Here is a 55,916-nt window from a genome sequence, read left to right as displayed (position 1 = left end):
CCTGCCAGCCGATCAACCGGCGCGAACGAAGTTGGAAAATGCCCTGGATCGTGCTGACCAGGTGATCGCCGAAGGTCGTGAGCGCGTGCGTAACCTGCGTCACGCGCAGGAGGCGTCGAGCGACCTGCCGCAGACGCTGCGCGAACTCGATCAGTTGCACGAGCATGCTGACACCGACTATCAGGTCGAGATCGCCGGCACGCCCTGCGCCCTGCATCCGGTGGTGCATGACGAACTCAGCCAGCTCGCCCGCGAAGCCGTCAGCAATGCCTTCCGGCATGCCAACGCAAGCCACATACGCGTGCGCCTGGATTACAACCCTCGGCAGTTCTCGTTATCCGTCAGTGACGATGGTCGTGGCCTGCTGGCCGAGTACCTGCAAGGCGCGGAACCGGTCGACCACTGGGGGCTGAAAGGCATGTACGAACGCGCCGCCAAGATCGGCGGCACCTTGAATATTCAAAGTGCACCTGGCCACGGCTGCCTGGTGCAGTTGGCTCTGGCCGGGCCCTTGGCCTACCGGCAGCCGCACCCGCGCGCACGACGCTGGCTACACTGGAAACGATTGATCAGGAGCTCTCAGCCATGACAGCCGCCAACCCCATCCGCGTACTGGTCGCGGATGATCATCCCCTGCTGCGCGAAGGCATCGCCGCCGTGCTCGCCGGGCAAGAGGACATCGATCTGGTCGGCGAAGCCAGCGATGGTCGCGAGGCACTGGAACGCTTTCGCCAACTGCGTCCGGACGTGACCCTGATGGATCTGCAAATGCCGCGCATGAACGGTATCGACAGCATCCTGGCGATTCGCGGCGAATGCCCGGATGCACGCATTGCCATTCTCACCACCTATCGCGGCGACGTGCGCGCGCTGCACGCCATTCAGGCAGGCGCACAGGCCTATCTGCTGAAAAGCAGCCTGCGCAAGGAGCTGGTGGAGACGATCCGTACCCTGGCCGCGGGCAAGCGTCACATTCCGCCGGAGATCGCCGCCGACCTGGCCGCGCACATCGGCCAGCAAAGCCTCAGCCCGCGTGAAGTCGAGGTTCTCCAGGCGGCCGCACTGGGTTATTCCAATCGCGACATCGCCCTGCAACTGCGCATCACCGAAGACACGGTCAAAGGTCACATGCGCCTGATCATGGACAAGCTGAGCGCAAACAACCGTACCCATGCCGTGGCTATCGCCGTGCAACGCGGCGTACTGGAGATCGGCACCCCACTTTAGTGTTGCCGCCTTTCCCCTCCTTGTGAGCTGTGCGCGGCCAGAGGCGCCGCGCATGCTTGGCATCCAGTCACACAAGGAAGCTTCCAGATGGGGTCGTTCGGGGATTTTCGTGCAGTAGCGCCCTGCCCACACCAGGCTGGCCGCGACCCGCAGGTGCTGAGACGAATCTCGTCCTTGCTCGCGGAAGCCGAAATGGCGCTGCAAGACGACACCCACAGCGCCTACTTCTACCTCGAACAGGCGATGGAGCTATTGCGCCATGCCAACGCCTGTCGTGACTGTGGTGCACGCCATGCCGGCAGCGGCCTGACCCACTGGCAGACGCGACGCCTGGATCAATACATCAGCGAGAACCTCGCCGCCTCGATTCGTACCTGCGACCTGGCCGCCCAGCTCAGCCTGAGCAGCAGCCATTTTTCCCATGTGTTCAAACAGACCTTCGGCATCACGCCGCTGGCCTATGTGGCCCGCAAGCGCATCGAAGCCGCCAGGGAGATGATGCTGGTCAGCGACCAGCCGTTGACACAAATCGCTCATGCCCACGGTTTCTGCGATCAGTCGCACTTCACCCGCACCTTTCGCCGCGAAACCGGGCTGAGCCCGCTGATGTGGCGGCAGCGCTGCGCCTCAAGAGCGCAGCCCGCCAACGATCAAGCGTGAGGCTTTCGATCAGCCCAGCATGGTGACATGACGTGGGTGACTGGCCACCCGGTCCGTCCAGGCGAGAATGGCCGGGAAGGCTTCCAGACTGAAACCACCCTCTTCGGCCACATGGGTGTAGGCGTACAAAGCGATATCCGCGATGGAGTATTGCTCGCCCACCAGATACGGCGTGCGCAGCAATTGCTGCTCCATCACCTTGAGCGCCTTGTAGCCACGTACCAGGCGAACGCCATGTTCTTCACGACGATCCTCCGGCAAGCCCAGGTAGAGCTGGATGAAGCGGGCCACGGCGACGTTGGGCTCATGGCTGTATTGCTCGAAGAACTGCCATTGCAGCACCTGGGTGCGCAGACGCGGTTCGCTCGGCAGGAATTCGCTGCCCTCGGCGAGGAAGTTGAGGATGGCGTTGGACTCCCACAGACAAGTACCGTCCTCCAGCTCCAGCACCGGAATCTTGCCGTTGGGGTTCTTGGCCAGGAAGGCGTCGCTCTGCGTCTCGCCCTTGAGAATATCGATGGGAATCCACTGGTACTCCTTGCCCAGCAGATGCAGCATCAGCTTGACCTTGTAGCAGTTGCCCGACCGGTAATCGCCGTAGACCTTGAACATTGCCCCGCCCTCCTTAACGCTCGCGGCAAATTCGCCGCCTAAGAATTCAAACCCCTGATTCGCCCTGCGCGTCACGAACAACCGCAGCCAACCGGCGCAAACCTTCACCCAGACGCTCCGGGGCCACGTGGCTGAAGTTCAGCCGCAGATAGCCTGGATTGGCGTCCGGGTCGATGAAGAACGGCTCGCCCGGCATGAACGCGACATTCTGTGCCAGCGCCGCATCCAGCAGCGTACGGGTGTCCAGCGGCTGTTTCAGGGTCAGCCAGAAGAACAGTCCGCCCTGCGGAATTTCCCAGTTGGCCAGCTCGCCAAAGTGCTCTTCCAGAGCCACCTGCATGGCGTCGCGGCGGATGCGGTAGAAGTCACGCAGCTCGGCCAGGTGACCGCGGTACTGCTCGCTGCCCAGCCATTGCAGTGCCTGCCACTGACCGATGCGGTTGGTGTGCAGGTCGGCCGACTGCTTCAGGCGCAGCAGGTGCGGGTAGAGATCCTTGGTGGCGATCAGATAGCCGACACGCAGGCCCGGCAGCAGGGTCTTGGACACCGTGCCGGTGTAGATCCAGCTGGCCTTCTGCAAACGGGTGACGATCGGCGTGGCGCTACCGGCATCGAACACCAGCTCGCGGTACGGCTCGTCTTCGATCAGGGTCACGCCGAATTCGTCCAGCAACGCGGCAACGGCTTCGCGCTTGGCTTCGCTGTAACGGGTACCGGACGGATTCTGGAACGTCGGGATCAGGTAGGCGAAGGCTGGCTTGCTGGTTTCCAGGCGCTGGCGCAGTGCAGCCAGCTCAGGGCCATCGGCCTCCTGCGGCACACTGATGCAATTGGCGCCGAACAACTGGAAAGCCTGCAGGGCCGCCAGGTAGGTCGGCGCCTCCAGCAGCACCTCGGTGCCCGGATCGATGAACAGCTTGGAGGCCAGATCCAGCGTCTGCTGCGAGCCGCTGACGATCAGCACCTGGCTGGCGTCGCAAGGTACGCCCAGGGCGCGCGCCTCGGCAGCGATGGCCTCACGCAGCGCCGGCTCGCCCTCACTCATGCCGTACTGGCCCATGCTCGCCGGCATGTCGGCCCAATCCACCTTCGGCAGCATCGGTTCGGCCGGCAGGCCTCCGGCAAAGGACATCACCTCCGGACGCTGTGCCGCAGCGAGAATTTCACGAATCAGGGAGCTTTTCAGGCGGGCGATGCGTTCGGAGAAGGCCATGAGTATTCCTGGGGTGCCAAAGGCTGTAGATTTAAGTCAAACTGGTTGACCGAAACTACGATGCCGAACAGGGATACGTCAATATGACTGACCTAAAAAATTTCCCCGAGAAATTTTTAACGTCGCACAGCGACGGCCCGCCGAGTGGCCGCCAGGGGTGGCAGGCCATAAAGAACAGCGCCGTTCAGCAGGCCGCCATGGAAGCCTTCTTCTTCGGCTATCAGGCCTTCACCGCCAAGCCCGACGAAATGCTGGCCAAGCGCGGTCTGTCACGCGTACACCACCGCATCCTGTTCTTCATCGCCAAATACCCGGGCCTGAACATGACCGAATTGCTCCGCTATCTGGGCGTAAGCAAGCAGGCGCTGAACACACCATTGCGGCAACTGATGGAAATGAACCTGGTGCTCAGCGAAGCCGCGCCAGACGACAAGCGCAAGCGTCTGCTCGGCTTCACGCCTGAAGGTGCCAAGCTGGAACAAGCCCTGCGCCGTGAGCAGGCGCGCCTGCTGCAACGGGTGTTCGGGGAAATGGACGAAGAAGCCGTGCAAGGCTGGCTGGAAGTCAATCGTGCCCTGGCACGCAGCCGCCAGGAACGGGCGTAGCAGTCGCCGCTCAGTGCACATGCAAGACGAGCCCCTTTGGCAGGCGGGGCTCACCTCTACAGACCTCATGCCCCCTTGCCCCTGCCGCCAACACCGCCGGTCATACCACGCCACAGCGTGATTGCACCCGGACATGACCTCTGCAATCATATGCGAATAATTATCACCTTAACTTAGGTTATCGCGAGGTGCGCGTGTCGGTTCAGGATTCCAGCAATCAGCAGCTGGTCGGTCTGCTCTACCGCGACCATCGCGACTGGCTGTTCGGCTGGCTGCGCAAAAGCCTCAGCTGCCCACAACGCGCCGAAGACCTGAGCCAGGACACCTTCGTTCGCCTGCTTGGCCGTGATGACCTGCAAACCCCACGCGAACCAAGGGCGCTGCTCACCACCATCGCCAAAGGCCTGCTGGTCGACCAGTTCCGCCGCAGCGCGCTGGAACGCGCCTACCTTGACGAACTCGCTCTGGCCCCCGAAGCCCTGCACCCCAGCCCGGAAGAACAAGCACTGGCCTTGGAGCAACTGAGCGAGATCGACCGCCTGCTCGGCCAACTGTCGAGCAAGGCCCGCGCCGCCTTCTTCCATAGTCGCCTGGACGGCCTCGGTCATGCCGAGATCGCCGAACGCCTCGGCGTTTCGCCGTCGCGCGTACGCCAGTACCTGGCTCAGGGCCTGCGTCAGTGTTACATCGCGCTGTATGGCGAGCCACGATGAGCCAGGTATCAGCCCGCGCCCTCGACGAAGCCATCGCCTGGCAACTGTGCCTGGATTCCGGTGACGCCAATGATCAGCAACGCCATGAGTTCAACCAGTGGCTGGCGGCCCATCCGGAGCACGCGGTGGTCTGGCGCCAGTTGGGCGGCATCGATCAGCAATTGACCGCTGCCGCGCCGCCCATGGCGCGCCGCGCCCTGCTGCAGGGTGGCGGTGCTCGGCGGCGCAGTTTGCGGCGCCTGGGCGGCAGTGCGCTGGGCGTGGTTCTGGCCGCGGGCATCACCCTGGCACTGCTGGCTCAGCAGCGGCCACTGAGTGACTACCTGGCCGACTACCACACCGCAGGTGGTGAGCAGCGCGAACTGCTGTTGGCTGACCACAGCCAGATCCGCCTCAACAGCCGCAGTGCGCTGGATGTGGAGTTCGATGGACAGGAACGACGCCTGGTACTGCGCAGCGGTGAAATCCTCATCCAGACCGCCAAGGGCGATACGCGGCCCTTCGTCGTCGAAACGGCGCAAGGACGCCTGCAAGCGCTGGGCACACGCTTCCTGGTGCGCAGCGAAGGCGATGTCACCGAACTGATCGTGCTGCAGTCTGCCGTTGCCGCACGGCCACGATCCGGCGCGCAAGAACGCATCGTCCACAGCGGCGAACAGATACGCATGGACAGCCAGCACCTGGGCGCCAGCACGCCCGCTCCCATCGGCGCCGATGCCTGGAGCCGTGGCATGCTGGTGGCGGACGAACTGCCGTTGGCGCAACTGATCGAGCAGATTGGCGAGTACCGTAGCGGCTACCTCAGCCTCGACCCGAGCCTGGCTGGACTGCGCATCAGCGGCAGCTTCCCCTTGCACGATACGGACAAGGCGCTGGCCGCCCTGCCGCCCAGCCTGCCGGTACGCATCGAACAGGTTGGCCCCTGGTGGACACGCGTGGTGCCGGCCGAAAAATAAGCGTTGCCGGGGGAATCATCTAGACCTTGCCTACAGCCGGGGAACCCATGGATGGCGCGGTAGAAATATTTTTTCTGCCCACCCCTGTCACTTTTTCATTCTGCTTCGGCAACAGGACATTGAGATGCATTCCCGCTTAGGAGAAGTTCGCAATGTCTTTCCGCCCTGCCCCGTTCCGCCACACCCTGCTGGCCATGACCGTCGCCATGGCTGGCCATATCGGCCTGGCTCAGGCCGACGCCTATCAGTTGCCGGCCGGCCCGCTGTCCAGCACCCTCAATCAGATCGCCAGCCAGGCGGGTATTACCCTGAGCATCGATCCGGCGCTGACCGCCGGCAAGCGTTCGGCTCCGGTCAACGGTGACTTCGACGCCATCGACGCGCTCAACCAGGCATTGCGCGGCACTGGCCTGCAGCTGCAAGGCGGCGGCTCGGGCGCCTACAGCCTGGCGCCGGCCGACCAGGAAGCCATGGCACTGCCCGACGTGACCGTCACGGCGACGGGCCAGGCCAGCGAAAGCGCCTGGGGCCCGGCCAACGGCTACCTGGCCAACCGCGTCGCGGTCGGCACCAAGACCGATACCCCGCTGCTGGAAACCCCGCGCTCCATTTCGGTAGCCACCCGTGAACAACTGCGCGACCGCAAGGTGCAGAACCTCGACGATGCGGTGCGTTACATGCCGGGCGTCGTCGCCAGCAGTTATGGCAGCGACAGCCGCGCCGACTGGATGAAGATTCGCGGTTTCGAGCCGATCCAGATGCTCGACGGCCTGCCACTGCCCAAGGGCAGCTATGCCATGCCCAAACTGGAAACCTGGAACCTCGAGCGCGTCGCCATCCTGCGTGGCCCGGCCTCCTCGGTATATGGCCAGACGCCGCCCGGCGGCCTGGTGGATGCGGTCAGCCTGCGCCCGCAGGATGAAAGCAGACATGAAGTCGAAGTGCAGGTCGGCAACTACAACCACAAACAGATCAACTTCGACAGCACCGGTCGCATCGACGACGAAGGTCGCTTCCTCTATCGCATCAGCGGCATGGGGCGCGACAGCGGTACGGTGGTCGAGCACATGGACGACCAGCGCTTCAACCTGGCGCCCAGCCTGACCTGGAACATTGGCGACGAGACCAAGCTGACCTTCCTCAGCCAGTTCAACCGCGACGATACCGGTGGCACCAGCCAGTTCCTGCCGCTACAGGGCACCAAACTGAGCACACCGGCCGGCAAGGTCGACTACAACAAGAACCTCGGCGACCCGGACTGGGAGTTCTACGACAAGACCTTCTACGCCCTGGGCTATGCCTTCGAGCACCGCATCAACGACGTCTGGCAGTTCCGCCAGAACCTGCGCTACAGCAAGCTGGAACTGGACAACCAGATCATCACGGCCGGCGGCATGCATTGGCCCAATGGCCCACATGAAGCGGTAAGCCCCGATGGCACCGTTGCTCGCGGCGCCAACGTCTACGACGAGAACGTCCGCCATTTCGCCGTGGACAACAATTTCCAGGCCGACTTCAACACTGGCGTGATCGGCCACACGCTGTTGCTCGGCCTCGATTACCAGCGCGTGAACACCGATTATCGCTGGCTGTACGGCAGCGCTCCCTCCAGCAACATCATCAACCCGGTCTACGGTCAGGACTTCAGCGGCGTAACGTATTGGCGCCTGCAGGACTACAACCAGAAGCGCCGTAACACGGGCCTGTATGTGCAAGATCAACTGTCGCTGGACGCCTGGCGCCTGACTCTGGGCGGCCGCTGGGATCGTCTGGACACCGACTCGGTGTTCTACAACGCCAATGACGCGAAAGATCATCGCCGCGACAGTCAATTCAGTGGCAATGCGGCGCTGAGCTACGTCTTCGATTCGGGTTTCACGCCCTACATTTCTTACGCCGAATCCTTCCAGGCTGAAGCAGGCGGGATGACCGACACCGTAGCTGGCACAGGGGAAGCCTTCCAACCCAGCACCGGCAAGCAGTACGAGTTGGGGATCAAATACCAGCCGCCGGGTAGCGATATACTGTTCACCGCAGCGGTCTACGACCTGAAGCGGCAAAACATCATTTCGACCAACACGCTGGGTGCCAGCGAGCCTGTGAGTGAAGTGCAGGTACGCGGCTTTGAACTGGAAGCCACGGGTAACGTCACTGAGAATCTAAGCCTGACCGCCTCCTACACCTATACCAACAGCAAGATGACCAAGGTCGGCGACCCGCGCGACAAGAACCGCGCGCTCCCGCTGACACCTGAGCATCAAGCCTCGCTTTGGGCGAACTATGACTTCAGCGTCGGCCCGCTGGCGGGTTTCGGCGTTGGCTTCGGCGCGCGCTTCGTCGGTTCCACCGACAATGTCGCCGTCGGCCAGATAGGTAACATCAGAGACCTCTCCGATGGTCACAGCAGCGCCTACACCGTCTACGACGCCGCCGTGCGCTACGACCTTGGCAAGCTCGACGCCAGCCTGCGCGGTGCAAGCATCGCACTCAACGCCGAGAACCTGTTCGACAAGGAATACCTGGCCACCTGCGACGGTTTCTACTGCTACGCCGGCGACCCACGTCGGGTGACCGCCAGCCTCGGCTACAAGTGGTAAGCACCCACGCGGGCAACCGATGCACCTGGAAAACACTGTGGCCGCCTTGCACGGCCGCGGTGTTTTTCCGCTTTACGTGCCGACACTCGGATAAACCATGAGATCGACAACCATCCGCCGCTGGTCATGGCTGCACACCTGGTCCAGCCTGATCTGCACCCTGTTCCTGCTGATGCTGGCGCTCACCGGCCTGCCATTGATCTTCCATCACGAACTCGAGCACCTGCTCGGCGAAGCGCCCGAGCTGCGCGAACTGCCGCCCGACACGCCCTACCTGAACCTGCAACAACTGGTGGACGCCGCCGAGCGCCACCGCCCGGGCGAGGTGATCCAATACCTGGGTTTCGAGAAGGACGAGCCCAACGGCATCATCGCCATCACCGCGGCAACTGCCGGCACCGAGCCCAACTCCTCGCACACCTTCATGCTCGATGCACGCAACGGCGAACCGGTGGCCATGCCGGCCGCCAACGGTGGCGTACTGATGTTCATCCTGCGCCTGCACGTGGACATGTTCGCCGGCCTGCCCGGCAAGTTGCTGCTGGCCTCCATGGGGTTGCTGTTCGTCGTGGCCATCGTGTCTGGCGTGGTGCTTTACGCCCCGTTCATGCGCCGCCTGAAATTCGCCGAGGTGCGCCATGACCGCTCGACACGCACACGCTGGCTCGACCTGCATAACCTGATCGGCATCGTCACCCTGACCTGGGCGCTGGTGGTCGGCATCACCGGCGTGATCAGCGCCTGTGCGGATATTCTGATCGAAGCCTGGCGCGAAGAAGCCCTGGGGGCACTGATGGAGCCCTATCGCGGTGCGCCGCCCTTGCAGCAGCGCGCCCCGGCGGATGAACTGCTGCGCATTGCCGGCGAGGCTTTGCCGGGCATGCAGGCGGACTTCATCGCCTTCCCCGGCACGCGCTTTTCCACCGAACACCACTACACCGTGTTCATGATCGGCAGCACGCACCTCACAGCCCATCTGTGGACACCGGTACTGATCGACGCGCAACGCCTGGAAGTCACGGCCATTGCCGAGCGCCCCTGGTACATGGACGCGCTGTCGATGTCGCAGCCGCTGCACTTCGGTGACTACGGCGGCAGGCCGATGCAGATTCTCTGGGCGGTGCTCAACGTGCTGACCATCATCGTGCTGCTCAGCGGTCTGTACCTGTGGTGGGTTCGGCGGCGTACGCCGCGCCTCAAACAAACAGCGCAGGTGGCGCAATGAAGTGGCGCGAGTCGACGTTCGCCTTGCCGGCGCTGATCGGCCTGCTCAGCGCCCTCGGGCTATTCGCCGCCCTGCTCGGTGATGGTTGGTGGGATTCACTGTCCTGGCTCGGCCTGGGCATTCCGGCGCTGCTCGGCGTCTGGCCGCTGCTGCGTCGCAGCAAGGCGCAATCCTGAGTCAAACGAACGCGCCGTCTAAGAGCGTGTTCAAAGTCTGCTGCGCGTCGGCCATGCAGCGTTGAAATCAAGCTGGAACGCCAGCCCGGGCTGGGCGCCCCCGTCGAAATACTCATTTACAGCTCGTAAAGTCGAACGCGACTCCGAGCGTTCTTCGCTCGATTCGCGGGGCCGCCATCGGTATTGCCTGGCTCTAGCTCGCGAGACTTTGAACAGGCTCTAAGCGGCGTGTTCGCGCAACTCGCCAGCGCCCTTGAAGAACACCAGCATCAGCGTCACACCTGCGCCGAGCAAGGGCACGATGGCCAGCAACATGAGCAGGACGCTGGCCAGCATCAGGCCGCCGACGATATCCAGCCAGGCCATGACCTTCAGCGTCGGATAGGGATACTCGATCTTCAACAGGCGCAGTCCCAGCCAGGTGGTACACGCCCCCATCGTGCAAAGCAGCCCCACATAGCCGATGGTCTGCCAGTCGAGGCCGGTGAACAGGCCCTGGCCGAACAGCAGATCGGCCACCTCCAGCGCCAGCGTCACCACCACCAGCGACCATATCGGCACCTGCAGGCGTCGTGCGCCGAAACGCGCCTCGGCGAAAGCCTTGAAGCGCAGCAGCAGGTAACAACCGAGCAGCACCAGCAGCAGGCTCAGCCACTCGGTGTAGAGCACCAGCACCTGCGCCTCGGTCGTCTCCAGCAGGCTGCTGGCCAGCACCAACCCAACCACCAGTGCATTGGCCAGCACCGATACCAGCGCCAGCCAACCGAGCACCTGTAACTGCCGGACACTCCAGCCCGGCAGCGAAAGATCGGGGCGCTGCTCGAGCAATTCGACCTGCGGCGCGCTGTAGGGATTGTCCGGTTGCATGGGCATGTCCTTGCGAGAAAAAAGCCGAGGCTAACCAGCTGAGCGCCCCTTGGCCAGACTGTACGGCTCATCACGCTGTTGGCTGTACCGCGACGGCGCACGGGCGGCGCAATAGTCTGATGCGCTCTCGATGGAGTCTCGCAAATGACCACTGACCTGCTGCTCGCCTTCGTGGCCTTCGCCTTCGTCACCTCGATCACACCCGGCCCGAACAACATGATGTTGCTGGCCTCCGGGGTGAACTTCGGCGTGCGTCGCAGCCTGCCACACATGCTCGGCATCAGCCTGGGCTTCATGCTGCTGGTAGCTGCCGTCGGCCTCGGCCTGGGCCAGTTGTTCGAGCAGGTGCCGCTGCTACACAGCGTGTTGCGCTATGCCGGCGCCGCCTACCTGCTTTACCTGGCCTGGAAGATCGCTCAATCCGGCGCCCCGCAAAGCAGTGGCGCTGCGGCAGCCAAGCCGTTCACGTTCCTCCAGGCTGCCGCGTTCCAGTGGGTCAACCCGAAGGCCTGGATCATGGCCATCGGCGCCATTACCACCTATACCCCGCATGAGGGTTTCTTCACCAATGTGCTGCTGATCGCCGCACTGTTCGCCCTGGTCAACTGCCCCAGCGTCGGTCTGTGGACGGTGGCCGGCAGCCTGCTGCGCAACTGGTTGAATAACCCGCGTGCGCTGCGCGCCTTCAACATCAGTATGGCGTTACTCTTGGTCGCTTCGCTCTACCCCATCCTCGTCGACACGGGACTGTTCTGATGCAAGACGCAACCTCACCCCGCCTGCGCCCACTGGCCGACAGCTCCACCTCCTCCGTGGTGGCTGGCTTCATCGCCATGCTCACCGGCTACACCAGCTCGCTGGTGCTGATGTTCCAGGCTGGCCAGGCGGCCGGTCTGACCAGCGGGCAGATCTCCTCGTGGATCTGGGCGCTGTCGATCGGCATGGCAATCGGCAGCATCGCGCTGTCGCTGCGTTACCGGGCGCCGGTGATGATCGCCTGGTCGACACCGGGTGCAGCGCTGCTGATCACCAGCCTGCCCGAGGTGTCCTATGGCGAGGCCATCGGCGCCTACATCCTGGCGTCCGCGCTGATCCTGCTGATCGGCCTGACCGGCACCTTCGACCGCCTGATGCGCCGTATCCCGGCGTCTCTCGCCGCCGCCCTGCTGGCCGGCGTGCTGTTCAAGATCGGCCTGGAAATCTGCAACGCCGCCGAGCAGCAGCCCTGGCTGGTGCTGGCCATGCTGCTCGCCTACCTGGTCGGCAAACGCCTGTGGCCGCGCTACTCGGTGCTTGCCGCACTGATCGCCGGCAGCCTGATGGCAGGCATTCTGGGCCTGCTGGACTTCACCGGTTTCAGCCTTGAACTGGCCACGCCGGAGTGGACGACGCCAAGCTTCTCGCTGTCATCTGCCATCAGCATCGGTATCCCGCTGTTCATCGTCGCCATGGCCTCGCAGAACCTGCCAGGCATGGCGGTATTGCGCGCCAACGGCTACGACGTACCGGCCTCGCCACTGATCGCCAGCACCGGCCTGATCTCGATCCTGATGGCGCCCTTCGGCAGCCACGGCATCCACATGGCCGCCATCAGCGCCGCCATCTGTGCCGGCCCTGAAGCTCACGAAGACCCGCGCAAGCGCTACACCGCAGCGGTCTGGTGCGGGGTGTTCTACGGCATCGCCGGCATCTTCGGCGCTACCCTGGCGGCACTGTTCGCCGCTCTGCCGGCCGCCTTGATCCTGTCCATCGCGGCGTTGGCGCTGTTCGCCTCGATCATCGGTGGCCTGACCCAGGCCATGAGCGAGCCGAACGAACGCGAGGCAGCGCTGGTGACCTTCCTGGTCACCGCCTCGGGCATGACCCTGCTCGGCGTCGGCTCGGCGTTCTGGGGCATCGTCGGCGGCCTGCTGACGTTGGCCGTGCTTAACTGGGGCAAGCGTCAGGCCTGAGCCATGCGGCGATATTCACTGAATGTCGCCGCGCCCCGCTCCAGGGGCAGATCGAGCCCGTTGGCGAGATAGGCAACCGTCCGGTAGAAGCCTGCCAACATCAGAATTTCCAGAATCTGCTCATCATCGAAATACGTGCGAATTCGCGCGAACTCTTCATCGCTCAGCGTCGCGCGCTCATGCAGCGCATCGACGCTCGCCAGCAACGCGGCCTCCTCGGCCGCCCAGAGGTGCTCGCGCAGCGGCCTGTCCAACGTGGCGCTCACCTCCTCCCGGCTCAGGCCAGCCGCTTGGGCGAAAGTCGTCACATGCACACCCCATTCGTACTCGCAGCCGGTCAACGCGCAGCATCGGTCGATCACCAGTTCACGCTGGCGTAGCGTCAGCAGCTTGCCATCGAGCAGAGCGCCCGCGGTGAACTTGCTCCAGGCCCGTTTGCTGCTCGCCAAGGAGGTGAACAACACCAGGGGTGGCACGCCTGGGCCCATGATCCGGTCGAAAGACGCCTGAATGTCCTCGGCGTAGGGTCGGTTCAGTGCTGCAATTCGAGTCATGCTGTATCCTCCGCTATCGAATATGTAGCAACAGTATTGCTACTGATTCAGTAGCAAACAAGTCCGATAAACAGGAGTGATGAACGCAGCATGACTTCATCGATTCTCAACGGCCGTCGCCCGATCATGGCGCTGCTGGATCTGCTCGGGCAGAAGTGGGCGCTACGCATCCTCTGGGAACTGCGCGACGGCGCACTCAACTCCAGGGCGTTGCGAAGTGCCTCGGGCGATATCTCACCGACCGTGCTGCAGAGCCGGATCAACGAGCTACGCGCCGCAGGCCTCATCGATTCAGGCGACAAGGGATATGCGCTCACCCTCCTGGGAACGGAGTTGGCGGAAACCTTCCTGCCGCTCTATCGCTTCGCCGACAAATGGGCCAGTCAGTTGCAAGAGATGCCGTAGCGGTAGAGCGCAAGTTCGGCACGACGATGCGAACCGACGGCCAGGCTGGAGCGGACGGTGATGACAAAAGGCGTCGCCTTCTTCACTATCTGCTGGCGTTTTGACTCCAGCCCCATAACAACATCACATGGAAGGCATCATGCAGCCCCCCAGCCGTCGCCACTTTCCGCTCCGCCGTCTTTCCCTGCAAATCGCCCAGGCATCGCTCCTGTTGAGCTCCGGCGCAGCAATGGCGGCAACCAACTGCAGCACGTCGGGCAATATCACTACGACGCAATGCAGCACCACCGACATCCAGATGGTGGGGGGCACGGGTACTTCGTCGCTCACCGTGACGGATACCACGGCAAATTCGGTCGCTGTGTTGAGTTCGCCCTACGACAGTGGCCCGTTCACCCAGAACCTGACCATCGACGGCACCACGGTGCTGAACCGCAGTGATTATCCGGCGGTGTACATGTATTCCAGTCAGCCCGGCTGGGATGCCAATCTGCAGATCGGCTCGGGGGTGAGCATCACCTCCGCAGGCCCGTTCGGCGCGGTCTGGCTACGCTCGGAAAGCAACGACACGAGCACCAGCAACACCATCGTGGTGGACAGCGCCGCCAGCATATCGAGCTTCGGCGCCAGTTCCGACGGCATCACCGCCACCTCCAACAATGGCGCCGTCTCGCTGACCAACCGTGGCAGCGTAACCGTAGCCGGCGGGCGTGGCCTGTACGCCGACGGTGGCTCGGCCAGCCTGACGCCGGTCAGCGTCAGCATCACCAACCTGGGCTCGGTTCATGCTTATCAGGCCGGCGCACGCGCGATCGACTATAACGGCACAGCGGTGATCGATAACCGTGGCAGCGTCCGTTCGACCACTCGCCAGGGTCTGATCGCCTGGTCTTCCAATGGCGGCGCACAGATCAGCAACAGCGGCACCGTGGTCGCCGACCATTACGATGCGGTTGTGGCTGCCGGTACCGGCGGCAACGTGACGGTCACCAACAGCGGCAGCATCACCGCCAACCGCAACCTCAACCTCAGCCAGGTCAGCCCGGATTTTCACGGCATCAGTGCCTATAGCGATGGCATCGGCAACGTGACCACCACCAACACCGCCAGCGGCGTCATCAACGCCGTGTGGGACGCTGGCATGGCGGGCGCCAGCGCCCAGGGCACGATCAGCATGCTCAACGCCGGGCGGATCAACGCCCTTACCGGCTTGCTCGCCGAATCCAACAACGGAATGGTCAGTGTCACCAACACGGGTACGCTGAACACCAGCGGCACCGGTATCCAGGTCAACTCAGCCAGTTCGGGCGAGGTCGTCAACAGCGGCACGCTCGTCTCAGCCAGTACGGCGTTCCTGGTGGGTTACGGCGTAGCCGTGGATGTCGAAAACAGCGCCGGCGGGCTGGCCATCGGCAACCTGCAACTGGGCAACCTGGCCAATTTCCTCAACAGCGGCGATCTGGTGTTGAAACAGGGCGCCAGCCTGAGCAATTACGCCACAGGCGGATCGGTGGTGAGCAGCAGCGTCGGCGGCAACTTCACCCAGAGCGCCAGCGGTTCGTTGAACATCGCAGCGGCCAACGTAGCCAGTTACAGCACCCTGGCGGTCGGCGGTACGGCAAACCTGGGCGGCACCCTCAAGGTCGACGTCAAGTCCAGCTACACAGGCGGCGACCTGACCGATGTGATCACCGCCAACGGCGGCCTCACCGATAGTGGCCTGCGCGTAACCGACAACTCCCTGCGCTATGCCTTCTCCACGCTGTTCCGTGCCAACGGCATGGATCTGGTGGTGCGCGATACCGGCATGAATAGCATCAGCGGCGCCGTTTCCCCGCAATCACCTGGCGCATTGGGGGCCGCCGCCGTGTGGGACGACCTGCTGGCCAATGGCACCGGCTCCGCCGAACTCAACCAGGCGCTGCAGGAAATCGTCGCCAGCGAGGATGCCGGCGAGGTCACCAGCAAGGTGCAGCAAACCCTGCCACTGCTGACCGGCAACTCGATCAACCTGGCCAACAACACCCTGGGCAGCATCAACTCGGTGATCCAGTCGCGTGTCGACGCAACACGCGGCCTGTCATCGGGCGATGCTTTCCTGGGTGACCGTCATCTGTGGATGAAGCCGTTCACTACCCGCTCGCGCCAGGACAACCGCAATGGCGTGGTCGGCTACAGCGCCGAGACCCATGGCTTCGTGATCGGCGCCGATGCCAGCGTCTCTCCCGATACCGATCTGGGCCTGGCGCTCGCCTATGCCAAGACCGACGTCTCGAGCAACTCAGCCGGGCCGAAACAGAGTGCGGACATCGACACCTATCAGCTCATCTTCTACGGCCGTCATGCCCTAGACGCCAGCAGCGACCTGCTGTTCCAACTCGATACAGGCAAGATGCGCAGCGATGGCAAGCGCCAGATCGATCTCGTCGGTCTGAACGCCGAGTCCAGCTACGACAGCAAGACCGCCCATGCCGGAATCGGCGTGGATCGACGCTTCCAGTTGAGCGAGCGCACCATCTTCAAACCGTCGCTTCACCTCGACTACACCTGGGTCGAAGATGAGGCCTATCGCGAGAAAGGTGCCGGTGGTCTCAGCCTGCAGGTGAAGTCGCGCAGCACCGATGCGCTGGTGCTGGGCCTAGACGGCCTGCTGACCCACGACCTCACCGAGCAGCTCACCGCCACCGCCAACCTCGGCGCCGGCTACGACTTCTACAACCGCGACACCGCCATCATCGCCGCCTACGCAGGCGCCCCGGATGCTGCCTTCGTCACCGAGGGTAGTAATCAGTCGGCCTGGTCGCAGCGCGCCGGTGCCGGCCTGATCTACACCACCGCCAACGGCACCGAGATCACTGGCCGCTATGACGCCCTGCACCGCGAAGGCTTCCTCAGCCAGACCGCATCGGTGCAACTGCGCTGGATGTTCTAACGGCACCTTGTGATGCGTCTCGTCCGCCTGGCTAGCGCGGCGCTGCTCACCCTGGTGGTGGGTTGCGCCACGTTGCCAACGCCCGAACAGCGTGCGCACACCGCTGATAAGCTGGCAGCGGAGCGTGGTTGGGCGGCGCAAAACCTCGAAGCGGCGCCGTTTCAACTGCGCGCCTACCTGCCAAAGGCGGCGACTGGCGACACTCTCGTGATCTATCTGGAAGGCGACGGGTTTGCCTGGCTCACCTCAACCCGCCCCTCGACCGACCCCACGCCCCTGACGCCTGTCGCCTTGCAACTGGCGCTGGCCCAACCGAGTGGTGCGGCGGCCTACCTTGCCCGGCCCTGCCAGTTCATCGCGACTCAGCCGGCCTGCTCTCGGGACTACTGGACGGACGCGCGCTTCGCGCCAGAGGTGGTGGACAGCCTCGCTCAAGCCGTTGACCAGTTGAAGGCGCGCGTCGGTGCGCGGCAACTGATCCTGGTGGGTTACTCAGGCGGTGGCGCCCTTGCACTGCTACTGGCGGCGCGACGTGATGATGTGGCGCGTGTCGTCACCGTGGCGGGGAATCTCGATCCACAGGCCTGGACGACCTACCATCGCCTGCAACCGCTGAAGCGCTCGCTGAATCCCGCAGACCAGCGGCCGGCATTGGCCAGCACGCGTCAGCAGCACCTGGCCGGCGGTCGCGACCGCATCGTGCCCGCCGCCCTGGCCAGCGCCTTCAATAACGCCTACCCGCCCGGCACACCCTCGCGCGTCTACCTGCTGCCCGAACATGACCACGCCTGCTGCTGGGCGCGCGATTGGCCGAGCCTGTGGCTGAAGCTGCAGCAGGATGCACAGGCGAACACGCCAGATCAGCCTTGATCAGCCAACCGGCGTGAGCGGCCGGCATCCCGCCCCAGCACCGGCGCATGCTCGGCCATCAGTTCTACTACCCAGTCGATGAATACCCGCAGCTTGGCGCTGACGTGCCGGTTCGGCGGGAACGCCAGGTACATCGGCATCGGCGTCATCTGCCAGTCCTCAAACAGGCGCACCAGTTCGCCGCTCGCCAGATGCGGCTTGGCCATGTAGTGCGGCAACCAGAGCATGCCGAGGCCCGCAAGGCCGGCGGCCAGGTAGGCGTTGCCATCATCGACGATCAGCCGCGGGCGGCCATGGGCCTCGATGCGTTCGTCGCCACGACGCATCGCGTAGGGCAAGGCCTTGCCGGTGCGTGACCAGAGAAAGCCCACGGTGTGATGACCAGCGTCCTCCAGTTCATGTGGGTGCATCGGCGTTCCGGCACGTTGCAGATAACCCGGCGTGGCGTAGATGCCGAGCTGCAGATCGCCGACATGCCGCGCGATCAACGACTGGTCGGTGATCTCGCCGCCGCGTACCACGCAATCGACGTTCTCTCCAATAATGTCGACGATGCGGTCGCTCACGCCCAGGGTCAGCTGGATTTCCGGATAGCGCGCGTAGAACGTTGGCAACGCCGGGATCAGCAGCATGCGTGCGAAAGGGCTGGGCACGTCCACCCGCAAGCGGCCGCGCGGCGCCATGGAAGCACTGGACAGACTGGTCTCGGCATCGTCGACATCGGCCAGCAGGCGCACCACACGTTCGTAGTAGGCCGCCCCGTCGGCGGTGACGTTGACCTTGCGCGTAGTGCGGTTGAGCAGGCGCACGCGCAGCCGCGCCTCCAGTTGCTGGACGAGCTGGGTCACGCTGGTCTTGCTCATGTGCAGGGTGGCGGCCGCCTTGGTGAAGCTGCCGGTTTCCACCACACGGGCAAAGGCCTGCATCGCATCGAAACGATCCATCACACGTCTCTCTCGGCTCTTGATTGTTTGGATTTTACAAACAGTCATGACCAGAGTTGCGCGTTTATCCAGCCCGGTGGTGTTTTTAAAGTGGCTTCATCGTTAACAACGGGCCGCAGTGGCCCCAATGGAGTCAAGCATGAGCAACAAACGTGATGTGGTTTTCCCGGCCGACCGCCATGACCTGTACGAGCTTCACCGCTACTCGCCTGCAGTTCGTGCCAACGGCTTTCTGTTCGTATCCGGCCAGGTTGGCAGCCGCAAGGACGGCTCGCCCGAACCCGATCTGAAGGCGCAGGTGCGCCTGGCCTTCGCCAACCTCAACGCGATTCTCGCGGCGGCGGGCTGTAGCTTCGATGACGTGGTCGACACCACTGTGTTCATGGTCGACCCGCACGCGCAGTTCGAAACCATCTGGGAGGTGGTAGCCGACTACTGGGGTGAGGCGCCCTATCCGAACGTGACTGCGGTCGGCGTGACCTGGCTGTCCGGCTTCGACTTCGAGATCAAGGTGATCGCCAAGCTGCCGGAATGAGCAGCGGTCGCGCCCCTGCAGACGAGGGCGCGACCGAAGGCTCAGAGGTGAGTGAAGACGCGCTCGGCTGGCAGGCGCGACTTCGGCAGCGCAGCATTGAAATCGCTGTCGCTGTGATACCCCAGCGCCACCGCGACCATGCTGCTCAGCCCCTGGGCGGCCAGACCCAGCTCCTCATCCAGCGCCGCACGGTCGATGCCTTCCATCGGCGTGGCATCCACGCCTTTGGCAGCAGCGCCGAGGAGCAAGGTGCCCAGCGCCAGATAGGCCTGTTTCTCCGCCCAGTGCGGGATATCGCCCAGGCCACGGTGCAGTTCGACATAGCTGCTGCGGGTGTTGTGCTGGGTGGTGCGCGCCGCGTCATCGCGGAAGCGGCCATCGTCGGCCTCCTGCTGCAGCACATCGGCCAGATAGGCCTCGTCGAGGTCACGGCGGGTGCAGATCAGGATCACGTGCGAGGCGTTGAGAATCTTCGGCTGGTTGTAGGCGAAACCGCCCTGCGCGCCCTTGGCCAGGCGCGCCTTGCCCTCGGCAGTGCTCGCCACGACGAAGTGCCACGGCTGCGAATTGACCGAAGACGGTGACAGACGCAGCAATTCCAGCAATTCGTCGATGATCGCCTGATCCACCTGGCGGCTCGCGTCGTAAGCCTTGGTGGTGTAACGCTGACGTGCGAAGGAAACGGGGCTCATGGACACTCTCCTGATCAATAGGTAACGCGAAAATGGACGCTAGTCTGCAACAGGCGCAGGCACGAAAAAAGCAGGCAAAGCCGTTAGGAGTTTCAAAGAAAAAATGAAAATGCTGGCAGGTCAGCCCGTGTGAAAACGTAGCGAGCGAAGATCAGGCAAGACAAAAACAGGCGAAAAACGCTCGGAGTCGCGCTCGACTTCGATCCACTTCTGCAGCGTCAGTAGAAAGCCGCCCACCTGCCGGCCTCCGAACAAGAACGGCTGTAGCGGATAAAAGGCTGTTCGCGGATCAGCGACTGCCAGTCCTCAGCAGCCACAATACGGTTCACACAAGAAGCAATGGAGCGTGATAGACCCCCTCGCCCCTCCGGGGATAGGGCCAGGGACACTAAGCGTGTGCAACCGTGGATGAGCAGCATGACGCACGTAGCTGGCTTATTCGGCACGCATAACTGTAAACACCTCGTAAATGCAATGGATTTTCATTAGCCCTGACAGTAAAAAGATAGCTTGCTTTCGATCCCGCCACAGACAGCGCTTGTCGCTGCTCGTCTCGACCTGGAGTCCAGCATGTCTATCCCCTCTCTCTTGCAGCGTGCGGTGCTGGTAATTGCCACATCGCTATTTCTCGCCCTCCCTCTGCATGCCAGCGAACGCACGCTGGACAGCGCCTATGGCCCGCTGAAACTCAGCGGCACACCACAGCGCGTGGTGGCGCTGGGCGATAGTGCTCTGGATGCCACGCTGTCGCTCGGCATACAACCCGTCGGCACCCTGGCCAGCCGCGGTGGCAATGACGTCCCGGACTATCTCAAGACCAAGGCCGGTAAGATCACCCTAGTGGGCAGCGTGCGCGAACCCAATCTGGAAGCCATCCTGCGTCTGCAGCCAGATCTGGTACTGGCCTCCAGCGACCTGTCGCGCGAGTTGTACGCCAAGCTGAGCCTGATGGCGCCCACCGTGGTGCCCACCGGCACTGCCTTTCAGGACTGGCGCGACACCTACATGACCTACGCCCAGGCACTTGGCAGGAAAGAACAAGGCCAGCAACACATCGCCGAGATCGAGCAGCGCAGCGCCGAACTGCGCCGGCGCCTGCCCCAGAACCAGGAAGTCAGCGTGGTGCGCTGGAACCCGCAGGGGCCGGTGATCATGTCCAGCCACCTGTTCGTTGGCCAACTGCTGAACGAGCTCGGCCTGCGCGCCAATGAACTGGCCGCAGCCCAGGTGCAGAAACCGCACAGCGATGTGCTCAGCCTGGAGAACCTGTCACGTATCAATGCCGACTGGATCTTCCTCGCCACGCTCAATCCGGATGGCCGCAAGGCACTCGATGACGCGCGCAAGCAGCCCGCCTTCACCCGCCTGCAAGCCGTTGCTGACGATCACGTGGTAACCGTCGACGGGCAGATCTGGAGCAGCAGCTCCGGTTACCTTGCGGCCCAGCAGGTACTCGATGACGTGGAGAAGGCCCTGCTCGACTGATGCGCGCATCACGCCTCTCCGTTGCCCAGGCGCTGGGTTACGCAACCCTGTGCCTGGCGCTGCTGTGCGTGGCCAGCCTGCTGCTGGGCGCAGGGGACATCGGCACTCTGCCCAGCCTGCAGGCCCTGCTTGGCGGCAGCGATGACGATGCCCGTTTCATCGTCTTCGAGTTGCGCTGGCTACGTACCGAGCTGGCCCTGCTGGTCGGCATCGCCCTAGGTGCGGCCGGCGTGCTGCTGCAGGCGGTAACCCGCAACCCCTTGGCCGAGCCCGGATTGCTCGGGGTCAGCGCTGGCGCCTCGTTTGCGGTGGTGCTGGCGATCAACCTGGGGGCTTCGGCCGCCAGCCTGCACCTGGGCGTGGCCATGCTCGGCGCGCTGGTGGGCTGCGTACTGGTGCTACTGGTCACCCGCATGCGTGGCGTCGGTGATGATCCCGTGCGCCTGGTGCTGGCCGGCGCGGCCTTCTCCGGCATGCTCGGCGCGCTGAGCAGCCTGCTGCTGTTGTGGGATCAGCGCACCGCCGACGAAATGCGCTTCTGGGTCATCGGCGCCCTGGCGGGTCGTCCGCTGGACACTGTCGACTGGAGTCTGCCCGGGCTGATCGGCGGCCTCCTCATGGCGCTCCTCGTGGTGCGCCCGTTGGCGGCCCTGGCGCTGGGCGAACGCGTGGCCAGCGGCCTCGGCCATCATCCGCAACTGACGCGCCTGAGCACCTTGCTGGCAGTGGCGATCCTGGTCGGCACCGCCACTGCCGCCGCCGGCCCCATCGGTTTCATTGGCCTGATCGTGCCCTATATCGCTCGCCGTCTGGTGGGTTCCGACATCCGCCGCACCCTGGCCCTGAGCATGCTGCTCGGCCCCTGCGTCCTGCTGCTGGCCGATGTCATCTCGCGCCTGCTGGTGCGTCCTTATGAACTGCCGGTGGGCGTGGTGACCGCCTTCGTCGGTGCACCGATCCTGATTGCCGTGGTGCGCAACCACCGCCTACCGACCCTGTGACATGAACGTATTCCCTTCACACTCCCTGATCGCTCCGCCCGGACATCATCTGCTGCGCCTGGGCACATGCAGCCTGCTGCTGCATCGAAGCAGCCTGCTCGTGGCGCTGATCCTCGGCCTGCTGCTGATCGGCGTCGGCGCCTGGATACTGGCGGCCGGCGACGACGCGCTAACGCCTTGGAAAGCCTTGCAAGCCGCCCTCGGCCAGGGTGAGGCACTGCAGGTATTCCTAATTCAGGAACTGCGCCTGCCGCGACTGGTTGCCGGCCTGCTCAGTGGCGCCGCCCTAGGCGCCGCCGGCTGCCTGCTGCAGACCCTGGCGCGCAACCGCCTGGCCACACCGGGGGTGATCGGCATCGACAACGGCGCCACCGCCTTCGCCGTCGCCTCCATCGTCGCCGTGCCCACCAGTCTTGCGCCCTCAGTCCTGGCACTGAGCGGCGCCGCCACGGCCGCCGTGCTGACCTTCGCCCTGGCTGCTGGCGGTGGCGCACGCGGCTATCGCTTCATCGTCGTCGGCATTGCCATCGGCGCGTTGTTCGGTGCGGCGACCAACCTGATGCTGGCACGCAGCGACATGGACGCCGCCAATGCCGCCTATCCCTGGACGGTCGGCAGCCTCAACGCACGCCCCGCCGACTCGGTGCTGCTGCTCGGCATCGGCTTGGCCGCCGGTTTACCACTGGCCAAGCTGCTGGCCAATGCCCTGAGCCTGATGCGCTTCTCCGACAGTGTCGCCATCGGCCTCGGCGTACGCCTGCAACGCATGCGCCTGCTGACCCTGGCGCTGTGCGTATGGCTGACCGCACTGGCCGTTGCCGTCGTCGGCCCGGTCGGCCTGATCGCCCTGGCCGCACCGGAAATGGCCCGGCACCTGTGCAACCGCCACGGCGTGCCGGTGCTCAATGCCGCGCTGTCCGGCGCGTTGATGATGATCCTCGCCGACTGGCTCGGCCGTACCCTGCTGGCGCCCATCGAAATACCCGTCGGCATCATCGCCGCCGTGGTCGGCGGCCCCTACCTGCTGTGGATTCTGCTGCGCCAGGCCCCACGGAGTTCGACATGACCCTGCTTTCCTCACTGCTCGGCGACGCCAGCCAGACCGATGTGCGCCTGGAAGCGCGCGACCTGAGCATGGGCTATGCCCAGACTCGTATCATCGAAGGCCTCGACCTGCAAATCCCCAGCGGCCAGGTCAGTGCCATCGTCGGCCCCAATGGCTGCGGCAAATCCACCCTGCTCGCTGGCCTTGCCCGCCTGCACAAACCCATCTCCGGCAGCGTACTGCTCGACGGCAAGGCCATCGGCAGCCTGCCCTCGCGCGAAGTGGCGCGTCGACTTGCCTTGCTGCCGCAGGACGCTACCGCGCCGGATGGACTGACGGTCAGTGAGTTGATCCGTTTCGGCCGCCAACCGCACCAGAGCCTGCTGCGCCAATGGAGCGAGGAAGACCAGGCCATCGTCGACGCGGCTCTGGTCGCAGCCGATCTGAAAGAACTGGCTGACCGGCCACTGGAGTCGATGTCCGGCGGCCAGCGCCAGCGCGCCTGGATCGCCATGGCCATCGCCCAGGCCACGCCGCTGCTGCTGCTCGACGAACCTACCTCGGCGCTGGATCTGGGTCATCAGATCGAAGTATTCGAGCTGATCCGCCAGCTCTCTGCCGCCGGCAAGACCGTGGTGATGGTGGTGCATGATCTCTCCAGTGCCTGCCGCTATGCCGACCACCTGATCGCCATGCACCAGGGCCGGATCGTCGCCAGCGGCCGACCAGAGGAAGTCGTTACTTCGGAGCTGGTCGAGCAGCTGTACGGCGTACGTTGCACGCTGCTACGTGACCCGGTCAGCGGAACGCCGGTGATTGCCGGGGTTAGCCGGCCGTGAACAGACGGCAAAACGCCGCAGCGCCTTCCGTAAGGAAAAGGATTTGTCTGAAAAGACTGTAAGAAATGACCTCATATAGTTTTCAGTCATTTCTTACATAGCCAGTTTTTTTCTGATCAATCAGACACTTAAATTGTCAGGATGAAATCTCGACTTCCTGGGCATCGGCTGCACGTTTTTTGAGCAGAAGAATGGGCTGGACTATCGTCCAAGCAACTCCAATTCGAAGGGACTCGACCTATGAAGTCCGTCATGAGAACCGCTGTTCTGGCTTTTTCTCTCGCTGCCACACCGGCTTTCTCAGCAGGCCAGTTGCAGGGTCAACTGAACGTCCAGATCACCATCGGCACCGGCTGTACCGTGACCAACGGCACCGCAGGCGCTAGCAGCAACACCTTCGGTTCACTGTCCTTCGGCAACTACAACGACCTCGCCAACCTGATCGACGGACGCTCCTTCGGCAGTGCCGGCGGCAGTTCATTCGGCTTGCAATGCAGCCTCGGCACGGCCTACAGCATCGCGCTCAACGCCGGGCAGAACGCCACGGGCGGTCAACGACGCATGATCAACTCAGGCGCCTACGTCGCTTACAACCTGTATCAGAACAGCGGCCGAACCCTGGCGTGGGGCGATGGCGGAGCCACAGGCACGGTGCTCTCGGGTACCGGCACGGGCAACAGCGAAGAAGTGATCGTCTACGGCCGAGTCCCGGCACAAACCACCCCCAGCCCAGGCACCTACACGGATACCGTACAGGTCACCATCGCCTGGTAATCACCACTCGCATCACCAAGAGGGTCTCGAACTCGCCAGGGAAGAATCGTCATGCCGCGCCTGATCGCCCTTCTACTCCTGCTGACTCCGGCAGCTCTGCCGGCGGTCGACAAGACCGCCACCATCGGCCTGAACGTCGAGGTGTTGCCGGCCTGCCAGGCAGGTAGCAGCAGTGGCTCGGGTATCAGCTTCGGTACGCTGGATTTCGGCACCCACCTCAGGCTCGACAACCTGCTCACCCGCGTCGGCCAGCCGGGAGCAGGCGCCCTACGCGTCAATTGCCAGCAGAGCATCCCCTACCGCGTGCTGATCAATGCTGGCTACAGCGGAACCACCAACACTCGGCAGATGGTCGGCCCCAGCTCGGCCGTGCTCACCTACAACCTCTACACTGGCGCAGACTACGTCACCGTCTGGGACAACAGCACGGGGGTCAGCGCCGTCGGCAATGGCCAGGATCAGTGGCTACCGATCTATGCCCGTGTGCCGGCGCAGAGCGCACCACCGCCCGGTAGCTACAGCGACACGCTGACCGTCACGGTGAGTTGGTGATGCCGTGCCGGAGCCAGTCACTCGGGGTTTCCAGCCTGTTCTGCCTGAGCGTCCTGGCCATGCACACCTTGCCTGCTCAGGGCGACACGGGCATCAACGACCTGATCGTCAGCCAGAGCTTCCAGATACGCGCGGAAATCGTGCCGGGGTGTTTGCTCGGCGCCGGTGGCAGCGACGCCACCTCGTTCGGCAGCATTTCGTTCGGCCAGATCAGCACCCTGCCAAGCAACCTGGACACCGCCAGCACACCGGGCAATGGCTCCATCGTGCTGCAATGTTCCCCAGGTACCGCTGTCACGATTGCGTTCAATGCCGGCCTCAATGCCAGCAGCGTCGGTGGCGGACGCTACCTCGCACGTGGTGCGGAGCGCCTGCGCTACCAGCTGTACCAGGACGCTGCACGCAACATCGTCTGGGGCGATGGCAACAACGGTGGCACGCGCATGAGCATCAACTTTCCCGTTGGCGGCGCCACGCAGACCTACACGGTCTATGCCCGCCTGTTCAGTGTCAGCCCGCTGCCGTCAGCCGGCATCTACACCGACACCATCACCGTGACCGTGAGTTATTGAGCCATGAGGACACACACCCTCTTCGCCTGCTGCCTGAGCCTGGCCGCATCGTTGGCCAGCCTGGCCACGCAGGCCGCCAGCTCCATCCTGATCTGGCCGATCAACCCGCTGATCGAAGCGGATCGACAGAAGTCCGCCGCGCTGTGGCTGGAAAACCGTGGGCAGGAGCCGGTGGATTTGCAGGTTCGCGTGCTGGCCTGGGAACAGGAGGGCTTCGAAGATCGCCTGACGCCGCAGAAGCAAGTGGTGGGCAGCCCGCCGATGGCAACGCTGCAGCCGGGCAAGCGGCAACTGGTCAGGCTGGTCAATCTAGAGCCGCCGAGCGCCGGCACACTGCGCACCTACCGTGTACTGGTCGACGAGGTACTGCCGCCGCAACCGCGCCCATCACAAGTGGGCGTGCAGTTCCAGATGCGCTACTCGGTACCCTTGTTCGTGGTCGGGCCTGGGGCCTATCTGGATGACGGCGCGCGAGAAGCGCCAGGCCAGGGCCAGCCACTGGCTCCCGATCTACGCTACCGCGTCGTCGAAGGCAGCGATGGCATCTTCCTCAACCTGCGCAACCTCGGCCCCGCTCCGGCCCGGTTGTCCCAGGTCGATCTCTTGCGCGACAGCGGCAAGCAGCCACTGGCCGAAGGGCTTCTCGGGTATGTGCTGCCTGGCGCGCAGATGCGCTGGCCATTGCCAGCAGGCGTGCGCAGCGGCCGGGTGCAGGCGCGCATCAACGAAAGCCGACAAACGCAGACGCTGGCCTCTGAGTAGGTCGTTGGCGTTGCTGTTCCTGGCCGCGCTGCTGTCAGGCCGCTCAGCCCATGGCGATGATGCACAGCAGTTCGCCGAGGCCCAGTTGCTTTACCTGGAGTTGATCGTCAATGAACTGCCCAGCGGCAAGGTGGTGGAAGTGAGAGAGCATCAGGGCAGGCTGTTCGCCCAACGCGAAGACTTGCTCGCTGCGGGTGTACGCTTGCCCTCGGAGACAACGCCCTGGGTCGCACTGGATAAGATCGATGCCCTGCGCAGCGAGTATCAGCAAGACAGCCAGCGCCTGCTGCTCACCCTGCCCAGCGAATGGTTGCCGCATCAGCGCTTCGGCCCCAGCGGCCTGAGCGAGGCGATGGAAGCGCAGAGCGCACTCGGCGCCCTGTTCAACTATGACCTCTACTACAACCACACCGAGAACGCCGGCCATTACGCCAATACCTGGCTGGAACAGCGGGTGTTCGACGGTTTCGGCATGATTTCCAACACCGGCGTCCATCGCTACAGCTTCTCCGGGCCGGGCTATCGCGATGGCTACACCCGTTACGACACCACCTGGCGCTTCAACGACCAGCAACGCATGCTCAGCCTCAGCGGCGGCGACCTGATCACCGGCGCGCTGACCTGGAACAGCGCGGTGCGCGTGGGCGGGGTGCAGATTTCGCGCGATTTCTCGCTGCGTCCGGATCTGATCACCTACCCCCTGCCGCGTTTCGATGGCGATGCCGCCGTGCCCAGCACCGTGGATCTGTTCATCGACAATGCCCGCATCGGCCAGCAGGATCTGCGCCCCGGCCCCTTCACCCTCAACACCGTGCCTTACATCAGCGGCGCCGGCACAGCGACGCTGGTGACCACCGACGTGCTGGGGCGCCAGGTGTCCACCACGGTGCCGTTCTACGTGACCGACACTCTCCTGCGTCAGGGCCTTTCGGACTTTTCCCTGTCGGTCGGCAAGTTGCGCCGTAACTATGGCGTGGACGATTTTTCCTATGGTCGCCTGGTAGGCAGCGGCAGCCTACGCTACGGCCTGACCGACAGCCTCACCCTGGAAAGCCATGCCGAAGCCGGTGCAGGTCTCAGGCAGGCTGGCGTTGGCGCCACCGTCGGACTCGGCCTCATGGGTACGCTGACCGGCTCGGTCAGCCAGAGCAGCGGTATCGGTAACGGCCAGCAATACAGCCTTGGTTACAGCTACTACGCGCGGCGCTTCGGCATCACTGCGCAACGTATCCAGCGCACTTCGGACTATGCCGACCTCAGCGTCGCACACGCCCTGGACAGCGATTTGGCCGGCGGCCCGCTGAGCAAGACCCAGGATCAACTGACTTTCAGCTTCAGCCCCGAGAGATTTGGCTCCTTCGGTATCGGCTACTTCGCCAATGAAGAACACAACGGCAGCCGAACCCGTCTGCTCAACCTCTCCTGGTCACGCAGCCTATGGGGCAACAGCAGCTTCTTCGTATCCTTGAACCGCCAACTGGACGACGGCTCGCACGCCATTCAGGCTCAGTTGGTCATTCCCTTCGACCTGTACTCCACGCTGGCCACGGGCGTGGAGCGCGACAGCAACGGCAATCAACGGGTGCGCGCCAACTTCAGCCGCAACCCACCCAGCGATGGTGGCCTGGGTTGGAACCTCGGCTATGCCAGCGGCGACAGCGAATACCGTCAGGCCGACCTGACCTGGCGCACCCAGCATGCCCAAGTGCAGGCAGGCGTTTACGAAAACGACGGTATCACCACGCAATGGGGCGGTGTCAGCGGCTCGCTGGTGGCCATGCAGGGCCAGATGTTCGCCAGCAACCGGATCGACGACGCGTTCGTGCTGGTCAGTACCGAAGGCTATGCCGACGTGCCCGTGCGCTACGAACACCAACTGCTCGGCCGCACCGATTCAGCGGGTTACCTGCTGGTGCCCTGGGTGCCGTCCTACTACCCAGGCCAGTACGAAGTCGACCTGCTGGATCTGCCGAGCAACCTGCAATTGTCCGAAACCCAGAAGCGCATCGCCGTGCATCAGGGCAGCGGCGCACTGCTCGCCTTCCCCATGACCATGAGTCTGTCCGCCAGCATCCAGTTGGTCGACGACCAGGGACAGCCGCTGCCACGCGGCACCCAGGTTCTGCATCGCCCCAGCGGTCAACGCACCTACATCGGCTGGGATGGCCAGCTGTATCTCGAAGGACTGGCTCAGGACAACCAGTTGCAGGCGTTCCTGCCCGAGGGCAGCCAGTGCAGCAGTCGCTTCATGCTGGATGAGAGCGCCGTGGAAATGGCCGTGGTCGGCCCCCTGACCTGCCTGAAACAGGACGCCTCGCCATGATTCGCGGGCTGATCCTCACCCTGCTGCTCGGCGCTGCGTTGGCCAGTGTGCCAGCCTACGCGTGCAACACCTATACGGGAGGCGTGGTCAATCTGGGCAACGCCAACTCCCTGACCCTGCGCACCGTCCCCCAGCAAGCCGGCGCCGGCTCTGGCCTGTCCTGCCCCGGAGTGCTTCAGGTACTGGCCGGTGCCTACGTCAGGGTGACGCTGCAGAACACCGGAAGCCTGGCCCTGCAAGACGGCCAGGGCAATCAGATTCCCTTTCAGGTCTACCAGGACTCCGGTTACAGCCAGGCACTGGTGAGTGGCCAGCCGCAACAACTGAGCGCGATCAATCTGCTGGCCCTGGGTGGCAGCTCCACCGCCATTGGCCTGTTCTTCCGCACCAACCCTGGGCCCAATGTACCGGCCGGTACCTACACCGCCACCGTCACCTTGCGCTGGGATTGGGCGATCTGCACCGTCGGCGCACTCAACGTCTGTGCCTGGGATCGCAGCCCAGGGCTGACGCAGAACTGTGTGGTGATCTGTGGCGCCCCGACCAACTGGGGCACCGGCTCGCTCGCCACCGTGACCATCACTCTGGTAGTCAGCAAGGCCTGCCGCATCGACACGCTGCCTAACGTGGACTTCGGCGCCAACGCCCTGATCAGCCAGTTCAGCGCGCAGCAGCGCACCTTCGCCGTGACCTGCACCAATACCGAGGGCTACACGCTGAGCTTCGACAATGGGCAAAACTATCAGGCGCCCTGGCGGCGACTGAACAATGGTGCCGGCCAGTTCATCCGCTACAACCTCTACTACAGCTCCAGCAGCCTGATCTGGAACGCCGCCTCGCCGCTGACGGCCAGCGGCACGGGCAACTCGCAGAGTTTCACCTACCAGGCGATCCTCGATCCCACGCAGAGCAACGCACCGGTCGGTGTCTACACCGACAACGTGCTGCTGATCATCAGCTACTGAGGCCTTACCAGTAGATCACCAGCGTCGAGCCGGCATTCTCGACGGACTGCGTTGTCAACGACGTCGCCTCTGCATTCGGCGCCAATGGCAAGGGGCGTCCGTTCGGATCCTGCAGACGATAGGCCGCGTGCTCACAGTCATGCGCGGACAGGTACACGCCAGCCGCATCGCTTCGAGCAGCAATCTCGCAACGCTTGAGAATGGTCAGGCTGATCTGCAGCTGCCCGCTGATCTGTTCGGCAAACGACAGATTGGCAGTGACGCACAGCGCGGTGGCCACGAACCAGGCAAAGAGTCGATGAAACGGCATGAAGACGGTCTACGGTGAGGATGGCCTGCTGGGATAAAGGTCAAAATCCATCCGTAGAAACGGTCACGAGAGCAAGGAGCGACCGAATGTGGAGCAGAATAGAGTGATATCACCTTGAAATCACCCTGATTCCGATGAACGCCGGTTCAGGCCAATGCTTTCGCCACGAAGCGCTTACCCGGCGCGACGATCTGCTCCTGCGCAGTCACCAACGGCAGGTCACGCGCGCCGTCTGCGGTCTGCTCGACCAGCGCGTAGAGCGTTGCCGTGGCCAGCTCCAGCGCCTGCGGCAGTGCCTGCCCAGCCAGCAGGCGACCGAGCAGGGTCGCCGAGAACACATCGCCCATGCCGTTGGGCAACGGATGCAGAGCCAGACGCGGCGTGGTCACCAACCAGGCACCCTCGCCATTCACCGCCAACGTACCCAGCTCGCTTTCAGGGATATCCGGCGTCGCCAGACTGGTGACGATCACCACCTCCGGGCCGCGACCACGCAACTGCCGGGCGACCTTCACCGCCTCCTGCAGATTGGCTGGCTTCGAGCCTGTGAGCAGTTCGAACTCGAACTGGTTGGGCGTGATGATATTGGCGAAAGGAATTGCCTGATCGCGCAGGAAATCGGGAATCGCCGGATTGACGAACACGCCGCGCCCCACGTCGCCCATCACCGGATCGCAGAGGTAACGCAGCGCCGGGTTGTGCTGACGAATCTCGCCCACCGCCTCGAGAATCACTCGCCCCGTGTCGGCGTCGCCGAGGTAACCGGAAAGCACCGCGGAAAGGCGTGGCAGCACACCACGCTCACGCAGCCCCAGCAGCACTTCGCGCACATGCTCGGCGCCGAACACCTGGCCACGAAATTGCCCGTAGCCGGTGTGGTTGGAGAACTGCACGGTGTGAATCGGCAACACCTCGAAGCCCAGCCGTTGCAACGGGAAAACCGCCGCGGCATTGCCGACATGGCCCCAGGCGACATGCGACTGAATGGACAGGACGAGGGGCGGTAGCGTGGCGCTCATGGCGGTCTCTGCTGGCGGGATACGGTGGGCCGAGAATTATTCGTCATGCCACCTGCGCATGCCAAGCCCGAGGTGCACAGCGGTTTTGCCTTGCCATGAACATATGGATTTCCATATATTCGAAATCCCACATATATGACTTCACGCCCATGATCACTCCGACCGATGTGTTCAAGAGCCTGGCCGACGAAACCCGTGCCCGCGCCACCCTGCTCATCGCCCAGTTCGGCGAACTCTGCGTGTGCGAGCTGATGTGCGCCCTTGACGACAGCCAGCCGAAGATCAGCCGTCACCTCGCCCAGCTGCGCAGCAGCGGCCTGCTGCTCGACCGCCGCCAGGGCCAATGGGTGTATTACCGCCTGAACCCGCAGTTGCCCGCCTGGGTAGCCGAGCTGCTCCAGGTGACGCTCACGGCCAACACGGAGTGGCTCGCCAGCAACGCCTCCCGCCTGCAACACATGGATGGCCGCCCCGTTCGCACCCAGTCCTGCTGCTGACCCTACCGAGTAACCTCTCCAATGCTGATTGCCGCTGCCGTGTTCGTGTTCACCCTCGTGCTGGTCATCTGGCAACCCAGGGGGCTCGGTGTTGGCTGGAGCGCCAGCATCGGCGCGCTGATCGCCCTGGCCGTCGGCGCAGTGTCGCTGCACGACATCCCGCTGGTATGGAGCATCGTCTGGAACGCTACCGCTACCTTCATCGCCGTCATCATCATCAGCCTGCTGCTGGACGAGGCTGGTTTCTTCGAATGGGCCGCCCTGCACGTGGCGCGCTGGGCCAACGGCAGTGGCCATCGGTTGTTCTGCTTCTGCGTGCTGCTCGGCGCCGCCGTCTCCGCACTGTTCGCCAACGATGGTGCGGCGCTGATCCTCACGCCCATCGTCATGGCCATGCTGGTTCGCTTGCGCTTCTCGGCGGCCACCACCCTGGCTTTCGTCATGGCTGCCGGCTTCATCGCCGACACTGCCAGCCTGCCATTGGTGGTATCCAACCTGGTCAACATCGTCTCGGCCGACTATTTCGGTCTCGGTTTCGCCGAATATGCTGCGGTGATGGTGCCGGTGAACCTGGCCAGCGTCGCCGCGACGCTGCTCGTGCTGTTCCTGTTCTTCCGCCGCGACCTGCCGGCGCAATACGCCCTCGACGCGTTGCCGGAACCGGCCTCGGCCATCCGCGACCGTGCCACGTTCGTGGTGGGTGGGTGGACACTGCTCGGCCTGCTACTCGGGCTTTTCGCCCTGGAGCCGCTCGGCATTCCCGTCAGTGCGGTGGCCGCCGTCTGCGCGCTGCTGCTGTTCGTCGTCGCCGCCCGTGGCCAGCGCATCGCCACCCGGCGGGTGCTGCGTGAAGCGCCATGGCAGGTGGTGGTGTTCTCCCTCGGTATGTACCTGGTGGTCTACGGCCTGAAGAATGCCGGTCTGACCGACCTGCTCACGCAGGTGCTCGACGGCCTTGCGCAGCAGGGCTTGTGGACGGCGGCACTCGGCACCGGCCTGCTCTCGGCCCTGCTCTCCTCGGTGATGAACAACATGCCCAGCGTGCTGATCGGAGCACTGTCGATCCAGGCCAGCGGTGCCGAGGGGGTGATCCGCGAAGCGATGATCTACGCCAATGTCATCGGCTGCGACCTCGGCCCGAAGATCACCCCCATCGGCAGCCTGGCCACCCTGCTCTGGCTGCACGTGCTGGCCCGCAAGGGCATGCGCATCACCTGGGGTTACTACTTCCGAGTCGGCCTGCTACTGACCGCCCCGGTTCTGCTGATCACCCTTTCGGCCCTGGCCCTGCGCCTGAGCCTCTGACTACCGCCCGAGCGGCAGGAGCAAGCATGCGAGTCCTGTTCATGTGCACGGCCAACAGCTGCCGCAGCATCCTTTCCGAAGCCCTGTTCAACCACCTCGCGCCAGAAGGCTTCGAGGCGGTCAGCGCCGGCAGCTTTCCCAAGGGCCAGGTGCTGCCGCGCAGCCTCACCACCCTCGAACAGGCCGGCATCGCAACCACCGGGCTTAGCAGCAAGGGCAACGACGCCTTCGCCGACAACCCGCCGGATATCGTCATCACCGTGTGCGACAAGGCTGCGGGCGAAACTTGCCCGGTGTACTTCGGGCCGGCCCTGAAGGCCCACTGGGGCCTGCTGGATCCTTCCGAAGCGGCCGGAGACGAAGCCGCCGTGGACGCCGCCTTCCACGACACGCTGGCACAGATCGAGCGACGTTGCCGGGCCTTCCTCGCCCTGCCCTTCGCCACCCTCGACCGCGACACGCTGCAGCGCGAGCTCGACCGCATCGGCACACTCTGAAAGCAGGAAACACCATGACCGACACGCTCCCCAACCTCGATCTGTCCCTGTTCGACGCCAGCCCAGCTGCGCTGGTGCCCGGTGGTGACGCGCCGCGCATCCTGCTGCTCCACGGGTCGACCCGCGAACGCTCGTTCAGCCGCCTGCTGGTCGAAGAAGCGGCGCGCCTGCTCGAACACTTCGGTGCGCAGACACGCATCTTCGATCCATCGGGCCTGCCATTGCCGGACGACGCCCCCGTAGAGCATCCCAAGGTGCAGGAACTGCGTGAGCTGGTGCAGTGGTCGGAAGGCCAGGTCTGGTGCTCGCCGGAACGCCACGGCGCCATGTCGGCGGTGTTCAAGGCGCAAATCGACTGGATCCCGCTGGCACTTGGTGCGGTGCGTCCCACCCAGGGCAAGACGCTGGCGGTGATGCAGGTGTGCGGTGGCTCGCAATCGTTCAACGTGGTCAACCAGCTGCGCGTGCTCGGTCGCTGGATGCGCATGTTCACCATACCCAACCAGTCCTCGGTGCCCAAGGCCTTCATGGAGTTCGACGAGGCCGGCCGCATGAAACCTTCGCCTTACTACGACCGGCTGGTCGACGTCATGGAAGAACTGTTGAAATTCACCGTCCTGCTGCGTGGACACCAGGACATGCTCGTGGATCGCTACTCCGAGCGCAAGGAAAGCGCGGAGCAACTTTCAGCTCGGGTCAATCAGCGCTCGATCTGATCGCTGGCACTGCTGGGGGGAACGGTCGATAGCCTTGAGGGAAATCCCTCATTGCTGGACACAGGCCGCACTACTAGCCTGGACGTCACCAAACGTCTGATTCGAAGGAGAACCCCATGACCATCTCGCAGACCGACGACAAGCGCCCCACTCCCGATCCGGCAGAAGACAACGCCTTCTTCCCCTCGCCCTACTCGCTCAGCCAGTTCACCTCGGCGAAATCCGATCTCAGCGGCGCCGACTATCCCAGCCCATACCAGGGCGGACGCTGGAAGATCCTGCTGATCGGCGCCGACGAGCGTTATTTGCTGACCGACAACGGCACGATGTTCTCCACTGGCAACCACCCGGTGGAAACCCTGCTGCCCATGTATCACCTCGACAAGGCCGGTTTCACCTTCGATGTCGCCACCCTCTCCGGCAACCCGGTGAAATTCGAATTCTGGGCCATGCCATCCGAAGACAGCGAGGTACAGGGCCTGTATGGCAAATACCGCGACCGCTTCAAACGCCCACTCAAGCTGGCCGACGTCATAGCAAAAGCACTGGGCGAGGACTCCGACTACATCGGCGTATTCATCCCCGGCGGTCACGGTGCCCTGATCGGGCTGCCCGAAAGCACGGAGGTGAAAGAAGTGCTGCAGTGGGCGGTCGCCAACGACAAATTCATCATTTCCCTGTGCCACGGCCCAGCGGCACTTCTGGCGGCCGGCGTGGGTGAGTCGGCAGGTAACTACCCCTTCAACGGCTACCGCATCTGCGCATTTCCCGATGCCCTCGACGCCAAGACGCCCGACATCGGCTACATGCCGGGCCACCTGACCTGGAAGTTCGGCGAACGCCTGCAGGCACTGGGCGTAGAGATCGTCAACCAGGACATCTCCGGTGCGACGCACCAGGATCGCAAACTGCTGACCGGCGACAGCCCGCTGGCCGGCAACAACCTGGGCAAGCTCGCTGCGGCAGCATTGCTGCAAGCGGTCGCGACGAAGTGATGGACTCGCCAGCCGAGGCAGCCATGCGCGCCGTGCTCGACATCGAGGCGGCGCAAAGCCTGGAAGCGATCAAAGCGGCCGTGCGGGGTTTCGCCAATCCCCATGGCTATGATCGCTTCGTGCTGTTTTCCGCCTCGGCGGCGAGCGAAGAAATCATCGAGCGCATCCATTGGGTGGAAGGCAACTGGTTCGGTGACGGGCAACCCGTCGATGCCGAAACCTACATGCGGCGCTGCCCTGTCACGCGCCACCTGCTCGATGCGCGCGATGCCTTCTTCTGGATCAAGGTGCAGGAGCAGGACGGCGAACGCTATCGCGTGGTTCGCACGCCCAAAGGTGTCGGCGTCCAGGGTTTGCAGGTTCCGGTGTTCGGCCCACGTGGGCTGGAAGGCGCCATGAGTCTCGGCGGCATGCAGGTTGACGGTTCGCCACGGGTACGCCTGGGGCTCGGTTTGCTCGCCAACGCGGCGTTCTTCTGCGCTCGCAGATTGCTCGAGGCGCCCATGGACGACAGTCTCGGCAAGCTCACGCCGCGCGAGCGCGAAGTGCTGGCCTGGACAGCTGCTGGCCGGCGTCAGGCGGATATCGCGACGACACTCGGCCTGTCGGAGCGCACCGTGGAAAACCATCTGCGCTCGGCGCGCCGTCGCCTTGGTGTGACGACAACAGCGCAGGCCATCCGCACCGCCATTCGCAATGGCGAGATCGCTGGCTGAGCGCAGCGGGCGCTGCCAGCGCCGTGTGCGCAACAACACCTTTCTCCAAGCGGCACGCAGCCCTCCTGCCAGCGACCATTTGCCACCCAACTTCCCGGCACATCGATATTCAAAAATCGTATTTAACTCAATTCTTTAAATCCCATAGGGTATAAAGACCGGACCACCGGAGCCTCGATATTTCCACCGCTCCGTTGCGCCCTCATCCCGGTGCCGTTGCGGCACATCCACAAGATGAGGTTTGCATGACCAGTCCGATTACCCTTGAGGACAGCGACCAGGACGTCGCCCCAGCGCTACACCCCGCCGCCGTTCTCAGCACTGACGCCGAAGCCCTGCAGGCCGCACATGCCCTGGCAGAAGCGGCGCAGACAGAAGTCATCCTGCGCGACCGCGAACGCCGCCTGCCCTGGGAGCTGGTGGAACGGTTCACCGCCAGCGGCCTTGGCAGTATCGCCGTGCCGCGCGCCTTCGGTGGCCCGCAGCTATCCTACGTGACCATCGCCGAGGTGTTTCGCATCATCTCCGCGGTCGACCCGGCCCTGGGGCAGATTCCGCAGAACCAGTTCGGCCTCCTCGGCCTGTTGCAGGCCGGCGCCAGCCCCGAGCAACAAGGGCGCCTGTTCGCCAGCGTGCTGGCCGGCTGGCGTATCGGCAACGGCGGCCCCGAACGGGGCAGCAAGCACACCCTGGACATCCAGGCGCGCCTGGTGAAACGCGACGGCCGCTGGTTATTCAGCGGCGAGAAGTTCTACTCCACTGGCGCCCTCTTCGCCCACTGGATCGCCAGCAAGGCGCTGGACGAACAGGGCCGGCCGTGGCTGGCCTTCATCCAGCGCGGGCGCGCCGGATTGCGCATCGTCAACGACTGGTCCGGCTTCGGTCAGCGCACCACCGCCAGCGGCACCGTACTGCTCAACGAGGTGGAGGTCGACGAGAACAACCTGATTCCACTCTGGCCGCTGGCCGACAAACCGAGCATCCAGGGCGCCTTCTCGCAACTGATCCAGGCCGCGATCGACCTCGGCATCGCCGATGGCGCCCTGCGTGATGCCGTCGCCTTCGTCCGCGACAAGGCACGGCCGTGGCTCGATGCAAAGGTCGAGCGTGCCGGTGACGACCTCTATGTGATCGCCGATGTTGGCCGCCTGCAGATCGAACTGCACGCCGCCGAAGCGCTGCTGCACAAGGCCGGGCGCGTGCTCGACGAAGTCGCCGCCGCCCCCATCGATGCCGACGCCGCCGCCCGTGCCTCCATCGCGGTGGCCGAAGCCAAGGCGCTCACCACCGAGATCTCGCTGACTGCCAGCGAGAAGCTGCTGGAACTGGCCGGCAGCCGCGCCACCCTGGCCGAGTTCGGCCTCGACCGCCACTGGCGCAACGCGCGCACCCACACCCTGCACGACCCAGTGCGCTGGAAGTACCACGCCGTCGGCGCCTGGCACCTGAACCAACGTCACCCTGCCCGCCATTCCTGGATCTGAGCCATGAACGCACCGCTGACCAATACGGTGGCGCTGATTCGCAGCGACGCCGAAGCCCTCGGCGTGGCCGAAGCCCTGGCCCAGGTACTGAGCCCTGGCAGCGCCGAACGCGACCGCGAACGGCGCCTGCCACACAGCGAGCTGGAACTGTTCAGCCACTCCGGCCTGTGGGCCATCAGCGTGCCCAAGGCCTTTGGTGGCGCGGGTGTCTCCAGCATCACCCTGGCCAAGGTCATCGCCCGTATAGCCCAGGCCGATGCCTCGCTCGGGCAGATTCCGCAAAACCACTTCTATGCCCTGGAAGTGCTACGCATCAACGGCAGCGAAGCACAGCAACATCGCCTCTACGGCGAAGTGCTGGCCGGCAAGCGCTACGGCAATGCCCTGGCCGAACTCGGCACCAAGACGGCGCTGGATCGCAACACGCGGCTGAGCCGCGATGGCGAGCACTATCGCGTCAACGGGCGCAAGTTCTACGCCACCGGTGCGCTCTATGCGCAGCGTATTCCTACCCTCGCGGTGGACGATGAGGGCCGCGGCCAACTGGCCTTCATCCCGCGTCAGGCGGCCGGCCTGCAAGTGATCGATGACTGGAGCGGCTTCGGCCAGCGCACCACCGGCAGTGGTTCGGTGGTACTCGACAACGTGCCGGTGGACGCCGACGACGTGGTGCCGTTTCAGAGCGCCTTCGACCGTCCGACCACCGTCGGCCCTTTCGCCCAGTTGTTGCATGCGGCCATCGACACGGGCATCGCCCGTGCGGCCTACGAAGACCTGCTGCAGTTCGTCCGTCACAAGTCGCGCCCATGGATCGACGCCGGCATCGACAAGGCCAGCGACGATCCACTGACCCAGCAGGAAATCGGCCGTCTGGTGATTCGCCTGCACGCCAGCGAAGCGCTGCTGGAGCGTGCAGGCGAATTCGTCGACCGCGCCCAGGCTGCGCCAGATGAACACAGCGTCGCCGCGGCCTCGATCGCCGTGGCCGAAGCGCGCGCCATCAGCACCGAAGTCTCGCTGCTGGTTTCCAGCAAGCTGCTGGAGCTGTCCGGCAGCCGCGCCACCCTGGCCGAATTCGGCCTCGACCGTCACTGGCGCAACGCGCGCACCCACACCCTGCACGACCCGGTGCGCTGGAAGTATCACGCCATCGGCGATTACGTGCTCAACGAGCGACTACCACCGCGCCGGGGGACGATCTGATGGCCAGGGAAATCCTCCTCAACGCCTTCAACATGAACTGCATCGGGCATATCCATCACGGCCTGTGGACGCACCCGCGCGACCGCTCGACGAACTTCAACCAGTTGAGCTACTGGACGGAACTGGCCCAGTTGCTCGAACGCGGGCTGTTCGACGGCCTGTTCATCGCCGATATCCTTGGTGTCTACGACGTCTACCAGAACGGAATCGACCTGCCGTTGCAGGAGGCCATCCAGCTGCCGGTCAACGACCCGCTGCTGCTGGTCTCGGCCATGGCCGGCGTGACCCGGCACCTGGGGTTCGGCGTGACCGCCAACCTCAGCTACGAGGCGCCCTACCCATTCGCCCGACGCCTATCGACCCTCGACCATCTCACTCAAGGGCGCATCGGCTGGAACATCGTCACCGGCTATCTGGACAGCGCGGCCAAGGCCATGGGCCAGCCACAGCAGGTCGAGCACGACCGTCGTTACGACCAGGCCGACGAGTACCTGGAAGTGCTCTACAAGCTGCTCGAAGGCAGTTGGCAGGACGATGCCGTGCTGGCTGACCGCGAGCGACGCGTCTACGCCCAGCCCGGCAAGGTGCACAAGGTGCATCACCAGGGCGAGTTCTATCAGGTCGAGGGCTATCACCTCAGCCAGCCGTCGCCGCAGCGCACGCCGTTGTTGTTCCAGGCCGGCTCATCTACACGCGGCCTGCGCTTCGCTGGCGAGCATGCCGAGTGCGTGTTCATCGGCGGCAACGAGCATGCGGCAGTACGCGCCCAGGTCGACAAAGTGCGCGCCAGCGCCGTGGCGGCCGGACGCGCGGCCGAGGGCATCAAGGTGTTCATGGGCATCGCCGTGATCGTCGCGCCGACCGAAGCCGAGGCCCGCGACAAGCACGCCGAGTACCTGCGCTACGCCAGCCCGGAGGCCGGCATCGCGCATTTTTCCAGTTCCACCGGTATCGACCTGGCCGCCTTCGACCTGGATGAGCCGATCCACGCACGCAAGACCAACGCCATCGAGTCGGTGGTCAAGACCTTCAGTGGCTGGACCAAACGCCGCCTGCTGCAGCAGCACGCCCTCGGCGGCCGCTACCCGCTGGTGGTCGGCTCGCCGGAGCAAGTGGCCGAACAACTGATCGCCTGGATCGACGCCACCGGCCTGGACGGCTTCAACCTGACACGCATCGTCACCCCGGAAAGTTACGCCGACTTCATCGACCTGGTGATTCCCGAGCTGCAACGCCGTGGCCGCTACAAGACCGCCTACGCAGACGGCGCCCTGCGCCACAAGCTGTTCGGCCAGGGCCCGCGTCTGCCGTCCGAGCATCCCGGTGCCGCCTGGCGCGACCCCGCCCGCCTGGAGCACCAGCACAGCATCACCCACGAACTGCGAGGCCTCAGCAGCAACGCGCTGAGCCTGCTCTGAACCCCTACAAGGAGGCCATCATGCTCAAGACCCTGAAAACCCTGACCCTCGGCACCCTGCTCGCCGCCAGCACCCTGGCCCAGGCCGAGCCGGCCCTGAAACTCGGCACCACCGCCGCTTTCGCGCCACCGCTGGAAGTGGCCGTGGCCGAGGCAAAGAAACAAGGGCTGGAAGTCGAACTGATCGAGTTCACCGACTGGATCGCGCCCAACGTCAGCCTGGCCAATGGCGACATCGACGTGAACTACTTCCAGCACATTCCCTTCCTGGAAAACGCCAAGTCCGAAGGTGGCTACGACCTGGTGCCAGTGGCGCGCGGCGTGCTCAACAACGTCGGCCTGTACTCGAAGAAGCACAAGGACTTCTCCACCCTGCCGGACGGCGCCAAGGTGGCCATCGCCAACGACCCGATCAATGGCGGGCGTGGCCTGCAACTGCTGCGCAAGGCCGGGCTGATCGAGCTCAAGCCGGACGTCGGCTACAAGGCCACCCTGGACGACATCACCGCCAACCCGAAGAACATCCGCATCATCGAGCTGGAAGCCGTGCAACTGGTGCGTGCCCTGGATGAAGTGGACGTGGCCCAGGGCTACCCACACTACATCCGCCTGGCCGGCACCCATGACCCGGAGTCGGCGCTGCTGTTCGACGGCCTGGACAACCCTGAATACATCATCCAGTTCGTCGCCCAGCCGGCCAAGGCCCAGGACGCCCGCCTGCTCAAGTTCATCGACATCTACCAGCACTCGCCGGCCGTGCGCGCGGCGCTGGACAAGGCCCACGGCAAGCTCTACCAGCCAGGCTGGGAAAGCTGACATGAGCGGTTTCGACCCACATCTGCAGCAAGCCGCACAGGCCAGCCAGGCCGTCGACACGCACCTGCGCTTCGACAATCTGGGCAAGGCCTACGACGGTGCCAATGGCCCGGTGCAGGCGCTGCGCGATATCGACCTGGCGATCTCGCGTGGCGAAGTGTTCGGCATCATCGGCCGCAGCGGCGCGGGCAAGTCCTCGCTGCTGCGCACCATCAACCGCCTGGAGCAGCCCAGCAGCGGCCGCGTGCTGATCGACGGTATCGACATCGCGCAGTATGACGAAGATCAGCTGGTCGCCCTGCGTCGGCGCATCGGCATGATTTTCCAGCACTTCAACCTGATGTCGGCCAAGACCGTGTGGCAGAACGTCGAGCTGCCACTGAAGGTCGCCGGTGTACCGCGCGAAGCACGCCAGCGCAAGGTGCGCGAACTGCTCGAACTGGTCGGCCTGCAGGACAAGCACGCGGCCTATCCGGCGCAGCTTTCCGGCGGGCAGAAACAACGCGTGGGAATCGCCCGCGCCCTGGTGCATGACCCGCAGATATTGCTCTGTGACGAAGCCACCAGCGCGCTCGACCCGGAAACCACCCAGTCGATCCTCGGCCTGCTGCGTGAGATCAACCAGCGCCTGAACCTGACCGTGGTGCTGATCACCCACGAAATGACGGTGATCCGCGAAATCTGCGACCGCGTGGTAGTGCTGGAACAAGGCGAAGTGGTCGAGCAAGGGCCGGTGTGGCGCGTCTTCGGCGCACCACGCCACGACGTGACGCGCACCCTGCTCGCGCCGCTGCAGCATGCCCTGCCGGCACGCCTGCAAGCGCGTCTGCGCAGCGAACATGAACAGGCTGACGACGAGCTGATACTGCGCCTGCACTTCACTGGTAGCGGCCTGGAGCCTGACCTGCCCGCCATCGGCGCGGCACTCGGCGGCCGGGTGAAACTGCTCGACGCCAGCCTCGAGCAGATCCAGGGCCATGCGGTAGGCCACCTGATCCTCGCCGTCGGCCAATCGCCGTTCGCTCACCCCACCCTGCTCGACAACGCACGGCCACTGGCCGATCACCTGGAGGTACTGGGTTATGTCGCTGCTGCTTGATCGCCTCTGGCAAGGTTTGCTCGACACCATGCTGATGGTCGGCGTGTCATCGTTGCTGGCACTGCTGGCCGGTATCCCGCTGGCGGTGTTTCTGGTCACCAGCAGCAAGGGCGGCATCTTCGAGGCGCCACGGCTGAACCAGGTGCTGGGCGCCATCGTCAACCTGTTCCGCTCGATCCCTTTTCTGATCCTGATGGTGGCGCTGATTCCCTTCACCCGCCTGATCGTCGGCACCACCTACGGTGTCTGGGCGGCGGTGGTGCCGCTGACCATCGCCGCCACGCCGTTCTTCGCACGCATTGCCGAGGTCAGCCTGCGCGAGGTCGACCACGGCCTGATCGAAGCCGCCCAGGCCATGGGCTGCCGGCGCTGGCACATCGTCTGGCACGTGCTGCTGCCCGAGGCCCTGCCGGGCATCGTCGGCGGTTTCACCATCACCCTGGTGACCATGATCAATTCCTCGGCCATGGCCGGCGCCATCGGTGCGGGCGGTCTCGGCGACCTGGCCTACCGCTACGGTTACCAGCGTTTCGACAGCCAGGTGATGCTCACCGTGATCGTCGCCCTGGTGGTGCTGGTCAGCCTGATCCAGTTCAGCGGCGACCGCCTGGCCAAGCGCCTCAACCACCGCACCTGATCTTTCACCCAATCCACAATACGCATCGGAGATGCAATGAAAAAACGTAGTCTGCTCACTCTGAGCATTGCCTTGATCACCACCTGCTCCAGCGCCCTCGCCGGCCCCATTCTCGACCGTGTGCAGCAGCGCGGCGAAGTGGTGGGCGTACTGATGGAAAACTACCCGCCCTTCTCCTTTCTCAACGAGCAGAACCAGCTCGATGGTTTCGACGTGGACATCGCCAAGGCCGTAGCCGAGCGCCTGGGCGTGAAGCTGCGTCTGGAAACGCCGTCCTGGGACGTGATCGCTGCCGGCCGTTGGGGCGGTCGCTATGACGTGTGCATCTGCTCCATGACGCCGAGCCAGGCACGCGCCGAGGTCTTCAATTTTCCGCTCAACTACTACGCCTCGCCCGCTGTCATCGTGGTCAACGCCAAGGATGAGCGCATCCACAGCGGCAAGGATCTGAACGGCAAGAAGGTCGGCGTGATCACTGCATCCACCTACGAGAGCTACCTGCGCAAGGATCTGGTGATCGAAGGTGCCGAAGACCAGAAGATCGACTACCCCTTCGACCAGGTGCAGATCGCGCCCTACGACAACGAGACCGTTGCCTTCCAGGATCTCGCCCTCGGTGCTGGCGTGCGCCTGGACGCCATGGTCACCAACCTGGTGACCGCCAAGGAGCGCATCGCTGCCGATCCCCGCTTCAAGGTGACCGGCGAGGTGTTGTATGCCGAACCCAATGCCGTGGCCACCGAGAAAGGTGATGCGGAATGGGACGCCAAGTTGGTCGAGATATTCGCAGCACTCAAACAGGACGGCACCCTGGCGAAGATCTCGCAAAAATGGATCGGTGCCGATATCAGCCAATGACCGCCTTCCCTCAACCACCCCGCCCGCCGCGCCTCGCGGCGGGCATCCTGTCCGCTCTGCCACGTTTCTTCGGTTTTCGCGTACGCCTGTACCTGACCTGGGCCGTGTTGCTGGCCCTGTGCGTCGCGTTCTTCCTGACCTTCGATCTGAAGTTCTCGGTGATCGTCGACAAGTGGCCAAACCTGGTGGGCATCAAGCTGGGGCCCAACGGTTTCCTCCAGGGCGCCGCATTGACCCTGTTTCTCAGCGTCTGCTCGATCGTCGTGTCAGTACTGCTGGGCTTTCTCGCCGCGCTGGCACGCCTGTCATCCAGCGCCGTGGCTTTCGGTATCGCGACCTTCTATGCCTCGTTCTTCCGTGGCACACCGCTGTTGATCCAGATCCTGCTGATCTACCTCGGTCTGCCGCAAATAGGCCTGGTACCCGGGGCGATCACGGCAGGCATCCTGGCCCTGTCACTGAACTACGGCGCCTACCTGAGCGAGATCTTCCGCGCCGGCATCCTCGGTGTCGCCCGCGGCCAACGCGAGGCCGCGTTGGCACTGGGCATGCGGCGCAGCGTGATCTTCTGGCGCATCGTACTACCCCAGGCCATGCGCACCATCCTGCCGCCCACTACCAACCAGTTCATCTCCATGCTCAAGGACTCCTCGCTGGTCTCGGTGATGGGGGTCTGGGAAATCATGTTCCTGGCCCAGTCCTACGGGCGTTCGTCGTACCGCTACATCGAGCTGCTGACCACCGCCGCCGTCATCTACTGGCTGCTGTCGATTGGCCTGGAACTGATCCAGGCCCGGCTGGAGCGGCACTACGGCAAGGGCTTCCAGGAGCGGCGCTAGTTTTGTACCAGCCACCGAGTGCCGCGCAGACGTAGGGCGCGCCGTGCGCACCAGGCCAGCACCGCGGTATTTCCGGTGCGCACAGCGCACCCTACCCGGAGCACCAGAGCAGCCGCGACCTCCGCAGCCGGCAGCACGGCGTTGCCGGCCCGCACCATAATTGATCAATAGAGAGTTTTCATGTCCGATCCAACTCCCCTGCTCTTCGGCCTCTACGAACAAGCCAGCGTCGGCTGTGGCGGCGCGCCCAGCCTGTGGACGCATCCGGCCGACGAACGCCTGGGCATCAACACCCTGAAATTCTGGTCGAACCAGGCACGCATCGCCGAACAGGCCAACCTCGACCTGTTCTTCTTCGCCGATGTGCTGGGCCTCTATGACGTGCATGGCGGTAATCACGACGCCGCGCTGAAATGGGCCGTGGAGGCGCCCGCCAATGACCCACTGCTGCACATCCCGGCCTTGGCCACGCTGACCGAACACCTCGCCTTCGGTGCGACGGTCAGCACCACCTACGAACACCCGTTCAGCCACGCACGGCGCTTCAGCACACTGGATCACCTGAGCGGCGGGCGCATCGGCTGGAACATCGTCACCTCCTACCTGACCAGCGCCGCGCGCAACTTCGGGCTGGATCGGATGATCCGCCACGATGACCGTTACGAGCGCGCCGAAGAGTTCATGGACGTGGTCTACAAGCTCTGGGAAGGCAGTTGGGCCGATGATGCCGTGGTCGCTGACAAGGCCAGGCAGCTTTACGCCCGTGGCGAGCGGGTACGCCCGATCAACCACGAAGGTGCTCACTACCGGGTCGCCGGGCCGCACCTGACGGCGCCCTCGCCACAACGCAGCCCACTGCTGATCCAGGCTGGCTGGTCGGGCCGCGGCCGGCAGTTCGCCGCCAAGCATGCCGAGCTGATCTTCACCGCCAAGTCAGACCCGCTGGAGATCCGCGCCGGCCTCGATGACATCGCCCGCCAGGCGGTGGCCAACGGCCGCGCCGCCGATGACGTGAAGTCGCTTACCGTATTGCGGATCGTCACCGCGCCCACGGCCATCGAGGCGCAGCGCAAATACGATCAGTTGCAGAGCAACTATCACCTGCAGGCGCAACTGGTCAGCTACGCCGGCGACACCGGCATCGATATCGACCGCTACGCCGACAACGAGCCGCTGACCACCCATACCGAAGGCATGACCTCCTACGTGATGCGTCCCGATGGTAGCGGCAAGCCGCTGACCGCTGGCGATGTGCGTCAGCGCTTCGCCAGGGTCACCCGCGGCAGCGACCTGATTCTGGTCGGCACACCGGCCCAGGTTGCCGAGAAGATCGAGGAACACGCGCGGGTTTCCGGCACCACCGGCTACATGCTCAACCCGCTGATCAGCCCCGGCACGCTGAGCGACTTCGCCGAACTGGTGGTACCCGAGTTGCAGAAACGTGGGCTCTACCGAACCGCAGCGCAAAGCGGCACCTTGCGCTCACGGCTGCGGGGTGACAGAGCCGATCATCTGCCAGGCAATGCTTACGGTGCTCGCTTCAGGTTCACTCAGAACTGATTGCCCGAACGAAGAAAAACCCGCCCAGCTTGCGCCGAGCGGGTTTCAACGATGATCCAACGACAGGTGGCACCGCACGATGATTGATTGCTTGGCGTGTTGCTCGAGAGTGGAGCTCAACGCAATCGCGGCACGCTAAAAACCGAGTGCTAACCCTGCACGCAACCCCACTCAACCCGATTGCGCCCCTGCGCCTTGCCCCGGTACAACGCGACATCCGCCTGCTGCAGGCACTCATCGAACACCTGCGCGCTGGTGAATTCATCCGCAACGCCAATGGTCGCCGTGCAGCGAATCGGCTGCTTCACGCCAATGCCGGACACTTCGCAGTGTTCAATCGCCGCCCGCGTACGCTCCGCCAGTTGCAGCACACCGGCCCTGTCCGTATCCAGGGCGATGATCACGAACTCTTCACCGCCCAACCGGCAGATCAGATCGCCCTGTCGGGCGGTGGCCTTGAGGACGTCGGCAACACGCATCAGGACGAGGTCGCCGACGTTATGGCCATGGGTGTCGTTGATGCTCTTGAAGTGGTCGATATCCACGATCAGCAGGTAGGCCGGCCCGGCCGTGCGCGAGCGGAAGTGCGCCTCCAGGGCATCCATCAACCCGCGCCGGTTCAGCAGGCGGGTCAGCGGGTCATGGGCCGCCAGGCTGCGCAGTTCATCAGTAAGGCGGCGCAGCACCAACCATACCGCGCAAGGCGGCAGCACGGTCGCCAGGAACGACATGTAGATGTAGAAGATCTTCTGGAAGCCGCTGCTCATGTCGATGGCAGCCAGGCCGTCATCGAGGATCAGGGCGAATTTCGCGGCGTTGAGTATGCAGATGCCAACGATCAGCACGGCGAACACCATCATTTCCACGCTCAGATCCCTGGCGTAGCTGCGGCTGCCATGCAGCGCCACCACGGTCATGCTCAGAAAAAGAAGCGCACAAATGGCTGCCAGTAACGCATGACGGGCCTCGTTTCCAAACAACGACTGCACCAATATCTGCAGCACCGTGTAGCTCGTGGCAAGTACGAGCAGTGGCTGCAAAACGGTGGTTGGTCGGTCAAAAAAACGCATGGCTCCGAGAACATAAGCAACGGGAGCACAGAGTGTCAGTGTATGGCTGGCGACACTTATGATCCCCCACTCCATCGCGTCGTTGAGCAGTTGCAGGATATAAGCGAGCCCGAGCAGCAGGTTGCCCAGGGCGAAGACTTCCATGCCCATTTTCTTGTCGTTCAGCCGGGTGCTGATCAGCAGGAACATCACGCAAAAACACAATAGATGCACGCAGAGCATGCCGAGAATAACGGTGGTGGTCATGGGATTCGCGTAAGTGGGAGGGACAGCAATAGCAGTCTTGCAAGAACGATTGATGGAGACGCCCGCAGTACCGAATCCCTTCGGCGCTCCTCGTGTATCGGCATGGCAATTTAATACTGCAGACCCTAGTCACAGAAAACTGAGGAAACAATGAACTGGGGATATGGGGCGATGGTGGCTGGTTTTCGATTGGCTGCAGTTTTTTGCTGGTTCCAGAGCATTCGCGGACAAGTCCGCACCCACAATGGACTGGCCGCGTTCGGCAGATAAAGATGAATCGGCCTAGGCAAAAAGAAACCCGCGCGGTGCTGTCCGGGCGGGTTTGCTTTTGTGCTGTGCCTACCGTGGCAACTTACCTGTTCACTCGATCTGCGCCCCCGACTCCTTGGCCACCTTGCCCCAGCGCACCCGGTCTTCACGGATGATGCGGGCGAACTCTTCGGGGGTGGTGTATTCCACGGTGATGCCGTTCTGGCCGAAGCGCTCGGCGGTCTGCTCGGATTTGGCGATGGTGCCGATCTCCTGGTTCAGACGCTCGACGATGGCCGGCGGCGTCTTGGCCGGTAGGACGATGCCGAACCAGCCGGAGGTTTCCAGCCCCGGCAGGCCTGCTTCGGCGGCGGTCGGAACATCCGGCAGCAGCGGCGAGCGCTGGGCGCTGGTCAGGGCCAGGCCGCGAACTTTGCCGCCCTGGATCTGCGGCGCGAGGATGGTCAGGGTGTCTACCGCCACATCCACTTCCCCCCCAAGCAAGGCGGTCACGGCCGGCGCGCTGCCCTTGTAGGGCACGTGCAGCAGGTCGATACCGGCCAGGCTCTTGAACAACTCACCGGACAGGTGGCATAGCGTGCCGTTGCCGCAGGAGGAATAGCTGATCGCCCCCGGCTTGGCTTTGGCAGCGGCGATCAGACCTTGCAGGTCGGTCACATCCAGATTGCCGTTGACGGCGATGACGTTGGGAATCGACGCCACCACCGAGACCGGGGCGAAGGATGTTTCCGGATCGAAGCGCAGGTTATCGGCCAGGTTCGGCAGGATGGTCAGTTGCCCGGCGGTGGCCAGCGACAGGGTGTAGCCATCCGGCTTGGCCTTGGCCGCAGCCTCGGCGGCGATGGCGGTACCGGCGCCCGGTTTATTGTCCACCACCACCGGCTGGCCGAGGGCGCTGGACAGCTGGTCGGCATAGTAGCGACCGATGGTGTCGGCACCGCCACCGGGCGGGAACGGAATGATCAGGGTCAGCGGTTTGCTCGGCCAGGCGGCTTCGGCCTGGGCCAGCACCGGCGATAGGGCCAGGCCAGCGAGCAGTAGGCCGGCACCGAGTTTACGTAGCGTGAAACGGGACATGGGCAGCTCCTTGCGCTCAGTCGAAGGTGATATGGGATTGCTTGACCACCTCGGCGTACTTGGCCGAGTCACTGGCGATCTGCTCGGCGAAGACCTGTGGGGTCGACGGCCAGGCAGTCAGGCCCTGAGCCGCCAGTTTTTCCTGCACGGCCTTGGAGGCGGCGGCCTTGGCGATCTCGTCGTTGAGCCGTTCGATCACCGCAGCCGGGGTGGCGGCTGGCGCGCTGAGACCGAACCAGGAAGTGACTTCGAAACCGGGGTAACCCAGTTCGGCGACGGTAGGCACTTCAGGCAACAGCGGCGAGCGTTCGCGTGAGGCGATGGCCAGGCCCTTGAGTTTGCCGGCCTGAATCTGCGGCGCGAGGATGGTCAGGGTGTCCACCGCCAGGTCAACGTTGCCGCCTAGCACCGCGCTCACTGCTGGAGCACTGCCCTTGAACGGCACGTGCAGCAGGTCGGTGCCGGTGGTCAGGCGCAGGTATTCGCCGACCAGGTGGACGATGGTGCCGCTGCCGCTGGAGGAGTAGGACAGCTCGCCCGGCTTGCTCTTGGCCAGGGCAACCAGCTCCGGCAGGGTCTTCACCGGCACCTTGTCATTGGCGGCAACCACCAGGCCGGTGTAGGCCAGCAGCGAGACCGGAGCAAAGGCGGTCTGCGGGTCGAACTTGAGGTTGTCGACGATATGCGGCAGCACGGTCAACTGGCCGGTGGGCACCAGCGACAGGGTATAGCCATCGGGCTTACTGGCGGCGACGAACTCGGCGGCGATGGCCGTGCCGGCGCCAGGTTTGTTGTCCACCAGCACGGTCTGGCCCAGCGACTGGGTGAGCGCGTCGGCGTAGATGCGCGCCACGGTATCGGCGGCGCCGCCCGGCGGGTACGGCACGACGATCTTCACGGCCTGGCTGGGCCAGTCAGCGGCACTGACGGCCAGGGACGCGGACAGCGTGGCCAGCGCCAGCAGGCGCTTGATAAAGGGTTTTGCAGACATCTTGTTGGTTTCCTTAGTGGTTCACGAGGGCAGAGAACGGCTATGTCCGGTTTGCTGACGTGCCTCTGTAGGAGCGGCTTCAGCCGCGAAATTCGCGGACAAGTCCGCTCCTACAGCTCAGGCTGCAATCGACTGGAGGCATAGCCTTGTAAAACCCTGACTGGCGTGAGCAGAACCGTTGGCGGCGCCGTGTTGCACGTATGTCCGGGGATGAAAGAAATCGCTCAGTTTTCTTCGCTGAAGGCCACCTGGCGCGTAGCCCGCAGACGCGGCAGGCACATGATCAGGATCAGCCCGACGGCGAGCAGCAGCAGGGTCAGGCTCAGCGGACGGGTGAAGAACACACTGGGGTCGCCACGTGACAACAACATGGCGCGGCGCAGGTTCTCCTCCATCATCGGCCCAAGGATGAAACCCAGCAGCAGTGGCGCCGGCTCGCAGCGCAGCTTGATCAGCAGGTAACCGAGCAGGCCGAAGGCCACGGTGAGCAGCACGTCGAACAGGCTGTTGTTGACGCTGTAGACGCCGATGCAACAGAACAGCAGGATCGCCGGATACAGCAGGCGGTATGGCACCGACAGCAGCTTCACCCAGATGCCCACCAAAGGCAGGTTGAGCACCAGCAGCAGGACGTTGCCCACCCACATGCTGACGATCAGCCCCCAGAACAACTCGGGGCGCTCGGTGATCACCTGCGGACCGGGCACGATGCCGTGGATCATCATGGCGCCGACCATCAGCGCCATCACCGCATTGGACGGCAGGCCCATCACCAGCAGCGGAATGAACGAGGTCTGCGCGCCGGCGTTGTTGGCCGACTCGGGGCCGGCGACGCCCTCGATGGCGCCCTTGCCGAAGCGCTCGGGCTCCTTGGCCAGGCGTTTTTCCACCATGTAGGAGGCAAACGCGCTGAGCATCGCCCCGCCACCTGGCAGGATGCCGAGCACCGAGCCGAGGCCGGCGCCACGCAGCACCGGTTTCCAGGCGCGGCGGTAGTCGTCGCGGTTGGGCAGGATACGTCCGATACGCTTGAGCAATGGCGTGCGCGACTCGTCGCGCTCCAGATTGGCGATGATCTCGCCGATGCCGAAAATGCCCATGGAGATGACCACGAAGTCGATACCGTCAGCCAGTTGCGGCAGGCCGAAGGTGAAGCGCTCCGCGCCGGAGTTCACATCCACCCCGACCAGCCCCAGCAATAGACCGAGCAGGGTCATGGCCAGCGCCTTGATCAAATCGCCCTGGGCCAGCACCACCGCAGCCACCAGGCCGAGCAACATCAGCGAGAAGTATTCCGCCGGGCCGAAACGCAGGGCGAATGCCGACAGTGGCGCAGACGCCGCCGCCACCAGCAGGATGGCCAGGCTGCCAGCGACGAAGGAGCCGATGGCGGCAATCCCCAGCGCTGCGCCCGCCCTGCCCTGGCGTGCCATGGCGTGGCCATCCAGACAGGTGACCACCGAAGACGATTCGCCGGGTAGGTTGACCAGGATCGCCGTGGTCGAACCGCCGTACTGGGCGCCGTAGTAGATGCCCGCGAGCATGATCAACGCCGCTGCTGGCGGCAGCCCGTAGGTGATCGGAAGCAGCATGGCGATGGTCGCCACCGGCCCCAGCCCCGGTAGTACGCCGACCAGGGTGCCGAGGGTGACGCCGATCAGGCAGTACAGCAGGTTCTGCCAGGTCAGCGCGGCGTCGATGCCGATGGCGAGGTTGGCCAAGAGATCCATCGAGCCTCCTCAGACCGGCAGCACGGGCAGTTGCAAACCCAGGCCCCAGGCGAATACCAGCCCACCGAAACCGGCGAGCGCCAGGCCCAGCGCAACCTGCTCGCCGAGACGTACCTGCGGCCTCGCGTAGCCGCTAAGCAGGGTCATCGCCAGGGTCGCCAGCAGCAAGCCCAGCACCGGCACCAACAAGGCGAAGGCCAACACACCGGCGGCGATGAACAGCGCCGGGCGCAACACGAACAGCGACTCCAGCGCATCACGCTCGACCAGGCGCCAGGACAGGCTGCGCAATACGATCACGGCACCGAGCAGCGTCAGCGCAACGCACACCAGCAAAGGGAAATAGCCCGCGCCCATGCGCATGGCGCTGCCCAGCGGATAGCTCAGGGCAATCGCCCCGCCGCCCAGGCCGAAAGCAATGAACAGCGCGCCGGCAATGGCATCGCGCGGGTCGCGGATTTGCAGGCCGGTACGGACGGCCGTGGAGGTTGTAGCAGATGACATCGGCGTCTCCGAGGCCCCGATTGCGGAGCCGGTTGTCACATTCGTGAAACCCGCTCCGTTGGTACGGTCGCAGAGAATTTGTTGCGGTGGGGCGGTTGGTCGATGACGAGTTACCAGCAGCTCGGGGCATTGCTCCAACCCTGTAGGAGCGGATTTATCCGCGAATTTCGCGGCTGAAGCCGCTCCTACGGTAACGATCGAACTCCCTGTGGGAGGCGCTTCAGCGGCGAGCTTTGCTGTCGCGGCTAAAGCCCCTCCCACGGATGTCCTGAAAATCCACTGCTCGCTCAGCCCTGTAGCCCGGATGAAATCCGGGAATACCTCTGGTGCAATATCCCCGGATTGCATCCGGGCTACGTCATCAACGCCCATCTCCCGCTTGCGGGAGAGGGGTTGGGCAGAGGGTAAAACTCGTCCCGCTGCCACCCTCGGTGCGCACAGCGCACCCTACGATCTGCGCTAACCCTGTAGGAACGGATTTATCCGCGAATTTCGCGGCTGAAGCCGCTCCTACAGATGGAATGAATCGCCCATCAGCCTTTCACCAATCCAAAAGCCGTCTTGCCCGCCAGCACCAGGGCACTGTCACGCTGCGGCGTATGCACACGACCGCACAACACGTTGCGGTAGTGCCGCTGCAGCGGATGATGCAGCGACAGACCGTGGTTACCGGTGAGTTCCAGCGCCTTCTCCACCACGCTCACCGCGTTCTCGGTCACCGCTACCTTGATCAGGCCCGCCTCCTGGCTGCTCAGCGCCTGACGGCTCAGAGCGTCCAGTTGCAGTCGGTTGGCCAGCAGCAGCCCTTCGATCTGGCCGACCACTTCCTGTACCCGCGGCAGGCTCGATAGCGGCGCACCGAGGCTGGCCGGTGTACGTTCGGCCAACCACTGCACCAGCCAGTCCCGTGCAGCACGAGCAGCGCCGTCGTAGATGGCGCCAAGCAGCGTGGCCATACCGCGGTTGAAATCAGCCAGAGCCGGCGCGTTGAGCGCAGGCGGCTGATCCGCCGGGTAGACGTCCACCGCATGTTCCAGCGGCAGCTGCACGTTCTCGAAGATCACTTCATGGCTGCCCGTCGCGCGCATGCCCAGGTGATCCCAGCTCTCGACGATGCGGATGCCAGGCGTATCGCGATGCACCAGCCAGGTACCCACCAACGGCACCGGATCGTCGCTACGCGCCCACACAGCCAGCCAGGTCAGACCCGGAATGCCGGTGGTGTAGAGCTTGTGGCCATCGAGAATCCAGCCATCGGCCTGGCGCCTGGCAACCGTTTGCGGCAGGCCGCCACGGGCCGGTGAACCCAGCTCGGGCTCGACACGCAGGCTGTTGATCAGCGCGCCCTCTTCCACCGCCTCGCGAATCACCCGGCGCTTGAGCGCCTCGGGCCAGTTGGGGTTGTCCGCCAGACGCCGGTGATACAGGTACTGCATGCACAGCACCAGCGCGGTGGATGGCTCGCCCTTGGCCACGGCGCCGACCACCCGGCGCAGTTGCGCCAGATCGGCCCCGCCGCCACCGGCACGCACGTCGCAGGCCAGGCCGAGCAGCCCGTACTGACGCAGCCGCGCCAGATTGCCATGGGGAAAGGCGCTGTCGCGGTCGAGTTGTTCGGCCCCCTCGCCCATTTCGCGGCTCAAGCGCTGCAGAAAAGTATCGTCGAGCAACGGTTGGCGTGGATGCTCGGCCAGGTGGTGCAGGCTCATGCCACTGCCGCCTGCTTCTGCCGCTCGGCCACTTTGGCACGGGTCAGCGGCAGCAGTTCGCGGCCGTATTCGATGGCATCCTCTACCGGATCGAAGCCACGAATCAGGAAGGTGGTGACGCCCAGGTCGTAGTAATCGAGGAAGGCGTCGGCCACCTGCTCCGGCGTGCCGACCAGCGCCGTGGAGTTGTGCGCGCCACCGACCACCTTGGCGATGCTGGTCCACAGGCGCTTGTCCACACGGTCGCCCTTGGCCACGGTTTCACGCAGGCGCTGGGCACCAACGCTCTCGGGCTTGTTCGGCAGCACCGCGCCGGAACGCTCCAGACGCTCGCGGGCGCGTTGCAGGATGTCGTCGGCCTTGGCCCAGGCGGCCTCTTCGGTCGCCGCGACGATGGGCCGGAACGACACGCTGAACTTCACCTCGCGGCCATGACGAGCAGCCTCGGCGCGCACCTTCTCGATGGTCTCGCGGGTCTGCTCCAGCGACTCACCCCACAGTGCATAGACATCGGCATGCTCGCCGGCAACCTTCACCGCAGCTGGCGACGATCCGCCGAAATAGATCGGCAGCTTCGACTGCTGCGGCTTGATCGCGGAGAAGGCCTTTTCCGCACGGTAATGCTCGCCCTCGTGGTCGAACGGCTCGGCGCTGTTCCACACCTGCTTGATCACCCGCAGGAATTCATCGGTGCGCGAATAGCGCTGGTCATGGTCGAGCCAGTCGCCGTCCTTGCGCTGCTCGGTGTCACTGCCGCCACTGATCACGTGCAGAGCCAGGCGGCCGTCGAGCAGGTGGTCGAGGCTGGCCAGCTTGCGCGCGGCCAGAGTCGGCGCAACGAAGCCGGGACGATGCGCCAGCAGGAAGTTGATGCGCGAGGTGGACAGCCCGGCCAACGCGGTGACCAGGAAGCCATCCGGCTGATCCGACCAGTGCCCGACCAGAAGACGGTCGAAGCCGGCTTCCTCGTGAACCTGGGCGCTGCGCACGATGAAGTTCTTGTCGAATACCGGGCCTTGCGGAGCGATGACTTCCGAAGACAGCCGATGGCCGATCATGCCGATGAATTGAATGCTCATTTGAGGCTCCCTGCCCTTACTCGAAGGACTTGCTGAACGAGGTGTCGACGATGCTGCTGGTGTCGAGCTTCTTCGCCAGCGCGCCGGTTTCCACAAGGAAGTCGGCAGTTTCCTGATAGTCGCGGGCGGCGCTCTCATCCACCGGGCCGACGGTCATGTTGGCGTGGCCGATCCAGTTGCGTGATACGGACTGGTCGAGGTTGGCCTTCTTCGCCCACAGGTCGGCGTAGGTTTCCTTGTTCGCCTCGACCCAGGCGCGGGCTTTCTGCAAGCGACCGAGGAAGTCGGCGATGGCAGCGCGCTTGGGCTCGATGGAGTCGGCGTTGGCGGCAATGCTCGACAGGCCGGGCATCAGGTCGCGGGCGGTGAGCAGCGGCTTGGCGCCGGAGAACAGCGTTTGCTGGGAGATATAGGGTTCCCACACCGGGAAGGCGTCGATGCTGCCACGCGGGAAGGCGGCGGCGGCGTCGATGGGCATCAGTTTGACGAACTCGACGTAGTCATGCGGCAGGCCGGCCTTTTCCAGCGCACGAAGGGTCAGTTGCTGGCTCCAGGCGCCAGGCCAGTAAGCGACCTTCTTGCCCTTGAGATCTTCGATGGACTTGGCGGTGGAGTCCTTGGGCACCAGCAGCGCGATGGTGTCCGGGTTCTGCCGCGACACGCCGATCAGCTTGACCGGCGCGCCCTTGGCAGCGAGGAAGATGAAGCCCGAGTCGCCGAGAAAGCCCAGGTCGACCGCACCGGCCTCCAGCGCTTCGGCCACCGGCGCAGCCGACTGGAAGTGCTTCCAGTCGACGGTGTACGGCGCGCCTTCGAGTACGCCGGAGGCCTCCACCGAAGCGCGCACGTTGTAGTAGTTCTGATCACCGATGCGCAGCACCGTCGGGTCGGCCGCCTGGGCCAGCGGTGCAGCGATGGCGAGGGCCGCGAGGCTACGGCGGAAAAGTCGAGTCAGGTTCATGAGGCAGTCTCCAAAGGTCAGCCGGCCCGGCGCTGTTGCAGGGTGGCGATGTGTTCACGGATTGCCGGGATCAAACCCCGGCCATAGCGTTCGGCGTCGTCCAGGGGGTCGAAGCCGCGAATCAGGAAGGTAGAAGCGCCGTGCTGCCAGTAGCGGCCGAGGGACTGCGCCACCTGCTCGGACGTGCCGACCAGGGCAGTGGAGTTCCACTGCGCGCCGGTCAGGCGGGCGACGCCCGTCCACAGGCGCTCGTCCAGC

57 protein-coding genes (2 of these 57 cut by a window edge) are annotated in these 55,916 nt (G+C 64.2%); 40 read left to right on the top strand and 17 right to left on the bottom strand.

Going from position 1 to position 55,916, the window contains the following annotated elements:
- From HS968_RS11770 to HS968_RS11760, 3 genes are all read left to right on the top strand, one after another.
- Positions 1-589: the 3' end of a sensor histidine kinase gene (locus tag HS968_RS11770; protein ID WP_238338941.1), read on the top strand. 2,468 nt of this gene lie to the left of the window's left edge; the window shows 589 of its 3,057 coding nt (coding positions 2,469-3,057); its start codon lies beyond the left edge, outside the window; the stop codon is at positions 587-589.
- Complete coding sequence (locus tag HS968_RS11765) at positions 586-1,227, top strand: response regulator (RefSeq protein WP_182371380.1); 642 nt, start codon at positions 586-588, stop codon at positions 1,225-1,227. Before HS968_RS11770 ends, HS968_RS11765 begins: the two co-directional genes overlap by 4 nt.
- 192 nt (positions 1,228-1,419) lie before the next feature.
- On the top strand, positions 1,420-1,887 hold the full coding sequence (locus tag HS968_RS11760) for a helix-turn-helix domain-containing protein (protein ID WP_179621714.1): 468 nt from the start codon (positions 1,420-1,422) through the stop codon (positions 1,885-1,887).
- Positions 1,888-1,896: 9 nt separating this feature from the next.
- Here the strand turns inward: HS968_RS11760 and HS968_RS11755 are convergent, their stop codons facing one another.
- Together HS968_RS11755 and HS968_RS11750 are read right to left on the bottom strand one after the other, a co-directional pair.
- Complete coding sequence (locus HS968_RS11755; RefSeq protein ID WP_182371379.1) at positions 1,897-2,499, bottom strand: glutathione S-transferase family protein; 603 nt, start codon at positions 2,497-2,499, stop codon at positions 1,897-1,899.
- A 46-nt stretch (positions 2,500-2,545) separates the two neighbouring features.
- Complete coding sequence (locus HS968_RS11750; RefSeq protein WP_119691051.1) at positions 2,546-3,712, bottom strand: aminotransferase-like domain-containing protein; 1,167 nt, start codon at positions 3,710-3,712, stop codon at positions 2,546-2,548.
- Positions 3,713-3,795: 83 nt separating this feature from the next.
- Between HS968_RS11750 and HS968_RS11745 the strand changes: the two genes are divergently transcribed.
- From HS968_RS11745 to HS968_RS11720, 6 genes are all read left to right on the top strand, one after another.
- The gene (locus HS968_RS11745; RefSeq protein WP_179621717.1) at positions 3,796-4,317 is read left to right on the top strand and encodes a MarR family winged helix-turn-helix transcriptional regulator; all 522 of its coding nucleotides are present in this window, start codon (positions 3,796-3,798) and stop codon (positions 4,315-4,317) included.
- A gap of 194 nt (positions 4,318-4,511) precedes the next feature.
- Entirely contained in the window at positions 4,512-5,030 is a 519-nt protein-coding gene (locus HS968_RS11740; protein ID WP_182371378.1) for an RNA polymerase sigma factor, read from the top strand.
- The gene (locus HS968_RS11735) at positions 5,027-5,986 is read left to right on the top strand and encodes a FecR domain-containing protein (protein WP_182371377.1); all 960 of its coding nucleotides are present in this window, start codon (positions 5,027-5,029) and stop codon (positions 5,984-5,986) included. The genes HS968_RS11740 and HS968_RS11735 overlap by 4 nt, the downstream gene beginning before the upstream one ends.
- 152 nt (positions 5,987-6,138) lie before the next feature.
- Positions 6,139-8,583, top strand: coding sequence for a TonB-dependent siderophore receptor (locus HS968_RS11730; RefSeq protein WP_182371376.1), 2,445 nt, complete (start codon positions 6,139-6,141; stop codon positions 8,581-8,583).
- Positions 8,584-8,680: 97 nt separating this feature from the next.
- Positions 8,681-9,808 carry a PepSY-associated TM helix domain-containing protein gene (locus HS968_RS11725; protein WP_182371375.1) on the top strand — a complete coding sequence of 376 codons (1,128 nt, stop codon included), beginning with the start codon at positions 8,681-8,683 and terminating at the stop codon, positions 9,806-9,808.
- The gene (locus tag HS968_RS11720) at positions 9,805-9,984 is read left to right on the top strand and encodes a hypothetical protein (protein WP_179621722.1); all 180 of its coding nucleotides are present in this window, start codon (positions 9,805-9,807) and stop codon (positions 9,982-9,984) included. Before HS968_RS11725 ends, HS968_RS11720 begins: the two co-directional genes overlap by 4 nt.
- A gap of 219 nt (positions 9,985-10,203) precedes the next feature.
- On the opposite strand, the gene HS968_RS11715 is transcribed toward HS968_RS11720, so the two are convergent.
- On the bottom strand, positions 10,204-10,851 hold the full coding sequence (locus tag HS968_RS11715; protein ID WP_182371374.1) for a hypothetical protein: 648 nt from the start codon (positions 10,849-10,851) through the stop codon (positions 10,204-10,206).
- Between the two features lie 144 nt (positions 10,852-10,995).
- On the opposite strand from HS968_RS11715, the gene HS968_RS11710 reads away from it, so the two are divergent.
- Both HS968_RS11710 and HS968_RS11705 read left to right on the top strand, forming a co-directional pair.
- Complete coding sequence (locus tag HS968_RS11710; protein WP_182371373.1) at positions 10,996-11,607, top strand: LysE family translocator; 612 nt, start codon at positions 10,996-10,998, stop codon at positions 11,605-11,607.
- Entirely contained in the window at positions 11,607-12,803 is a 1,197-nt protein-coding gene (locus tag HS968_RS11705; RefSeq protein WP_182371372.1) for a benzoate/H(+) symporter BenE family transporter, read from the top strand. The genes HS968_RS11710 and HS968_RS11705 overlap by 1 nt, the downstream gene beginning before the upstream one ends.
- Here HS968_RS11705 and HS968_RS11700 read toward each other — a convergent pair.
- The gene (locus HS968_RS11700) at positions 12,794-13,357 is read right to left on the bottom strand and encodes a carboxymuconolactone decarboxylase family protein (RefSeq protein WP_182371371.1); all 564 of its coding nucleotides are present in this window, start codon (positions 13,355-13,357) and stop codon (positions 12,794-12,796) included. The two genes, HS968_RS11705 and HS968_RS11700, sit on opposite strands and share 10 nt — an antisense overlap.
- A gap of 90 nt (positions 13,358-13,447) precedes the next feature.
- Here HS968_RS11700 and HS968_RS11695 point away from each other — a divergent pair, with 90 nt between their 5' ends.
- The 3 genes from HS968_RS11695 to HS968_RS11685 all read left to right on the top strand — a co-directional run bounded on the left by HS968_RS11695 (position 13,448) and on the right by HS968_RS11685 (position 17,564).
- A complete protein-coding gene (locus tag HS968_RS11695) occupies positions 13,448-13,762 on the top strand; it encodes a winged helix-turn-helix transcriptional regulator (protein WP_238338940.1) in 315 nt (104 codons plus the stop codon).
- 139 nt (positions 13,763-13,901) lie between these two features.
- Positions 13,902-16,694, top strand: a complete 2,793-nt coding sequence (locus HS968_RS11690; protein ID WP_182371370.1) for an autotransporter outer membrane beta-barrel domain-containing protein — start codon at positions 13,902-13,904, stop codon at positions 16,692-16,694.
- Between the two features lie 12 nt (positions 16,695-16,706).
- A complete protein-coding gene (locus HS968_RS11685; protein WP_182371369.1) occupies positions 16,707-17,564 on the top strand; it encodes an alpha/beta fold hydrolase in 858 nt (285 codons plus the stop codon).
- On the opposite strand, the gene HS968_RS11680 is transcribed toward HS968_RS11685, so the two are convergent.
- Positions 17,555-18,508, bottom strand: coding sequence for a LysR family transcriptional regulator (locus tag HS968_RS11680; RefSeq protein ID WP_182371368.1), 954 nt, complete (start codon positions 18,506-18,508; stop codon positions 17,555-17,557). The two genes, HS968_RS11685 and HS968_RS11680, sit on opposite strands and share 10 nt — an antisense overlap.
- A gap of 139 nt (positions 18,509-18,647) precedes the next feature.
- Between HS968_RS11680 and HS968_RS11675 the strand changes: the two genes are divergently transcribed.
- Complete coding sequence (locus tag HS968_RS11675) at positions 18,648-19,043, top strand: RidA family protein (protein WP_182371367.1); 396 nt, start codon at positions 18,648-18,650, stop codon at positions 19,041-19,043.
- Between the two features lie 41 nt (positions 19,044-19,084).
- Here HS968_RS11675 and nfsB read toward each other — a convergent pair whose 3' ends face one another.
- Complete coding sequence (gene nfsB / locus HS968_RS11670; protein WP_182371366.1) at positions 19,085-19,735, bottom strand: oxygen-insensitive NAD(P)H nitroreductase; 651 nt, start codon at positions 19,733-19,735, stop codon at positions 19,085-19,087.
- A gap of 570 nt (positions 19,736-20,305) precedes the next feature.
- Between nfsB and HS968_RS11665 the strand changes: the two genes are divergently transcribed.
- The 10 genes from HS968_RS11665 (at position 20,306) to HS968_RS11620 (ending at position 30,053) form a co-directional block, all read left to right on the top strand.
- Positions 20,306-21,220, top strand: coding sequence for an ABC transporter substrate-binding protein (locus tag HS968_RS11665; RefSeq protein ID WP_182371365.1), 915 nt, complete (start codon positions 20,306-20,308; stop codon positions 21,218-21,220).
- Positions 21,220-22,221, top strand: a complete 1,002-nt coding sequence (locus HS968_RS11660; RefSeq protein WP_182371364.1) for a FecCD family ABC transporter permease — start codon at positions 21,220-21,222, stop codon at positions 22,219-22,221. The genes HS968_RS11665 and HS968_RS11660 overlap by 1 nt, the downstream gene beginning before the upstream one ends.
- A 1-nt stretch (position 22,222) precedes the next feature.
- Positions 22,223-23,287 carry a FecCD family ABC transporter permease gene (locus tag HS968_RS11655; protein WP_182371363.1) on the top strand — a complete coding sequence of 355 codons (1,065 nt, stop codon included), beginning with the start codon at positions 22,223-22,225 and terminating at the stop codon, positions 23,285-23,287.
- Positions 23,284-24,105 (top strand): ABC transporter ATP-binding protein, encoded by an 822-nt coding sequence (locus HS968_RS11650; RefSeq protein ID WP_182371362.1) that lies wholly within the window; start codon positions 23,284-23,286, stop codon positions 24,103-24,105. Before HS968_RS11655 ends, HS968_RS11650 begins: the two co-directional genes overlap by 4 nt.
- A gap of 240 nt (positions 24,106-24,345) precedes the next feature.
- Positions 24,346-24,879, top strand: coding sequence for a Csu type fimbrial protein (locus tag HS968_RS11645; protein ID WP_170965098.1), 534 nt, complete (start codon positions 24,346-24,348; stop codon positions 24,877-24,879).
- A gap of 51 nt (positions 24,880-24,930) precedes the next feature.
- Complete coding sequence (locus tag HS968_RS11640; RefSeq protein ID WP_106742003.1) at positions 24,931-25,431, top strand: Csu type fimbrial protein; 501 nt, start codon at positions 24,931-24,933, stop codon at positions 25,429-25,431.
- Positions 25,431-26,003, top strand: a complete 573-nt coding sequence (locus HS968_RS11635) for a Csu type fimbrial protein (RefSeq protein ID WP_182371361.1) — start codon at positions 25,431-25,433, stop codon at positions 26,001-26,003. The genes HS968_RS11640 and HS968_RS11635 overlap by 1 nt, the downstream gene beginning before the upstream one ends.
- Positions 26,004-26,006: 3 nt before the next feature.
- Entirely contained in the window at positions 26,007-26,765 is a 759-nt protein-coding gene (locus HS968_RS11630; protein ID WP_106742007.1) for a fimbrial biogenesis chaperone, read from the top strand.
- A 10-nt stretch (positions 26,766-26,775) separates the two neighbouring features.
- On the top strand, positions 26,776-29,088 hold the full coding sequence (locus HS968_RS11625; protein ID WP_407681656.1) for a fimbria/pilus outer membrane usher protein: 2,313 nt from the start codon (positions 26,776-26,778) through the stop codon (positions 29,086-29,088).
- A complete protein-coding gene (locus tag HS968_RS11620; protein ID WP_119691031.1) occupies positions 29,085-30,053 on the top strand; it encodes a Csu type fimbrial protein in 969 nt (322 codons plus the stop codon). Before HS968_RS11625 ends, HS968_RS11620 begins: the two co-directional genes overlap by 4 nt.
- A gap of 4 nt (positions 30,054-30,057) precedes the next feature.
- Here the strand turns inward: HS968_RS11620 and HS968_RS11615 are convergent, their stop codons facing one another.
- Both HS968_RS11615 and pdxY read right to left on the bottom strand, forming a co-directional pair.
- Positions 30,058-30,363, bottom strand: coding sequence for a hypothetical protein (locus HS968_RS11615; protein WP_119691030.1), 306 nt, complete (start codon positions 30,361-30,363; stop codon positions 30,058-30,060).
- Positions 30,364-30,509: 146 nt separating this feature from the next.
- Complete coding sequence (pdxY, locus tag HS968_RS11610) at positions 30,510-31,382, bottom strand: pyridoxal kinase PdxY (RefSeq protein ID WP_106742014.1); 873 nt, start codon at positions 31,380-31,382, stop codon at positions 30,510-30,512.
- Between the two features lie 149 nt (positions 31,383-31,531).
- On the opposite strand from pdxY, the gene HS968_RS11605 reads away from it, so the two are divergent.
- From HS968_RS11605 to HS968_RS11535, 15 genes are all read left to right on the top strand, one after another.
- Positions 31,532-31,879 carry a metalloregulator ArsR/SmtB family transcription factor gene (locus HS968_RS11605; protein WP_106742016.1) on the top strand — a complete coding sequence of 116 codons (348 nt, stop codon included), beginning with the start codon at positions 31,532-31,534 and terminating at the stop codon, positions 31,877-31,879.
- A 21-nt stretch (positions 31,880-31,900) separates the two neighbouring features.
- Positions 31,901-33,184 carry an arsenic transporter gene (locus tag HS968_RS11600; protein WP_182371360.1) on the top strand — a complete coding sequence of 428 codons (1,284 nt, stop codon included), beginning with the start codon at positions 31,901-31,903 and terminating at the stop codon, positions 33,182-33,184.
- A gap of 26 nt (positions 33,185-33,210) precedes the next feature.
- Positions 33,211-33,681, top strand: coding sequence for an arsenate reductase ArsC (locus tag HS968_RS11595; RefSeq protein WP_182371359.1), 471 nt, complete (start codon positions 33,211-33,213; stop codon positions 33,679-33,681).
- A 14-nt stretch (positions 33,682-33,695) separates the two neighbouring features.
- Positions 33,696-34,397 carry an arsenical resistance protein ArsH gene (gene arsH / locus HS968_RS11590; RefSeq protein WP_106742025.1) on the top strand — a complete coding sequence of 234 codons (702 nt, stop codon included), beginning with the start codon at positions 33,696-33,698 and terminating at the stop codon, positions 34,395-34,397.
- Positions 34,398-34,513: 116 nt separating this feature from the next.
- A complete protein-coding gene (gene hchA / locus HS968_RS11585) occupies positions 34,514-35,392 on the top strand; it encodes a glyoxalase III HchA (RefSeq protein ID WP_182371358.1) in 879 nt (292 codons plus the stop codon).
- Positions 35,392-36,108, top strand: coding sequence for a PA1136 family autoinducer-binding transcriptional regulator (locus HS968_RS11580; RefSeq protein WP_238338938.1), 717 nt, complete (start codon positions 35,392-35,394; stop codon positions 36,106-36,108). Before hchA ends, HS968_RS11580 begins: the two co-directional genes overlap by 1 nt.
- Positions 36,109-36,353: 245 nt before the next feature.
- Positions 36,354-37,592: an SfnB family sulfur acquisition oxidoreductase gene (locus HS968_RS11575; RefSeq protein WP_182371356.1), complete on the top strand. Its 1,239-nt coding sequence runs from the start codon at positions 36,354-36,356 to the stop codon at positions 37,590-37,592.
- A 3-nt stretch (positions 37,593-37,595) separates the two neighbouring features.
- Positions 37,596-38,795: an SfnB family sulfur acquisition oxidoreductase gene (locus tag HS968_RS11570; protein ID WP_182371355.1), complete on the top strand. Its 1,200-nt coding sequence runs from the start codon at positions 37,596-37,598 to the stop codon at positions 38,793-38,795.
- Positions 38,795-40,213 carry an LLM class flavin-dependent oxidoreductase gene (locus HS968_RS11565; protein WP_182371354.1) on the top strand — a complete coding sequence of 473 codons (1,419 nt, stop codon included), beginning with the start codon at positions 38,795-38,797 and terminating at the stop codon, positions 40,211-40,213. Before HS968_RS11570 ends, HS968_RS11565 begins: the two co-directional genes overlap by 1 nt.
- A gap of 20 nt (positions 40,214-40,233) precedes the next feature.
- Positions 40,234-41,028 carry a MetQ/NlpA family ABC transporter substrate-binding protein gene (locus HS968_RS11560; protein ID WP_182371353.1) on the top strand — a complete coding sequence of 265 codons (795 nt, stop codon included), beginning with the start codon at positions 40,234-40,236 and terminating at the stop codon, positions 41,026-41,028.
- A gap of 1 nt (position 41,029) precedes the next feature.
- Positions 41,030-42,127, top strand: a complete 1,098-nt coding sequence (locus HS968_RS11555; protein WP_182371352.1) for a methionine ABC transporter ATP-binding protein — start codon at positions 41,030-41,032, stop codon at positions 42,125-42,127.
- Complete coding sequence (locus HS968_RS11550; RefSeq protein ID WP_182371351.1) at positions 42,111-42,764, top strand: methionine ABC transporter permease; 654 nt, start codon at positions 42,111-42,113, stop codon at positions 42,762-42,764. Before HS968_RS11555 ends, HS968_RS11550 begins: the two co-directional genes overlap by 17 nt.
- Before the next feature lie 36 nt (positions 42,765-42,800).
- Positions 42,801-43,622, top strand: coding sequence for a transporter substrate-binding domain-containing protein (locus HS968_RS11545; RefSeq protein WP_182371350.1), 822 nt, complete (start codon positions 42,801-42,803; stop codon positions 43,620-43,622).
- Entirely contained in the window at positions 43,619-44,461 is an 843-nt protein-coding gene (locus HS968_RS11540; RefSeq protein WP_182371349.1) for an amino acid ABC transporter permease, read from the top strand. Before HS968_RS11545 ends, HS968_RS11540 begins: the two co-directional genes overlap by 4 nt.
- 180 nt (positions 44,462-44,641) lie before the next feature.
- Positions 44,642-46,021: an LLM class flavin-dependent oxidoreductase gene (locus tag HS968_RS11535; RefSeq protein ID WP_182371348.1), complete on the top strand. Its 1,380-nt coding sequence runs from the start codon at positions 44,642-44,644 to the stop codon at positions 46,019-46,021.
- A 149-nt stretch (positions 46,022-46,170) separates the two neighbouring features.
- Here the strand turns inward: HS968_RS11535 and HS968_RS11530 are convergent, their stop codons facing one another.
- The 9 genes from HS968_RS11530 to HS968_RS11490 all read right to left on the bottom strand — a co-directional run.
- Positions 46,171-47,337, bottom strand: a complete 1,167-nt coding sequence (locus HS968_RS11530) for a GGDEF domain-containing protein (protein WP_182371347.1) — start codon at positions 47,335-47,337, stop codon at positions 46,171-46,173.
- 360 nt (positions 47,338-47,697) lie between these two features.
- On the bottom strand, positions 47,698-48,684 hold the full coding sequence (locus HS968_RS11525; RefSeq protein ID WP_182371346.1) for a Bug family tripartite tricarboxylate transporter substrate binding protein: 987 nt from the start codon (positions 48,682-48,684) through the stop codon (positions 47,698-47,700).
- Positions 48,685-48,700: 16 nt separating this feature from the next.
- On the bottom strand, positions 48,701-49,675 hold the full coding sequence (locus HS968_RS11520) for a Bug family tripartite tricarboxylate transporter substrate binding protein (RefSeq protein WP_182371345.1): 975 nt from the start codon (positions 49,673-49,675) through the stop codon (positions 48,701-48,703).
- A gap of 224 nt (positions 49,676-49,899) precedes the next feature.
- Entirely contained in the window at positions 49,900-51,405 is a 1,506-nt protein-coding gene (locus HS968_RS11515) for a tripartite tricarboxylate transporter permease (RefSeq protein WP_119691012.1), read from the bottom strand.
- A gap of 9 nt (positions 51,406-51,414) precedes the next feature.
- Positions 51,415-51,909 carry a tripartite tricarboxylate transporter TctB family protein gene (locus tag HS968_RS11510; RefSeq protein ID WP_182371344.1) on the bottom strand — a complete coding sequence of 165 codons (495 nt, stop codon included), beginning with the start codon at positions 51,907-51,909 and terminating at the stop codon, positions 51,415-51,417.
- A 533-nt stretch (positions 51,910-52,442) separates the two neighbouring features.
- The gene (locus HS968_RS11505; RefSeq protein WP_182371343.1) at positions 52,443-53,618 is read right to left on the bottom strand and encodes an acyl-CoA dehydrogenase family protein; all 1,176 of its coding nucleotides are present in this window, start codon (positions 53,616-53,618) and stop codon (positions 52,443-52,445) included.
- Positions 53,615-54,697 carry an LLM class flavin-dependent oxidoreductase gene (locus HS968_RS11500; protein WP_182371342.1) on the bottom strand — a complete coding sequence of 361 codons (1,083 nt, stop codon included), beginning with the start codon at positions 54,695-54,697 and terminating at the stop codon, positions 53,615-53,617. Before HS968_RS11500 ends, HS968_RS11505 begins: the two co-directional genes overlap by 4 nt.
- A gap of 16 nt (positions 54,698-54,713) precedes the next feature.
- Positions 54,714-55,658: an ABC transporter substrate-binding protein gene (locus tag HS968_RS11495; RefSeq protein ID WP_182371341.1), complete on the bottom strand. Its 945-nt coding sequence runs from the start codon at positions 55,656-55,658 to the stop codon at positions 54,714-54,716.
- Between the two features lie 17 nt (positions 55,659-55,675).
- A protein-coding gene (locus tag HS968_RS11490) for an LLM class flavin-dependent oxidoreductase (protein WP_182371613.1) crosses the window boundary here: on the bottom strand, positions 55,676-55,916 show its final stretch. The gene runs 824 nt beyond the window's last position; the window shows 241 of its 1,065 coding nt (coding positions 825-1,065); the start codon falls outside the window, past its right edge; its stop codon occupies positions 55,676-55,678.

This window comes from Pseudomonas berkeleyensis (genome assembly GCF_014109765.1).
Lineage (GTDB): Bacteria > Pseudomonadota > Gammaproteobacteria > Pseudomonadales > Pseudomonadaceae > Aquipseudomonas > Aquipseudomonas berkeleyensis.
Note: the sequence above shows the minus strand (reverse complement) of the source record. Positions and strands in the feature narration are given on the sequence as shown.

Bases quoted from the DNA above. Each gene is read 5' to 3' on its own strand.
- HS968_RS11605 (WP_106742016.1), top strand. From the start codon at position 31,532: ATGATCACTCCGACCGATGTGTTCAAGAGCCTGGCCGACGAAACCCGT.
- HS968_RS11495 (WP_182371341.1), bottom strand. From the start codon at position 55,658: ATGAACCTGACTCGACTTTTCCGCCGTAGCCTCGCGGCCCTCGCCATC.
- HS968_RS11580 (WP_238338938.1), top strand. From the start codon at position 35,392: ATGGACTCGCCAGCCGAGGCAGCCATGCGCGCCGTGCTCGACATCGAG.
- HS968_RS11675 (WP_182371367.1), top strand. From the start codon at position 18,648: ATGAGCAACAAACGTGATGTGGTTTTCCCGGCCGACCGCCATGACCTG.
- HS968_RS11560 (WP_182371353.1), top strand. From the start codon at position 40,234: ATGCTCAAGACCCTGAAAACCCTGACCCTCGGCACCCTGCTCGCCGCC.
- HS968_RS11570 (WP_182371355.1), top strand. From the start codon at position 37,596: ATGAACGCACCGCTGACCAATACGGTGGCGCTGATTCGCAGCGACGCC.
- HS968_RS11730 (WP_182371376.1), top strand. From the start codon at position 6,139: ATGTCTTTCCGCCCTGCCCCGTTCCGCCACACCCTGCTGGCCATGACC.
- HS968_RS11725 (WP_182371375.1), top strand. From the start codon at position 8,681: ATGAGATCGACAACCATCCGCCGCTGGTCATGGCTGCACACCTGGTCC.
- HS968_RS11615 (WP_119691030.1), bottom strand. From the start codon at position 30,363: ATGCCGTTTCATCGACTCTTTGCCTGGTTCGTGGCCACCGCGCTGTGC.
- HS968_RS11595 (WP_182371359.1), top strand. From the start codon at position 33,211: ATGCGAGTCCTGTTCATGTGCACGGCCAACAGCTGCCGCAGCATCCTT.
- HS968_RS11765 (WP_182371380.1), top strand. From the start codon at position 586: ATGACAGCCGCCAACCCCATCCGCGTACTGGTCGCGGATGATCATCCC.
- HS968_RS11600 (WP_182371360.1), top strand. From the start codon at position 31,901: ATGCTGATTGCCGCTGCCGTGTTCGTGTTCACCCTCGTGCTGGTCATC.
- HS968_RS11530 (WP_182371347.1), bottom strand. From the start codon at position 47,337: ATGACCACCACCGTTATTCTCGGCATGCTCTGCGTGCATCTATTGTGT.
- HS968_RS11715 (WP_182371374.1), bottom strand. From the start codon at position 10,851: ATGCAACCGGACAATCCCTACAGCGCGCCGCAGGTCGAATTGCTCGAG.
- HS968_RS11690 (WP_182371370.1), top strand. From the start codon at position 13,902: ATGCAGCCCCCCAGCCGTCGCCACTTTCCGCTCCGCCGTCTTTCCCTG.
- HS968_RS11755 (WP_182371379.1), bottom strand. From the start codon at position 2,499: ATGTTCAAGGTCTACGGCGATTACCGGTCGGGCAACTGCTACAAGGTC.
- arsH (WP_106742025.1), top strand. From the start codon at position 33,696: ATGACCGACACGCTCCCCAACCTCGATCTGTCCCTGTTCGACGCCAGC.
- HS968_RS11720 (WP_179621722.1), top strand. From the start codon at position 9,805: ATGAAGTGGCGCGAGTCGACGTTCGCCTTGCCGGCGCTGATCGGCCTG.
- HS968_RS11700 (WP_182371371.1), bottom strand. From the start codon at position 13,357: ATGACTCGAATTGCAGCACTGAACCGACCCTACGCCGAGGACATTCAG.
- HS968_RS11745 (WP_179621717.1), top strand. From the start codon at position 3,796: ATGACTGACCTAAAAAATTTCCCCGAGAAATTTTTAACGTCGCACAGC.
- HS968_RS11500 (WP_182371342.1), bottom strand. From the start codon at position 54,697: ATGAGCATTCAATTCATCGGCATGATCGGCCATCGGCTGTCTTCGGAA.
- HS968_RS11620 (WP_119691031.1), top strand. From the start codon at position 29,085: ATGATTCGCGGGCTGATCCTCACCCTGCTGCTCGGCGCTGCGTTGGCC.
- HS968_RS11640 (WP_106742003.1), top strand. From the start codon at position 24,931: ATGCCGCGCCTGATCGCCCTTCTACTCCTGCTGACTCCGGCAGCTCTG.
- nfsB (WP_182371366.1), bottom strand. From the start codon at position 19,735: ATGAGCCCCGTTTCCTTCGCACGTCAGCGTTACACCACCAAGGCTTAC.
- HS968_RS11705 (WP_182371372.1), top strand. From the start codon at position 11,607: ATGCAAGACGCAACCTCACCCCGCCTGCGCCCACTGGCCGACAGCTCC.
- HS968_RS11510 (WP_182371344.1), bottom strand. From the start codon at position 51,909: ATGTCATCTGCTACAACCTCCACGGCCGTCCGTACCGGCCTGCAAATC.
- HS968_RS11565 (WP_182371354.1), top strand. From the start codon at position 38,795: ATGGCCAGGGAAATCCTCCTCAACGCCTTCAACATGAACTGCATCGGG.
- HS968_RS11520 (WP_182371345.1), bottom strand. From the start codon at position 49,675: ATGTCTGCAAAACCCTTTATCAAGCGCCTGCTGGCGCTGGCCACGCTG.
- HS968_RS11645 (WP_170965098.1), top strand. From the start codon at position 24,346: ATGAAGTCCGTCATGAGAACCGCTGTTCTGGCTTTTTCTCTCGCTGCC.
- HS968_RS11710 (WP_182371373.1), top strand. From the start codon at position 10,996: ATGACCACTGACCTGCTGCTCGCCTTCGTGGCCTTCGCCTTCGTCACC.
- HS968_RS11525 (WP_182371346.1), bottom strand. From the start codon at position 48,684: ATGTCCCGTTTCACGCTACGTAAACTCGGTGCCGGCCTACTGCTCGCT.
- HS968_RS11685 (WP_182371369.1), top strand. From the start codon at position 16,707: ATGCGTCTCGTCCGCCTGGCTAGCGCGGCGCTGCTCACCCTGGTGGTG.
- HS968_RS11550 (WP_182371351.1), top strand. From the start codon at position 42,111: ATGTCGCTGCTGCTTGATCGCCTCTGGCAAGGTTTGCTCGACACCATG.
- HS968_RS11505 (WP_182371343.1), bottom strand. From the start codon at position 53,618: ATGAGCCTGCACCACCTGGCCGAGCATCCACGCCAACCGTTGCTCGAC.
- HS968_RS11750 (WP_119691051.1), bottom strand. From the start codon at position 3,712: ATGGCCTTCTCCGAACGCATCGCCCGCCTGAAAAGCTCCCTGATTCGT.
- HS968_RS11635 (WP_182371361.1), top strand. From the start codon at position 25,431: ATGCCGTGCCGGAGCCAGTCACTCGGGGTTTCCAGCCTGTTCTGCCTG.
- HS968_RS11735 (WP_182371377.1), top strand. From the start codon at position 5,027: ATGAGCCAGGTATCAGCCCGCGCCCTCGACGAAGCCATCGCCTGGCAA.
- HS968_RS11695 (WP_238338940.1), top strand. From the start codon at position 13,448: ATGACTTCATCGATTCTCAACGGCCGTCGCCCGATCATGGCGCTGCTG.
- HS968_RS11515 (WP_119691012.1), bottom strand. From the start codon at position 51,405: ATGGATCTCTTGGCCAACCTCGCCATCGGCATCGACGCCGCGCTGACC.
- HS968_RS11630 (WP_106742007.1), top strand. From the start codon at position 26,007: ATGAGGACACACACCCTCTTCGCCTGCTGCCTGAGCCTGGCCGCATCG.
- HS968_RS11650 (WP_182371362.1), top strand. From the start codon at position 23,284: ATGACCCTGCTTTCCTCACTGCTCGGCGACGCCAGCCAGACCGATGTG.
- HS968_RS11545 (WP_182371350.1), top strand. From the start codon at position 42,801: ATGAAAAAACGTAGTCTGCTCACTCTGAGCATTGCCTTGATCACCACC.
- hchA (WP_182371358.1), top strand. From the start codon at position 34,514: ATGACCATCTCGCAGACCGACGACAAGCGCCCCACTCCCGATCCGGCA.
- HS968_RS11760 (WP_179621714.1), top strand. From the start codon at position 1,420: ATGGCGCTGCAAGACGACACCCACAGCGCCTACTTCTACCTCGAACAG.
- HS968_RS11680 (WP_182371368.1), bottom strand. From the start codon at position 18,508: ATGGATCGTTTCGATGCGATGCAGGCCTTTGCCCGTGTGGTGGAAACC.
- HS968_RS11555 (WP_182371352.1), top strand. From the start codon at position 41,030: ATGAGCGGTTTCGACCCACATCTGCAGCAAGCCGCACAGGCCAGCCAG.
- HS968_RS11575 (WP_182371356.1), top strand. From the start codon at position 36,354: ATGACCAGTCCGATTACCCTTGAGGACAGCGACCAGGACGTCGCCCCA.
- HS968_RS11540 (WP_182371349.1), top strand. From the start codon at position 43,619: ATGACCGCCTTCCCTCAACCACCCCGCCCGCCGCGCCTCGCGGCGGGC.
- pdxY (WP_106742014.1), bottom strand. From the start codon at position 31,382: ATGAGCGCCACGCTACCGCCCCTCGTCCTGTCCATTCAGTCGCATGTC.
- HS968_RS11665 (WP_182371365.1), top strand. From the start codon at position 20,306: ATGTCTATCCCCTCTCTCTTGCAGCGTGCGGTGCTGGTAATTGCCACA.
- HS968_RS11535 (WP_182371348.1), top strand. From the start codon at position 44,642: ATGTCCGATCCAACTCCCCTGCTCTTCGGCCTCTACGAACAAGCCAGC.
- HS968_RS11660 (WP_182371364.1), top strand. From the start codon at position 21,220: ATGCGCGCATCACGCCTCTCCGTTGCCCAGGCGCTGGGTTACGCAACC.
- HS968_RS11655 (WP_182371363.1), top strand. From the start codon at position 22,223: ATGAACGTATTCCCTTCACACTCCCTGATCGCTCCGCCCGGACATCAT.